Source organism: Streptomyces sp. NPDC006261, from assembly GCF_040613515.1.
Classification (GTDB): domain Bacteria; phylum Actinomycetota; class Actinomycetes; order Streptomycetales; family Streptomycetaceae; genus Streptomyces.
The window spans coordinates 1-56,978 of record NZ_JBEXSI010000003.1; the positions used below are offsets into that span (position 1 = coordinate 1).

The window sequence follows — 56,978 nt, forward strand, 5'->3', positions numbered from 1 at the left end:
GCCAGCATCCGCCGTCCCCGGGCGGAACGCACGGCCAGGACGTACGTCAGTGGCCGCGGTCGTACGCGGCGATCAGCTCGCCGCACCGCTTCAGCGCCGCGCGGCACCACGGGCTCCGGGAAGCGCCCCAGCGCGGCGAACGGCAGGCCGGGGACCCGTTCCGGGGCCAGGACGACCTCGGCGGGACGGCGTCCGGCCAATCCCCGGCTGCTGCGCCAGCGGCTGGTGGTGTTCGTGGTGGTCACGCTGCTGGTGGCGCTGGGGATCGCGGCCGCCCAGGGATGCCAGGGGCCGGCGCGCGGGCTGGGCGGGAGCGAACAGCCGGGGCAGGTGTCGCAGGTGCGGGCACCTGAGCGGGGCCAGGAGCAGGCCGGGTCGCGCTGAGGCTTCGCCTCGAGCCCGGGTGGCCCCCTCTCAGCTCTCCGGGCGGCCCGTCGCCACCGCGTAGAACGCGACCGCGGCCGCCGCGCCGACGTTCAGCGAGTCGACGCCGTGCGCCATCGGGATGCGGACCCATTCGTCGGCGGCCATCAGCGCCTTCGTGGACAGCCCCTCCCCCTCCGCGCCGAGCATCAGCGCGACCCGCTCCAGGCGGTGCGGGGCCGCCTCGTCGATGCTGGTGGCCTTGGGGTCGGGAGTGAGTGCGAGGAGACGGAAGCCCGCTGCCCGTACGGTCTCCAGCCCCTTGGGCCACGCTTCGAGGCGCGCGTACGGGACGGAGAAGACCGCGCCCATCGACACCTTGACCGAGCGTCGGTAGAGCGGGTCCGCGCAGTCCGGGGAGAGCAGGACGGCGTCCATGCCGAGGGCGGCGGCGCTGCGGAAGATCGCACCGATGTTGGTGTGGTCGTTGACCGACTCCATGACCACCACCCGGCGGGCGGTGGTGAGGAGTTCGTCGGCGGTGGGCAGCGGCTTGCGCTGCATGGAGGCAAGCGCCCCGCGGTGGACGTGGTAGCCGGTGACGCGTTCGGCGAGCTCGGGGGCGACGGCGTACACCGGGGCCGGGACCTCGTCGATCACGTCGCGCATGACGTCGACCCACTTGGCGGAGAGCAGCATGGACCGCATCTCGTACCCGGCGTGCCGGGCGCGCCGGATGACCTTCTCGCCCTCGGCGATGAAGAGGCCCTCGGCGGGCTCGCGCCGTCGCCGCAGTTCGACGTCGGTCAGTCCGATGTAGTCGCTCAGGCGCGGGTCGTCGGGGTCGTCGACGGTGATGAGATCTGCCACAGGGTGATACTGCCTTGTCCGGTGTGCGGTGCCAACGCCTGGGAGGAGACGCGTAACCGCGGGTTACTTGGTGGGGGGTGGGGTACCGGGGTCGTCCGTCACTCCGCCGTCGGAGGGGCCGGCTGCGGTGCGGAGTGCGGGCCGACCGCGACGACGTCGCCGATGACGATCACCGCGGGCGGACGCACGTCCTCGGCGACCGCGCGTTCGCCGACGTCCGCGAGGGTCGCGTCGACCCTGCGCTGGGCGGCGGTGGTGCCCTCCTGCACGAGGGCGACCGCGGTGGCCGGGTCCTTGCCGTGGGCGATCAGGGCGGCGGCGATGGCACCGATCTTGTCGACGGCCATCAGCAGGACGAGGGTGCCGCGCAGCCGGGCGATGGCCTCCCAGTCGACCAGCGAACGCGGGTCCTCGGGCGCGACATGGCCGCTGACCACGGTGAACTCGTGGGCCACGCCCCGGTGGGTGACCGGGATACCTGCCGCTCCGGGGACGGAGATGGTGCTGGAGATCCCGGGGACGACCGTGCAGGGGATGCCCTCGGCGGCCAGCGCCTGCGCCTCCTCCATGCCCCGGCCGAAGACGAACGGGTCGCCGCCCTTGAGCCGGACCACGGCCTTGCCCGCCTTGGCGTGCTCGATCAGCGCCTCGTTGATCGCCTCCTGGGCCATGAACCGGCCGTACGGGATCTTCGCCGCGTCGATCACCTCGACGTGCGGCGGCAGTTCGTCCAGCAGGTCGCGGGGGCCGAGGCGGTCGGCGATGACCACGTCGGCCTCGGCGAGGAGGCGGCGGCCGCGCACCGTGATCAGGTCCGGGTCGCCGGGGCCGCCGCCGACCAGGGCGACACCGGGGGCGCGGGTGCGGTGGTGCGGGGCGGTGAGGGTGCCGTCGCGCAGACCCTCGACGATGGCGTCGCGGATGGCGGCGGAGTGGCGGGGGTCGCGGCCCTGGGATGTGGTGGTGAGGACGGCGACCGTCACGTTCTCGCTGCGGCCGGTGGCCGGGGTCCAGGCGGTCGCGGCCTCGGCGTCGTCCGCCCGTACGCACCAGGTGCGGGTGCGTTCGGCTTCCGCGGAGGCGGCGTCGTTGGCGGCGGTGTCGGAGGAGGCGACCAGGGCGTACCAGGTGTCGGCGAGGTCGCCGTCCTGGTAGCGGCGGCGCTCCCAGCGGATCTCCCCGGCGTCCGCCATCGCCTCGACGGAGGCCGTCGCCGACGGGGAGACCAGGGTGATGACGGCACCGGTGGCGATGAGCTGCGGCAGCCTTCGCTGCGCGACCTGGCCGCCGCCGATGACGACGGTGCGGCGGCCGTGCAGCCGGAGTCCGACGGGGTACGCGGGGTGGTCGGCGCTGTCTGCGCGCTCGGCGTGACCTGCGTGGTCTGCGTGCTCGGCCATGGCGGTGCGGGCTCCTCGTGCGGGGTGCTGCGTAGGGGCCGCTGCGGCTGTGGAGCGGCTGTGACGTGCGGAAGTGGGGGTTCCTGGGTGGGGCACACGATACGGGGTGGTGAGGGGTGGGCCCGGGCGAGGGCCCGGCGGGGTGGAACGCCGGCGGCGGGCCTCTGCCCTACCCGCCCCTTCCCGAAACCGGGGCTGCGCCCCGGCCCCCCTGCTGTCCTCAAGCGCCGGACGGGCTGAAGGCGGGGGCTGCCGCCCCGGACCCCGCTCCTCGAACGCCGGAGGGGCCGGAACGGCGAGCCCGGAGGGGCCTCGAGAGGCTATTTCTCGGTCACTCCCGCCGCGTCGAACGTCGCCACCTCGTGCATCGCCCGTGCCGCGCTCTGCACGATCGGCAGCGCCAGCAGCGCGCCCGTGCCCTCGCCCAGACGGAGGTCGAGGTCGACCAGCGGGCGCAGGCCCAGCTTGTTCAGGGCCGCCACGTGGCCCGGCTCCGCGCTGCGGTGGCCGGCGATGCAGGCGGCCAGTGCCTCGGGGGCGATGGCGCGGGCGACCAGGGCCGCGGCGCCCGCGCTCACGCCGTCCAGGATGACCGGCGTACGCAAGGAGGCTCCGCCGAGGAGGAAGCCCGCCATCGCGGCGTGCTCCAGGCCGCCGACCGCCGCGAGCACACCGATCGGGTCGGACGCGTCCGGCTGGTGGAGGTCGAGCGCACGCCGTACGACGTCGACCTTGCGGGCGTGCATCTCGTCGTTGATACCGGTCCCCCGGCCGGTCACCTCGGAGGCGTCGCTCCCGGTGTAGACGCAGATCAGTGCGGCCGACGCGGTGGTGTTGGCGATGCCCATCTCACCGGTGAGCAGCGCCTTGTTGCCCGCGGCCACCAGGTCGCGGGCTGTCTCGATGCCGACCTCTATGGCGGCGAGGACGTCTTCCCGGCTGAGGGCGGGACCGGTGGTGAAGTCCGCGGTGCCCTTGCGCACCTTGCGGGGCAGCAGGCCCGGGGTCGCGGGCAGGTCGGTGGCGACGCCGACGTCGACGACGCAGACCTCCGCGCCGACCTGCGCGGCGAACGCGTTGCAGACGGCTCCGCCGCCGAGGAAGTTCGCCACCATCTGCGCGGTGACCTCCTGCGGCCAGGCCGTGACGCCCTGGGCGTGCACCCCGTGGTCACCCGCGAAGATCGCGACGGCCGCGGGCTCCGGGATCGGCGGCGGACACATCCGGGAGAGGCCGGACAACTGCGCGGAGATGATCTCCAGCATGCCGAGCGCTCCGGCCGGCTTGGTCATCCGCTTCTGCCGCTCCCACGCCTCGCCGAGCGCCTTCGCGTCCAGCGGGCGGATGGCGGAGATGGTCTCCTGGAGCAGGTCGTGCGGCTCCTCACCGGGCAGCGCTCGTCGGCCGTACGTCTCCTCGTGGACGACCCAGGAGAGCGGGCGGCGCTTGGACCAGCCCGCCTGCAGCAGCTCGGGCTCCTCGGGGAACTCGTCGACGTAACCGACGCAGAGGTACGCCACGACTTCGAGGTGCTCGGGCAGTCCGAGCGCACGGACCATCTCACGTTCGTCGAAGAAGCTGACCCAGCCGACGCCGAGGCCCTCGGCACGGGCCGCCAGCCACAGGTTCTCCACGGCGAGCGCCGAGGAGTAGGGGGCCATCTGCGGCTGCGTGTGGCGGCCGAGGGTGTGACGGCCACCCCGGGTGGGATCAGCGGTGACGACGATGTTGACCGGGGTGTCGAGGATCGCGTCGATCTTCAGTTCCTTGAACTGCTTCGCCCGGCCCTTGGGGAGCGACTTGGCGTAGGCCTCACGCTGGCGCTGAGCCAGTTCGTGCATGGAGCGGCGCGTCTCGGCGGACCGGATGACGACGAAGTCCCAGGGCTGCGAGTGGCCGACGCTCGGCGCGGTGTGCGCGGCCTCCAGCACACGGAGCAGGACCTCGTGCGGGATCGGGTCGCTGCGGAAGCCGTTGCGGATGTCCCGGCGCTCGCGCATGACCCGGAGCACCGCCTCGCGCTCAACGTCGTCGTAGCCGGGCGCGGGCGGGGTGAAGGCTTCTTGGGGTGCCGCTTCCGCCACGGGCTGCTCGGCCGGCTGCTCGTCCAGCTCCGGGGTCTCGATGACCTCGGGTCCGGTGCCGTCCTCGGCATCGGTCACGGCCGCGGGTTCCGGCACGGTGCCGGCGGGGGCCGGCTGCACGGGCTCAGGCTCCGCCGTGGCAGGGCCGGCCACCGCCTCCAATGCCGGTACGGATTCCGCCTCGGTGAGCACGGCGGTGGCGGCGGACTCGGGGGCTTCGACGGCCTCCGCGCTCACGTCGACCACCGGTGCCGGTGCCGGTTCAACAGTCTCGACGGACTGTACGGGAGCCGGGGGTTCCGGCGCGGAGGCGTCCACCGGGATGAACTGTGCTCCGGACTCGGCCGGAACATCGGCGGCCGCCGCCGGCGCCTGAACGGGCGACTCGGCGGGCAGCTCCGTCGGGATCACCGCTGCGGCCGGGGCCTTGGGCTGCTCGGCGGCGACCGGCTCGGCAGGAGCCTCCTCAGCGGCCGGCTCGAGGACGACCGTTTCTGCCGGGGTCGCCTGCTCCACCGGCTCGGGCTGCGGAACGACCTGGACCGGCTCGACCAGCGCCTCGACCGGGACCGGCTGCTCCACGGGGAGCGGAGCGACCACCTCGGCCTTTTCCGGCTGTGCCGACTGGCTGGACGGCTCCACCTGGACGGGAGCGACTGCCGCGACCGGAGCGACCACCTCGGCCTGGACCGGCTCGACCGGCTGCTCGGGCTCGGGCTCGGGCTCGGCAGGAGTGACCGCCTCGGCCACCGCGACCGGCTCGGCGAAAGCCTCGGCCTCGACGCCGGCCTCGGGCTCGACAGCGGCCTCGGGCTCCAGCGGCCGGGGAGCCGCCTGCTCGGACTGGGCCGGAGCCTCCGGCTGGGCCGGCTGCCCGGCCTCGGCAGGGGCCGCCGCCTCCGGCTGGGCCGCCGCCTCCGGCTGGGCCGCCGCCTCGGCCACTGCGACCGGCTCGGCCTCGGTTGCCGCCCCCGGCTGCTCGGCCTCGGCCGCAACCTCGGGCTCCACGACCGGCGTCGGCCCAGCAGAAGCCTCCACAGCCGGGGGATCCTCGGACTCAGCCAACGCCGCCACCTCCGGCTCGGGCTGCTGCGGCGGCGGGCCCCACGGAGACGCCCCCTGCGGCGGGATCTCGCCCAGCTGCGGGCCCGGCAGCACCGAGGCCTCGTCCGCCGGGGCGTCGAAGTATGCGGCTCCGGTCACCGGCGGGTTCGCGTGGCGGGCGACGGGTGCGGTCCGCACCGCTCCGGCGGGGCCCCGGTCGGCCAGCGAGCGGACCACGCCGCCACCCTGCGTACCGCCGCCGTACGACGGGGCCTCGCCCGGTCCCGGGCCCCGGTGCGCGGGGCGGCGGGCCGGGGCGGCGGCCTGCGCGTGCGCGCCGACCGGCGTGGGGGTCTGCACGGGCGCGGGGGCCGGGGCCGGGATCCGTACGCCGTCGAGGTCGACGGAGCCGGTGTCGCGGCCTCCGGACTCGTGGGTGCCGTGCGCCTCGGCGGGAACCCGGGTCTCCTGGCCCTGCGCGGGAACCTGCGGCTGCGTCGCGTACTGCGGCTGCTGCTGGTCCTGGAACAGCTGTGCCGCCTGCTCCGGAGCCGGAGCGGCAGAGGCCTGGGCGGCGGGGGCGGCCTGCGGGGCCGCCGGGGCCTGGACCGTCTGCGGATCGCTCCACGCGCCCTGGGAGGCCGGCATCAGCAGAAGGTCGTCGTCCTCGGGTGCGTGCTCGGAGGGGTCGAGGAAGGTGTACGCGTCCGGGGCGGGGACGCCCGGCTGCTCCACCATGCCTGCGTTCTCCGGCAGTCCCTCGCCCGGGATCTGGCCGGTGTCAGTCATGCGTACCCCTCGCCCATCGTCAGTGCTCCTTCGGCCCTTCGCCCGGGACGCCGAACCACGGCACGCCGGTGCTCGTCATGAAGAACGAGCGGGCTCGCCGCGCGGCACGAAACGCCCGCGGACCTCTTCTTATTCTCGCGGCCGTTCGCCGCCGCGGCAGGCAGTTCCGCCACGGCTCGCTGTGGACTGCGCCACGTTGCGCGTCCCCCGGTTGGTGCCGTACCACAGAGCGGACCAAAACAGTCCACTTTTCCGGACATTGACGAACGAAGCGACGAACGTCCGGGCGCGGTACAACAATCGGCCAGCCTACCTCCCGTACCGGGCGGAACGGTCAGGGGGAGACGTCCGAACGGCGTGCGGAGAGAAGGAACACGACGGACCGTTCACGCTCGGTCCACACCTCGGGGTCCAGGTCGACGGACTGGAGCAGCGCGCATTCGACGGTGTAGCCGTTGCCGGTGAGAGCCGCGCCGAGGGCCTCGGCCTCGTCCCGGGTGGAGGCGTGCGTGACGATGCGTTCCGGGCGCCGGTCCACGACGGCCCTCACCACCGGTACGCCTCCGCCCCCGACCCGTACGACATCGGGTTCGGGCAGCCGTTCCAGGACGTGCGGGGCCCGGCCGCAGACGATCTGGAGCGGTACGCCGAAGGCGCGGGCCGCGGCGTCCGTACGGGAGCAGGCTCCCGGGTCGGCGTCCACGGCCAGCACGGCCGCGCCGAAGCGGGCCGCCTCCACGGCCAGGGCGCCGCTGCCGCAGCCGATGTCCCAGACCAGGTCGCCGGTGCGGGGGCCGAGGCGGACCAGCTGGGCGGCACGCAGGTTCGGGGACTCCCCCTCGCCGGACTCCTGCATGCGAGTCGCTCCGGCCTCCCGGTAGGCCTCGGCGGGCAGGGCCCAGCCCCGGATGCCCTGGGGATAGGCGGGCTCGCGGCCGGCGAACCAGGCGCCGGTGGCGGTCGTCCCGGGACCGCCGCCGATGACGATGACCACGTTGGGGTCGCGCCAGGCGTGGTCGGCGGCCTTGTCGGAGGTGAGGACGGTGACGCGTTCGCGGTCGGTGCCGAGCTCCTCGCAGATCACGAAGGTGCGGTGGATGCCTTCGAGGAGGAGGGCCAGTTCGGCGGGGCCCGCGCCCGGCGAGGTGAGGACGGCGACCTTGTGGTGGGCCCGGCAGACGTTGACCGCGCGGCGCAGCGTGCGGGGGTGGGCGACGACGATCTGGGCGTCGTCCCAGGGCATTCCGGCCCGGGCGAAGGCGGTGGCCACGGCCGAGACCGCGGGGACGACCTCGACTTCGAGGCCGTGCTCGGGGGCGCGCAGGGTGCGGACGACGCCGAAGAAGCCGGGGTCACCGTCGGCGAGGACGACGGCGCTGCCGCGGTGGCCGGCGATGCGGCGGGCGGCCAGGTCGACACTGCCGAGGCGGATGCGCTCCGCGCTCCTGGGCACTTCGGGCAGGGCGAGGTGGTGGGCGGCGCCCGCGACGAGCGTGGCGGCCGAGAGCGCGGCCGTGGCCGCTCTGGTCAGTGGCGAGCCGTCCCAGCCGATCACCGTGACCCGGTCGGCCATCGTCGTCTGTCTCCTGGGGTGTCGGAGGGGGCGGGGCTGCCCTGCGGTGGCGGGCAGGGGTGAGAGTACCTGGTCCGGACCGGTGTCCTGCCGGTGGCCTCGGCAAGGCACCTCCAGCCGGTGGGGGGTCAGTTCCAGTCGTTGTACGTGCCGTAGCCGCCGGCGTCGGCCAGCTGCTCGGCGACGCCTTCGAGGTCCTCGGGGAGGAGGCCCCAGACGATCAGGTCGGTACGGATGTCGGTCCAGCCGCCGTCGGTGCCGTTCTCGGTCCGGGTCCGGGCGATCCGGGCGTTGCGCAGGACGCCCTCGCTGATGCAGCCGAGCTTCTGCGCGACCTGCTGGGAGGCGGTGTTGTCCGCGGGGGTGCGCAGCTCTATGCGTTCGAAGCCCTGATCGCGGAAGAGCCATTCGGCGACGGCCAGCACGGATTCGGTGGCGTACCCCTCACCGCGGGCCCAGGGGGCGGTGATGTAGCGGACCTCGGTGGCCAGGGTCCGCCAGTCGGTGTTGAGGAGCTGGACGCTGCCGACGAGCCGCTGGGTGAGGAACTCGGTGACGGCGAGGGCGATGCCGTGGCCCGAGGTGCGTTCCCCGGGGGCGATTCTGCGGACCCAGCGTTCGGCGTCGACCTGGGTGTAGGGGTTCGGTCCGTCGGTCCAGGCCGTGACCATCTCGTCGTTCATCATCTCGATGTACGCGGGGATGTCGGCCATCTCGAAGGGGCGCATCACCAACCTGTCCGTGCTGATGGAGATGGACGGAAAGGTGGTAGTCATGCGCAGCTCCATGCAGAAGACCGGGTAAAAGCACAGCATGCAGCATCGCATCCGCGTTGTGCATGGGCGGGTCCGCACGACGGAGCCCCGCGCCTTCCCGGGGGAAGGGGCGGGGCTCCGTCGGTCAAGTTCCTGATGGGGGTCAGGACTTGGCGGGGGTCAGGACGTGGCGGGGGCGTTGGAGGCCGGGACTATGGAGCCCTTGTAGGTGTCCTCGATGAACTTCTTCACCTCGTCGGAGTTGAGGAGCTCGGCCAGCTTCTCGACACGCGGGTCCTTCTCGTTGCCGTCCTTGACCGCCAGGAAGTTGGCGTACGGGTTGCCCTCGGCCTTCTCCAGGGCGAGGGAGTCCTTGGCCGGGGAGAGCTCGGCCTCCAGGGCGTAGTTGCCGTTGATGACGGCGGCGTCCACGTCGTTCAGGGCGCGGGGCACGGTGGCGGCCTCCAGCTCCTTGAACTCCAGGCCCTTCTTGTCGGTGATGTCGCTCAGCTTGGCGGCGGTGCCGACGCCGTCCTTGAGCGTGATCAGGCCGTTCTCGGCGAGCAGCTGAAGCGCGCGGCCGCCGTTGGTGGTGTCGTTGGGGACGGCGATGGTCTGGCCGGCCTTGATGTCCTTGAGGTCCTTGATCTTCTTGGAGTAGAGACCCAGGGGCTCCAGGTGCACGTTGACGACCGGAACGATGGTGGTGCCGTTCTTCTTGTTGAAGTCGTCCAGGTAGGGCTTGTGCTGGAAGAAGTTGGCGTCCACCTGGCCGGACTGGGTGGCGGTGTTCGGCAGGACGTAGTCCGTGAACTCCTTGACCTCCAGCTTGAGGCCCTCCTTCTCCGCCAGGTTCTTCTTGACGAAGTCCAGGATGTCGGCGTGCGGCGTCGGGGACGCGGCGACGACCAGGGCCTTGGAGGTGTCGGCCTTCGCGCCGCTCTCGCTCCTGGCGGCCGGGTCGGAGTCCGTGCCGCAGGCGCTGAGACCCAGGGCGAGGGCGGCGGCGGAAGCGACGGCTGCGGAGATCTTGATGTTCTTGCGCACGAAAAGTGCCTCTTTCTTGTGGTGGTGGTGCACCCGGACAAGGAGTTCGGGCTTGATGGGGACGGAAAGTCAGGGGGCTGTCGGCCTCAGGAGGCGGTGCGGCCGCGGCGGGCCAGCAACCGGACGGCGATGTCGCCGATCAGCTGGATCACGCTGACGAGCACGATGAGGAGTGCGACGGTGATCAGCATGAACTGGTTGTCGAAGCGCTGGAATCCGTAGGTCACGGCCTTGGAGCCGAGCCCTTCGCCGCCGACCGCACCGGCCATCGCGGAGTAGCCGATGAGCACGATGAGGGTGGTGGTGACACCCGAGACGAGCGAGGGCAGGGCCTGCGGCAGGAGCACCTTGCGGACGATGGTGGGGATGGAGCCGCCCATGGACTGCACCGCCTCGACGAGCCCGTGGTCGACCTCCCGGATCGCCGTCTCCACGAGCCGGGCGAAGAACGGGATGGCGCCGACGGCGAGCGGGACGATCATCGCGGTGGGGCCGATGAAGGTGCCGACGACCCAGGTGGTGAAGGGGATCAGGGCGATCAGCAGGATGATGAACGGCAGCGAGCGGCCGATGTTCACGATCACGCCGATGACCTTGTTCACCGCGGTGTTCTGGAGCAGTCCGCCCTTGTCGGTGAGGACCAGCAGCACGCCGAGCGGCAGTCCGCCGAGGACGGTGACCAACGCCGACCACAGCACCATGTAGAGGGTGTCGAAGGTGCCCTGCGTCAGCAGGGGCTGCATTTCGGACCAGGTCACTTGACGACCTCCTTGGTGATCGCGGCGGGGGTCTGCTCCGGTACGACGGCTTCGGCGGTCGCGACGCGGGCGCGGGGGCCGTTCCCGTCCTCGACGACCTCGGCCTGGAGGCCCTGTTCGCGCAGGAAGCCGATGGGGACGACGTTCTCCTCGAACCGGCCGGGCAGCTCGATGCGCATCCGGCCGATCTGCTTGCCGCCGACCGTGTCCATCGCGGCGCCGAGGATCGAGATGTCGATGTTGTACGTCCGGGAGAGCTGGGAGATCACCGGCTGGGTGGCGGCGTCCCCGTGGAAGGTGACGTCCACGACCGTACGGCCGGGCCCGGAGGCGGTCCCGCCGACCGGGAACAGCTCGCTCGCCAGCTCGGAGCCGGGCGTGGCGAGCAGTCCGCCGACCGTGCCGGACTCCACGATCCGGCCGCGCTGCATGAGGGCGGCGGAGTCGCAGACCGTCTTGACGACGTCCATCTCGTGCGTGATCAGGAGGATGGTGAGGCCCAGCTGCTGATTGAGGTCGCGCAGCAGCTGGAGGATGGAGCGGGTGGTCTCGGGGTCGAGGGCGGAGGTCGCCTCGTCCGAGAGCAGCACCTTGGGGTCGCCCGCCAGGGCGCGGGCGATGCCCACGCGCTGCTTCTGGCCGCCGGAGAGCTGCTTGGGGTAGGCCTTCGCCTTGTCGGCGAGGCCGACCAGGTCGAGGAGGTCCTTGGCCTTGCGGGTGCGCTCCTGGCCGGAGGCGCCGAGGATCTCCAGGGGGAGCTCCACGTTGTCCAGGACGGTGCGCGAGTCCAGCAGGTTGAAGTGCTGGAAGACCATCCCGATCCGGGTGCGGGCCGCGCGCAGCTCCGCGCTCGCCCGGCGGCCGCGTCCGGCGAGGGCGGTGAGGTCCTGGCCGGCCACGGTCACCGTGCCGCAGGTGGGACGCTCCAGCAGGTTGACGCAGCGGATCAGGGAGGACTTCCCGGCGCCGCTCTGTCCGATGACGCCGTATATCTCGCCCTCGCGGACGTGGAGGTCCACTCCGTCGAGCGCGGTGACCTCACGGTCGCGCGACTGGTAGACCTTCGTGAGGCCTGTCGTGGTGATCACAGGGTTTCCGTCACTGTCGAGTGCGCGGCGCGGGTGTCCGCCGGGCACGGGGCAAACGTCTGAAGAGACTGGTTCGGGCTGGTCGGCCGGTCTACGTCTCAGCACGGCTGTGTACGGCGGTCGGCCGGGGAACAGCGCATGCTCGGGCGGCTCGTTCCACAGGGGGCGAACGGCGCAGGCTCGAATCTCGCTTCGGGGCGCGAGGCTCAGGCGGGGGCCCTCAGAAGGCGCGCATTCGACACATACAACGAGCACCGGGCGTACTGATCGCCTCGGTCGCAAGGGTGCGGCTGCTCGTCGTGGTCATGGGCCCCAGTAAAACAGACGTACGCCTGGCCACGAACCCGGCTGTCCGCATTCCGGACAGCCGTGGATGGTCGGCGGCACCGTTTCGGGGCGATTCGCCGACGTACGACCACATGGCTCTGACCTGCACTTACAGGGGTGGGCGAGGAGGCCGTACGGCCCTGGGGGCGGTCGCCCGCAGGTCGGGCCCGGGTGGTCGTTGTGGCCAAGGCCACGATCTTCGCGCCGGGCCGGGGCAGGGCGGGGCCGCACGCGGGCGGGCGGTGCGGCCGTAATACCCTCGCTACATGCTTGACGCCCTGACGGTCGCGGTCGCCGTGACCGCGCTCGCCCTCGCCGCCTGGTGCGGACACGCCGCCTACAAGGACCAGCCGACGAAGGACTGGCACTTCATCGGGATGGCCGTCGTGACCGTGCTGGCCCTGGCCCAGCTGGTGGTGGGCATCGTGCAGCTCGCGCGCGGGGAGCGGCCTGAGCAGGGGATGGCGGTGTTCATCGCCTATCTGATCGGCTCGTTCGCGACCGTGCCGGCGGCCGGTGTCCTGTCGCTGTCCGAGCGCACGCGCTGGGGTTCGGTGACCGTGGCGGCGGGCGCTCTCGTGCTGGCGGTCCTCGAAGTACGGCTCTACGACATCTGGGGTAACTGACGTGAGTGACACCGGCCGGCGCCAGGACCAGCCCCCCGCCGCCCCCGCCAAGCAGCCCTTCGAGCTGGGCACCGGTCCCGGCCGGGTACTCGTCTGGTTCTACGGGGTGTTCACCGTCGCGGCGGCCTCACGTTCCATCGTCGAGGTGATCCGGGGCTTCGACCGGGCGCCGCTCGCCTACTCGCTCTCGGCCGTGGCCGCCGTCGTCTACGGCTTCATCACGTACTCGCTGGTGCGCGGCGGCGAGAGGGCCCGCCGGGCGGCGCTGGCGTGCTGCGCCGCCGAGCTGCTGGGCGTCCTCGTCGTCGGTGCCTGGACGCTGGCCGAGCCGTCCGCCTTCCCCGACTCCACCGTCTGGTCGGACTTCGGGATGGGGTACCTGTTCATCCCGGTGATCCTGCCGGTCACCGGGATGATCTGGCTGCGGCGCGCCAGGAAGCGCTGACGCCGGACACCCCTGGGACGCCCCCTGGGGTCCGTCAGGCGCTGGCCACGAACTCCTGGGCCGCCGCTTCCTTCTCCAGCAGGATGAGCCGGACGCCGTCCGTACCCGTGGCGTCGCCGACCCGGGCGTATCCGGCCCGCCGGTAGAGCCGGAGGTTGCTCTCGCTGCGGTGTCCGGTGTGCAGCCGGAAGCGGGTGGCGGCGCGGTCGGCCGCCAGGGCCGCTTCCGCCGCGTTCAGCAGCCGGGTGCCGAGCCCGTGCCCCTGGAGCCGGGGGTGGACGCAGAGCTTGCCGATCCGGCCCGTACCGTCCCGGTCGGTGAATCCGCGTACCGAGCCCACGACTTCGTCGCCGAGGCGGGCCACGAACACCAGGTCGTCGGCGACTTCGCCGCGTACCGTGTCGAGACTCTGGACGAGCGGGTCGATCCGGTAGTTGTCGTACAGCTCGGCCTCGCGCTGGAAGCAGAGGTACTGGAGCCGGAAGATCTGCTCCACGTCCTGTGCCGTCGCCGCAGAGATGATCACGCTCATGCCCATGTGTGCACGCCTCCCGCTCACCTGTCCGCCCGGTTGCCTAACGCCCTCTTCCCCGCAGTTCGGGGGCGACAACCTCCGCCGCCAGCATTCTGCGCAGACATCCAAGGCAACGGGAACGGATGGGGCCCAAACTCCCCTGTGACATACCCAACTCCCCTGCGATTTCGCGGTAGGTCGGGTCGGTGGGCGCCAGCATCGCGTCAAGCAGCCGGGAGCAGCGTCCGGGCAGCCGGGCCATCGCGGCGCGCAGCGCCCGGCGTTCGGCCGCCCCGAGCGCGGCGCGTTCCGGGCTGCCGGCGGCCGGGGCGGCGGGTTCGGTTCCGGCGTACGGGCGCTCCCGCCGGGCTGTGCGGCGCCCCTTGCGGGCTTCCGCGCGGACGGTGTCGCGCACCCAGCGGGCCGGGTCGCGGGGCGCCACGGCCACGGCGGGGCGTTCCAGCAGCCGCAGCCATACGGTCTGTTCGAGGTCGGCGGGGTCGAGCCCTGCGGCGGGTGCCTCGGCTCTCGCCTCCGCCCGCACCAGGGGCTGTAAGGCGCGGACGACGAGGGTGGTGGCGGCGGTCCGGTCGGGTCCATGATCGAGAAGCGTCATGTCCCGGCAAACGTGGTGGCGGCCCGGCCGGTTGCCCCGCGCGCCCGGTACCACCCGACCGGGGCAGGCACGGGCCCGGTGCTGACGCCGAGCCGCTACGCGCGTCAGCACCGGCAAGAGCTCAGCGCCCGTCGAAGTCCGCCGCGGCGAGCAGGGCGGTGTCCGGGTGGTCGGAGAAGATGCCGTCGATGCCGGTGGCGAAGTACGCGGCGGCGGCGCCGAAGACGTCACCGTAGGCGTTGGGGTCGCTCCCGCGCCGGAAGTCGGCGGGCAGGAAGCTGTTCTCGTTGCGCAGCGTGTAGGGGTGCAGGAGCAGCCCGCGCGCGTGCGCGTCCCTCACCAGCGCGGTCGGCGTGGTGAGCCGGCCCGCGGCGTCCTTGGGGATGACCAGGTCGAGCGTGGGGCCGATGCCCTGGGCGTAGGAGGCGATCCACTTCAGCCCGGCGGGGGTCACGAGGTCGGCCACCGTGCGCGGGTCACCCGACTCGACGAAGTCCCAGGGGCGGGTCGTCGGGCCGGAGAGCAGCACGATGCGCGGGGTGTCCACCAGCCGGGCGAGGCGCTGGACGGAGCTCGGCTCGAAGGACTGGAGGATGAGCGGTGAGTTCCTGCGGTCCCGGCCGTAGCGGCGCAGCAGCCGGGCGAGCGGCTCCTCCAGGCCGAGGCCCAGGCTCCGGAAGTAGGTGGGGTGCTTGGTCTCCACGTACAGCCAGACGGGCTTTCTGCGCTTGCGGCCCTCCTGGTCGGCCCAGCGCAGGACCTCCTCGAAGGTGGGGATGGTCCAGCGGCCGTCGTAGAGGGTGTTGTCGGGGCGGTTGCCGGGGATGCGCTCCGTGGCCCGCAGGGTCTTGAGCTCGGCGAGGGTGAAGTCCTCGGTGAACCAGCCGGTGTAGCTGACGCCGTCGATCTTCTTGGTGGCCTTGCGGCCGGCGAACTCGGGGTGGTCGGCGACGTCCGTGGTGGCGGTGATGTCGTTCTCGTGCCGGCAGACCAGGTGGCCGTCCTTGGTGGGCACGAGGTCCTGCTCGACGATGTGCGCGCCCAGGTCGAGTGCCAGCTGATAGGAGCCGAGGGTGTGCTCGGGGCGGTAGCCACTGGCCCCGCGGTGGCCGATCACCGTCGGCACGGGCAGGTCCCGCAGCGAGCCGAGGCCGCGCCCGTGGCCGCCGCTTCCCCGCTCGGCGGCCTGTGCCTGTGCCGTACCGGCCAGGCCCAGCGCGGCGGTGGAGAGGACGGCGGCGCCCAGAAGGGCCCGCCGTCCGGGGGTGCCGGGCACACGCTCCGTCATGAGTGCTCCTCGCTCGGTTCTGTCCTGGAATCTGTCGGGCGGGGCCCGATCGTAGGCAGCCGGGCGGGTCCGCGGGGCGGATCAGGGGCGAACATGGCGGAAACACACGTCAACATCGCGTATCCACTCCGTGAACCCGATGTGCGATCAGTGCATACCCGCGAGTATCGTCCTCACCTGCACAGTCCAACACTTCGCACCACCGGACACCACCGCGCACCACACCCCGTACCACCTCACTCGCCCCGGCCGGCCCGGCCACGACACCGGAGGAACCGTTGTCCCGTCTCACGGTCATCAAGGCAGTGCTCGGACCGATTCTGCGCCTGATGTTCCGCCCACAGGTGGAGGGCGCGGAGAACATTCCGGGGACCGGGCCGGTGATCCTCGCGGGCAACCACCTCACCTTCATCGACTCGATGATCATGCCGATCTGCTGCGACCGGCCGGTGTTCTACATCGGCAAGGACGAGTACGTGACCGGCAAAGGGCTCAAGGGCCGCCTGATGGCCTGGTTCTTCACCGGCTGCGGCATGATCCCGGTGGACCGGGACGGCGGCCGGGGCGGGGTCGCGGCGCTGATGACCGGGCGCCGGGTGCTGGAGGAGGGCCAGGCCTTCGCGATCTACCCGGAGGGCACCCGCTCCCCCGACGGCCGGCTCTACCGGGGCCGTACGGGGATCGCGCGGCTGACGCTGATGACGGGCGCACCCGTGGTCCCGTTCGCCATGATCGGCACCGACAAGCTCCAGCCGGGCGGCGCCGGGCTGCCCCGGCCGGGCAAGGTCACGGTGCGCTTCGGCGAGCCGATGGAGTTCTCCCGGTACGAGGGCATGGACCGCGACCGCTATGTGCTGCGGGCGGTGACCGACTCGGTGATGTCCGAGGTGATGCGGCTCTCCGGCCAGGAGTACGTGGACATGTACGCGACGAAAGCCAAGGCGGCCTGACCTCGTAGAGCCTGCCGCGCCCGTTCCGCGGAAGGGCCCGCGCCCCTGCCGGGCGCGGGCCCCCTTGCGTGTGCGGGAACTACGGGTGCTCGATGCCGTCCTCCAGCTTCTGGCCCCGCAGCAGGAACCACGCGGCGAAGGCCGCCGCCAGGAGCACCGCCGACCCGACGCCCGCGGCGGACCGCAGCCCGTCGACGAACGCCTCCTGGGCCGCCGAGACCAGCGGGCCCGCCTGGGCGGCGGGCAGGGCGGTCGCCGCCTCGACGGCGCCGCCGAGCGACTCGTGGGCCGCCGATGCGACATCGGCGGGGATGCCCGCCGGAGTCGGGAAGTCGCGGTAGACACCGGTGACGATGGAGCCGAGCAGGGCGATACCGAGGGCGGCCCCGAGTTCGTACGCCGTCTCCGAGACGGCCGACGCCGAGCCGGCCTGCTCCTGCGGAACGCTGGAGAGGATGACGTCGGCGGTGACGGTGAACGAGAACCCGGCGCCGACGCCGACGACCAGCAGCATGGAGCCGAGCAGCGGGTAGCCGGTGTGCTGGTCGAGCAGGGTCACCGTACCCAGCGCGAGACCGACCGCGCCGAGTCCGCCCGCCACGACCGAGCGCACCGAGAACCGGCGGGCGGCGAATCCGGCCAGCAGACCGGCGGTCACCGCGCCGATGGCGGCGGGCAGTTCGGCCAGGCCCGCCTCCAGCGGCCCCCTGCCCTGCACCAGTTGCAGGAACTGGGAGAGGAAGAAGACCAGGCCCGACAGGCCGAGGATGGTCAGCAGGTCCGCGAGGACAGCGCCGGAGAAGCCCCGGTGGTGGAAGAGTCTCATGTCGAGCAGGGGGGCGGGCAGGTGGAGCTGCCTGCGGACGAACCAGGTGAGGGCGGCGGCGCCGAGCAAGGCCGCCACCACCGGCCCCCAGCCCAGCCCGTGCGAGGCCGTCTCCTTGATGGCGTACACGATGCCGATCATGCCGACCAGGGAGAGCCCGACGCTGAGCATGTCCCACGGGCCGGGGGCCGGGTTCTTGGACTCCGGGATCAGCTTGACGCCGACGACGACGAGCACGGCCATCACGGGCAGGTTGATCAGGAAGACCGAACCCCACCAGAAGTGTTCGAGCAGGAATCCGCCGACGACCGGCCCGACGGCCGCACCCGCCGAGGCCATCGCACCCCAGATCCCGATGGCGAGGCTGCGCTCGCGCGGGTCGTGGAAGAGGCTGCGGATCAGGGCGAGGGTGGACGGCATCAGGGTGGCGCCCGCGACACCGAGCAGCGCCCGGGCCACGATCATCATCTCGGGCGTGGTCGCGTACGCGTTGAGCACGGAGACCGCGCCGAACGCCACGGCACCGACCAGCAGCAGCTTCTTGCGGCCGATGCGGTCGCCGAGGGAGCCCATCGAGACGAGCAGACCGGCGATGACGAAGGAGTAGACGTCACCGATCCAGAGCAGCTGGTTGCCGGTGGGAGCGAGGTCCTCGCTGAGGAACGGGGTGGCGAGGCCGAGGACGGTGGCGTCGACGGCCACCAGCAGCACGGCGAGGACGAGCACGGCGAGCGCGATCCACCGCCCGGGGCGGCGTACCTCGTCCGTGGTCTTGGGGTGCTGGTCGATGCTGGTCACTGCTCCACGCTCCGGCGGGCTCCGCCGAGCAGCAGCTCGACGATCATGTACTGGAAGTCCTGTGTGGCGACCCGTCCGACCTGGACGGCCCAGGCCCCGGTGCCGATGAGCCCGTAGAGGGCCTCGGTCAGCCAGGCGGGGGTGAGGTCGATACGGAATTCGCCGCGTTCCTGGCCGCGGCGGAAGAAGGCGGAGACCCGGGCGTCGGCCCGGTTCCAGCCCTCGTTGACCTGGTCGCCCTCGAAGAGCTGGTTCTCCGTGACGAGGAACGAGAGCAGGCCGGCGCTGGGCTCGACGGCCGCGATGAGGCGGCGCAGCCCCTCCTCGGAGGTGCCCTCGTCGAGCCGGGCGGCGTCCAGGGCCGCCTCGAACTCCTGGATACCGAGATCCTCCAGCGCCTTCACCAGCGCGTCGCGTCCGGCGAAGTGACGGTGGAGGGTGGCGCGGCCGATACCGGCTGCTTTGGCGACCTCGTCCATGGTGGCGGTCGATTTGTGGGTCAGCAGGGCGGCGGCGCTGCGCAGCACCTGCTCACGGTCGAGAGTCATGAGACGAGCTTAACCCAAGTGAGACAAGCTTGTCTCATTGAGGGGGTGCGCGATCCAGGGTCCTGCACTCGGTGTGTGAGGTGTGCCGCGAGGAGCCTGGAATCCATCGGGCGGCGGGCGGGGGCGGCAGGAGGTGGACCCACTCCTTGCCACTCTCAACATATAGCGCATGGGGGGTCTTGCCGCAAGGCCCCCCATATGCCGCAGAATCGACGGCCGGAGTTCAGACGGGGCCCTTCCCGCCGACCCTGTTCCCAGACATTCCACGACTGAACGGACGCCGTGAACCCCCTCCCCACCAGCGCTTTCCGCCTCCCCGATCACCTCTCCCCCAAGGCCGGCCCGGCCCTGATCGCCGACGACGAGCAGCACTTCGCGGCCATCGCCCGGACCCTCGACGAGTCGATCGCCGAGCTGACCGGCCGCCTTGCCGCCGAGCGCAGGGCGCCCGGCGGCAAGGGCCGGCAGGCGCTGGACCGGGACGCGGAGATCCACCGGCTCACCGCCCGCCTGCGCACCCTGCGCCGCTTCGGGCTCGACCTGTGCCTCGGGCGTATGGTCGCCGAGGACGGCTCCGAACCCGTGTACGTCGGCCGGCTCGGCCTCACCGACAGCGAGGGCCGCCGGCTGCTGGTCGACTGGCGCTCCGCCGCCGCCGAGCCGTTCTTCGGCGCCACCCACGCCAACCCGATGGGTCTGGCGAGCCGCCGCCGATACCGCTGGACCGGCGGCCGGATCAGCGACTACTGGGACGAGGTGTTCGCCCCGGACGCCTTCGCCGGGCATGCCGCGCTCGACGACCAGTCCGCCTTCATCGCCAGCCTGGGCTCCAACCGCTCGGAGCGCATGCGCGACGTGCTGGGCACCATCCAGGCCGACCAGGACGCCATCATCCGCGCGAGCTCCCGGGGTGCGCTCGTCGTGGACGGCGGGCCTGGTACGGGAAAGACGGTCGTCGCCCTGCACCGCTCGGCGTACCTCCTGTACTCGGACCCGCGCCTCGCCCACCGGCGGGGCGGCGTCCTGTTCGTCGGCCCGTCCCGGCCCTACCTGGGGTACGTCGCCGATGTCCTGCCGAGTCTCGGGGAGGAGGGCGTCAGGACCTGCACCCTGCGGGACCTGGTGGAGGAAGGGGGCACGGCGGCGGCCGAGGCCGAACCGGAGGTGGCCCGGCTGAAGGCGTCGGCGGAGCTGGTGAAGGCGGTGGAGGCGGCGGTCCGGTTCTACGAGGAGCCGCCCACCGGGTCCATGACGGTCACGACCCCCTGGTCCGAGGTCCGGCTGGGCGCGGCCGACTGGGCCGTGGCGTTCGAAGCCGCCGGACCCGGCGCCGTACACAACGACGCGCGCGACCAGGTCTGGGAGGAGCTGCTCACGCTCCTGGTGGAGAAGCACGACGGTGACGACGTCTCTCCGGACCTCCTCCGGAAGGCGTTCGGGCAGGACAGGGAACTGGCCGCCGCCTTCGACCGGGCGTGGCCCCTGCTGGACGCGGCCGAAATCGTCGGGGACCTGTGGTCGGTCCCCGCGTACCTCCGCATGGCCGCCCCCTGGCTCACCCGGGACGAGGTGCGGCTGTTGCAGCGCGCGGACGCACAGGCCTGGACGGTCTCCGACCTGCCGGTCCTGGACGCGGCGCGGCAGCGGGTCGGTGACCCCGAGGCGTGGCGGCGCAGGCGTCGGCACAGCGCAGCCCTGGCCGCGGAACGCGCGGGCATGGCCCAGGTCATCGACGCGCTGCTCGCGGACGAGACCCTCGCCGACGCCGATGCCGACAGCGAGGGCGCGCTGGTCATGCTGCACGGCCAGGACATGAAGGACACCCTGGTCGACCCGGCCGCGTCCACCGGTACCGAACCGGACCGGCTGGCGGGACCGTTCGCGCACATCGTCGTGGACGAGGCGCAGGAGCTGACCGACGCCGAGTGGCAGATGCTGCTGGTGCGGTGCCCGTCCCGGAGCTTCACCATCGTCGGGGACCGCGCCCAGGCCCGGCACGGGTTCACCGAACCGTGGCGGGAGCGTCTGGAGCGGGTCGGGCTCGACCGGGTCGCCCTGGCCTCCCTGACCGTCAACTACCGGACACCGGCGGAGGTCATGGCGGAGGCCGAGCCGGTGATCCGGGCGGTGCTGCCGGACGCCAACGTGCCGACCTCGATCCGTTCCGGCGGCCTGCCGGTCGTCCACGGTTCGGCAGCGGACCTGGATGCGGTCCTGGACGCGTGGCTCGCCGCACATGCCGAGGGGATCGCGTGTGTCATCGGCGATCCCACGTTCCGGGCGACGCCCCGGGTACGTTCGCTGACGCCGGAGCTGTCGAAGGGCCTCGAATTCGACCTGGTGGTGCTCGTCGGCCCGGAGGCGTTCGGCGAGGGCGTCGAGGGGGCGGTCGACCGGTATGTCGCGATGACCCGGGCGACTCAGGAGCTCGTCGTCCTGACGAGCTCCTGAGGCGGCGCGGTTTCCCTCTCAGTGCCAGGGAAGGGCCGCGCGGTGGCGCCAGTACGACTCCGGCTCCTCCACCAGGGCGTCCAGCCGGGCCCGCTGCTCCTCGTCGAGGTCGACGACGGCGGCGTGCAGGTTCCCGGCGAGCTGGGTGACGGTGGCGGCGCCCGAGAGGACGACCCCGGCCCAGGGCTGGTGCAGGACGAGGGCCAGGGCCACCGCGTCGCCGCCCACCCCCGCGTCGGCGGCGATCTCGCGGAACACGGCGGGAGCCTCGTCCCCGGCCAGGCGCCCGTTGGCCATGCCCTCCTTGACGATCACCGTGAGCCCGGCGTCGTGCGCCTCGGCGAGGGCGGGCGCGGCCGAGGTCTCCAGGGCGTTGTAGGTGGCCTGGACCGTACGGAAGAGGGGGTTGCCGTCGACCGTGAGCGCGAGCGCGGCCCGGATGGCGTCGGCCTGGGCGGGGCCGCTGGTGGAGAAGCCGACGGCGACCCCCTCGGCGGCGAGGGCCGCCAGGCGCTCGTGGAGCTCCTTGTCGGCGAGGGCCGGGCTGTCGGGGGTGAGCGAGTGGATCTGGTAGAGGTCGAGCCGGTCGCCGAGGAGTTCGCGGGTCTCGGCGCGCTGGCGCTCGAAGGTGGCGAGGCCGTGGTCCTTGACCTCGTGCGCCTCGGCGTCGGTGCTCCAGTCGGCGGTGTAGGTGTACCCCCACTTGGAGCCGACGACGAGGTCGGTGAAGGAGGGCCTGGCGTCCAGCCACTCGCCCAGGAACTCCTCGGCGCGGCCGTAGGAGCGGGCCGCGTCGACGTAGCGGACGCCCTGCGCGTACGCCGCGTCCAGCAACTCGTGCGTACGGGCGCGCAGGTCCTCCACGTCCCGGCCCCCGGGGAAGTCCTGGTCGCGGTGGAGGTTGATGTATCCGGGCCTGCCGACGGCTGCGAGGCCCAGTCCGATGTGGGCGGTCGGGGTCGTCGCGGTGGCCAGGGCGGTGAAGGGCATCGCGGGCTCCTCGGGGTCGGTTGCGGATACTCCTACCCCGGTCAACGTAGCCCGCGACACCTCTCGTACACCTGCGACGACACCGTACGTACGCCGCCCGGGCGCGCGGGCGTACGCACGCGACGCGGTACCCCTACCGGCGGGCGGTCGCCCAGGCGTTCTGGGCCTCCAGGTCCTTCTTCACCTCGGCGAGCTGTACGGCGACGGCGGAGGGGGCCGTTCCGCCCCGGCCGTTGCGGGAGGCGAGGGCGCCGCGCACGTTGAGGACCGTGCGGACCTCCGGGGTGAGGTGCTCGGAGATCGAGGCGAACTGCTCGTCGGTGAGCTCGTCGAGCTCGATGCCGTGCTGCTCGCACTCCTTGACGCAGGCGCCGGCGACTTCGTGCGCGACCCGGAACGGAACGCCCTGCCGGACCAGCCACTCCGCGATGTCGGTGGCGAGCGAGAAGCCGGCGGGAGCCAGCTCCTCCATGCGCTCGCGGTTGACGGTGAGGGTGGCCATCATGCCGGTGAAGGCGGGGAGCAGGACTTCGAGCTGGTCGCAGGAGTCGAAGACGGGCTCCTTGTCCTCCTGGAGGTCGCGGTTGTACGCGAGCGGGAGGGCCTTCAGCGTGGCGAGCAGGCCGGTCAGGTTGCCGATGAGACGGCCGGACTTGCCCCGGGCCAGCTCCGCGATGTCCGGGTTCTTCTTCTGCGGCATAATCGAGGAGCCGGTGGAGAAGGCGTCGTGGAGGGTGACGAAGGAGAACTCCTTCGTGTTCCAGATGATGACCTCCTCGGCGATCCGGGAGAGGTTGACGCCGATCATCGCGGTGATGAAGGCGAACTCGGCGACGAAGTCCCGCGAAGCGGTGCCGTCGATGGAGTTGGCGACCGAACCGTGCTCGAAGCCGAGGTCGGCGGCGACCGCCTCCGGATCGAGCCCGAGCGAGGAGCCGGCGAGCGCGCCGGAGCCGTACGGGGAGACGGCCGTGCGCTCGTCCCACTGGCGCAGCCGCTCGGCGTCCCGGGACAGCGACTGCACATGGGCGAGCACGTGGTGGGCGAAGAGCACCGGCTGGGCGTGCTGGAGGTGGGTGCGGCCGGGCATCGCCACGTCCGGGTGGGCCTCGGCGAGGCCGACCAGCGCGCCCTGGAGGTCGGCGATGAGGCCGCCGATGATCCGGGCGTGGTCGCGCAGGTACATCCGGAAGAGGGTGGCGATCTGGTCGTTGCGCGACCGGCCGGCCCGCAGCTTGCCGCCGAGGTCGGGGCCGAGGCGCTCCAGGAGTCCGCGCTCCAGGGCGGTGTGGACGTCCTCGTCGGCGATGGTCCCGGTGAAGGAGCCGTCCGCGACATCGGCTTCGAGCCGGTCGAGGCCGTCCTGCATCCGGGTCAGCTCGTCCTCGGTGAGCAGGCCCGCCTTGTTGAGGACGCGTGCGTGGGCGCGGGAGCCGGCGATGTCGTACGGCGCGAGCCGCCAGTCGAAGTGGACGGAGGCCGACAGCTTGGCCAGCGCCTCGGCCGGTCCGTCGGCGAAACGCGCGCCCCAGAGCCGGACGTCACCGTTGTTGCTGCTCACTGCGTGCTCCTCAAAAGGCAAAGGCCAAGGCAAAGACGAAAGCGAAGGCAAGGTGCGGATATGCGGCCGCCTCCCTGCCGCGTGCGGACGGGGAGGCGGCTGTACAACGAGGGAGGGTCAGGCGAGGTCGCGCTTGGCGGCGATCTTCGAGGAGAGACCGAAGAGCTCGATGAAGCCCTGCGCCTTGGACTGGTCGAAGGTGTCGCCCGAGTCGTAGGTGGCGAGGTTGAAGTCGTACAGCGACTCGTCGGACTTCCGGCCGGTGACGACGGCGCGGCCGGCGTGCAGGGTCATCCGGATGTCGCCGGTGACGTGCTGGTTGGCCTCGTTGATGAAGCCGTCCAGGGCCCGCTTCAGCGGGGAGAACCACAGGCCGTCGTAGACCATCTCGCCCCAGCGCTGCTCGACCTGCCGCTTGTAGCGGGCCAGCTCGCGCTCGACGGTGACGTTCTCCAGCTCCTGGTGGGCGGTGATCAGCGCGATCGCGCCGGGCGCCTCGTACACCTCACGGGACTTGATGCCCACGAGCCGGTCCTCGACCATGTCGATCCGGCCGATGCCCTGGGCACCGGCCCGCTCGTTGAGCTGCTGGATCGCCTGGAGGACGGTGACGGGACGGCCGTCGATGGCGACCGGCACGCCCTCCTTGAAGGAGATGACGACCTCGTCGGCCTCGCGCGGGGTGGCCGGGTTGGAGGTGTACTCGTAGATGTCCTCGATCGGCGCGTTCCAGATGTCCTCCAGGAAGCCCGTCTCGACGGCCCGCCCGAAGACGTTCTGGTCGATGGAGTACGGGGACTTCTTGGTGGTCGCGATCGGGAGGTTCTTCTCCTCGCAGAAGGCGATCGCCTTGTCCCGGGTCATCGCGTAGTCGCGGACCGGGGCGATGCACTTCAGGTCGGGGCCGAGCGCGGAGATACCGGCCTCGAAGCGGACCTGGTCGTTGCCCTTGCCGGTGCAGCCGTGGGCGACGATCCCGGCGTTGTGCTTCCTGGCGGCGGCGACGAGGTGCTTGACGATCGTCGGCCGGGAGAGGGCCGAGACCAGCGGATAGCGGTCCATGTAGAGGGCGTTGGCCTTGATCGCCGGGAGGCAGTACTCCTCGGCGAACTCGTCCTTGGCGTCCGCGACCTCGGCTTCGACGGCACCGCAGGCGAGCGCGCGCTTGCGGATGACGTCCAGGTCCTCGCCGCCCTGGCCGACGTCCACGGCAACGGCGATGACCTCGGCGCCCGTCTCCTCGGCGATCCAGCCGATGGCGACGGAGGTGTCCAGGCCGCCTGAGTAGGCGAGTACGACGCGCTCGGTCACGGGTTTCTCCTTACGGTGCAATCACTGATGGGTATAACTATGCAGTGGTCCGTATGCTTTGTCAAAGACGCTGGTCAGGCGTGGTGGCGCGGAGCGATCGGCCTTCGCGAGCCACCACACTTCGAGCGGTCGGGGCGGCACGGACCGGCCGCTCGGCGGCGAACGAGGTGAGCGTGTCGCCGGTTCCGGTCGCGGCGATCAGCGCGCCGGCCGAGACCGCGGGGCGGGAGAAGCCCTCTCCGGGGACGCCGCTCGCGGAGTGGGCCGCTGGGCCGTACGGAGCAGGTCCGGTGGGCCGTCGCCCGCGGCCGCCGTACGGTCCGGAGCATGCGCCGACCTCTGCTGACCCTCGCCGTACTCCTCACCCTGTCCCTCGGCTCCCTCGGGGCCGGCCCCTCCGACGCCCCTCCGCTGCCGGACCGGCTGTCGGAGACGGGCGGCGGCTCCCAGCTCATCACCGCCGAGGCCCCGGACACCACATCCACGACGGGCACGGTGACCTGGTGGGAGCGGCGCGGGGGCAGGTGGGTGGCGGCGGGGTCCGCGCCGGCCCGGTTCGGGGCGAACGGGCTGGCCGATGGCGCCACCCGCGAGCAGGGCACCAGCACCACCCCGACCGGCCTGTACGACCTGCCGTACGCCTTCGGCATCCAGGAGGCCCCAGCAGGGGCGCGGTACGCGTACCGCAGGGTGAACGAGGACTCCTGGTGGTGCCAGGACAACGCCTCGGCGTCGTACAACCGCTGGGTGGAACCGCGCCCCGCCGACTGCCGGGCGGACGAGGCCGAGCATCTGGTGTCGTACGGCACGCAGTACGCCCACGCGCTGGTGATCGGCTTCAACTACGACCGTCCCGTACGCAACCGGGGCGCCGGGATCTTCCTGCATGTGAACGGGCGCGGGGCGACGGCCGGGTGTGTCTCCGTCCCTGCGGACGCCATGGCTCAGATCCTGGCCTGGGCGGACCCGGCGCGCGAACCGCACATCGCGGTCGGGACCAGCGCGGGCCCGACCGCGATCACGCGCTACTAGTTCGCAGGTCACCGGTCGTTCTGAGCGAGCCTCAGCAGATGGTCGGCAAGCGCCTGGCCGCCGTTCGGGTCGCGGCTGATGAGCATCAGCGTGTCGTCGCCGGCGATCGTGCCGAGGATGTCGTGCAGTTCGGCCTGGTCGATGGCCGAGGCGAGGAACTGCGCGGCGCCCGGCGGCGTACGCAGCACCACCAGGTTGGCCGAGGCCTCCGCCGAGATGAGCAGTTCGGCCGAGAGCCTGCGCATCCGCTCCTCCTTGGCCGAGCCGCCCAGCGGCGCCTGCGGGGTGCGGAATCCGCCCTCGCTCGGCACCGCGTAGATCAGTTCGCCGCCGGTGTTGCGGATCTTGACCGCGCCCAGCTCGTCGAGGTCGCGGGAGAGCGTCGCCTGGGTGACGCTCAGCCCGTCGTCGGCGAGGAGCTTGGCCAGCTGGCTCTGCGAACGGACCGGCTGCCGGTTCAGGATGTCCACGATCCGGCGGTGGCGGGCGGTGCGGGTCTGCGGCACGGACGGTCCGCCGTGCTCGGTCTCCTGCGCCTCGGTCATCGTCGTCGCCTCATTCTCCGGAGGGTCATGCTCCGGATCGTCCGTCCCCGTGTGCCGCGTCGAGAGCGCTCGGCAGGATCCGCAGGAACGCGTCCACCTCCGCGTCACCGATGATCAGCGGCGGCATGAGCCGTACGACATCGGGGGCGGGCGCGTTCACCAGGAGGCCGGCTCCCTGGGCCGCCTGCTGCACCTGCGGTGCGAGGGGTCCGGTGAGCACGATACCCAGCAGCAGGCCACTGCCGCGGACGTGGGAGACCAGCGGGTGTCCCAGCGCCTCGACGCCGTCGCGGATCTTCTCGCCGAGCCGCTTGACGTTGTCGAGCGCGCCGTCGGCCGCGAGAGTGTCCAGGACGGCGAGTCCGGCGGCACAAGCGACCGGGTTGCCACCGAACGTCGTGCCGTGGTGACCCGGCTTCAGCAGGTCGGCCGCCGGGCCGAACGCGACGGTCGCGCCGATCGGGAGGCCGCCGCCGAGCCCCTTGGCGAGGGTGACGAGGTCCGGCTCGACGCCCTGGTGGGCCTGGTGCTCGAACCACTGGCCGCAGCGGCCGATCCCGGTCTGGACCTCGTCCAGGACGAGCAGGGTGCCGGTCGCCCGGGTGATCTCCCTGGCCGCCTCCAGATAGCCCTTGGGCGGGACGACGACACCGTTCTCGCCCTGGATCGGCTCGATGATGACCAGGGCGGTGTCGTTGGTCACCGCCGCGCGCAGGGCGTCGACGTCCCCGTACGGAACGTGCGTGACGTCACCGGGCAGCGGGCGGAAGGGCTCCTGCTTCCCCGGCTGGCCGGTGAGGGCGAGCGCGCCCATCGTCCGGCCGTGGAAGCCGCCGTCGGTGGCGACCATGTGGGTGCGCCCGGTGAGCCGGCCGATCTTGAAGGCGGCCTCGTTGGCCTCGGCGCCGGAGTTGGCGAAGAAGACCCGTCCCGGGCGGCCGAAGAGCTGGAGCAGCCGCTCGGCGAGGGCGACCGGCGGTTCGGCGATGAAGAGGTTCGATACGTGGCCGAGGGAGGCGACCTGGGTGGAGACGGCCTCGACGACGGCCGGGTGGGCGTGGCCGAGGGCGTTGACCGCGATGCCGCCGACGAAGTCGAGGTAGCGGGTGCCGTCCTCGGCCCAGACGTACGCGCCTTCGCCGCGGACGAGCGGCAGGCGGGGCGTGCCGTAGTTGTCCATCAGCGCGCCCTGCCAGCGCGAAGTGAGTCCAGCGGCTGCTGCGCCGGTCATGATTCCCCCTGTCCAGGTACTCCGTGTACGTCGATGGGGGCGTCCGGCACGACCATCGTGCCGATGCCCTCGTCGGTGAAGATCTCCAGCAGGATCGAGTGCTGGACCCGGCCGTCGATGACCCGGGCCGTCTCGACGCCGTTGCGCACGGCGTGCAGACACCCCTGCATCTTGGGGACCATGCCGCTGGACAGTTCGGGCAGCAGCTTCTCCAGCTGACTGGCGGTCAGCCGGCTGATCACGTCGTCGCTGTTGGGCCAGTCCTCGTACAGCCCCTCGACATCGGTGAGGACCATCAGCGTCTCGGCGTTCAGGGCGGCGGCGAGCGCGGCGGCCGCGGTGTCGGCGTTGACGTTGTAGACGTGGTGGTCGTCGGCGGAGCGGGCGATGGAGGAGACGACCGGGATGCGGCCGTCGTCGAGCAGCGCCTGGATGGCCCCGGTGTCGATGGCGGTGATCTCGCCGACCCGGCCGATGTCGACGGACTCGCCGTCGATGGTGGGCCGGTGCTGGGTGGCGGTGATGGTGTGGGCGTCCTCGCCGGTCATGCCGACGGCGAGGGGGCCGTGCTGGTTGAGGAGGCCGACCAGTTCGCGCTGGACCTGTCCGGCGAGCACCATCCGTACGACGTCCATGGCCTCGGGGGTGGTGACCCGGAGCCCCGCCTTGAACTCGCTGACCAGGCCCTGTTTGTCGAGCTGGGCGCTGATCTGCGGGCCGCCGCCGTGCACGACGACGGGCTTGAGCCCGGCGTGCCGCAGGAAGACCACGTCCTGGGCGAAGGCGGCCTTCAGCTCCTCGTCGATCATGGCGTTGCCGCCGAACTTGATGACGACGGTCCTGCCGTTGTGCCGGGTCAGCCAGGGCAGCGCCTCGATGAGGATCTGCGCCTTCGGGAGTGCGGTGTGCTTCCGCGCGGCGCTCATGAGCTGTACGCGCTGTTCTCGTGGACGTAGTCCGCGGTGAGGTCGTTGGCCCAGATGACGGCCGACTCGGTGCCCGCGGCGAGGTCGGCGGTGACCTTGACCTCCCGGTAGCGCATGTCGACGAGGTCGCGGTCCTCCCCCACCCCCCCGTTCCGGCAGACCCAGACGTCGTTGATGGCGACGTTGAGCTGGTCCGGTTCGAAGGCGGCCTTCGTGGTGCCGATGGCGGAGAGGACACGACCCCAGTTGGGATCTTCGCCGTGGATCGCGCACTTGAGGAGGTTGTTCCGTGCGATGGACCGGCCGACCTCGACGGCGTCGTCCTCGGTGGCCGCGTTGACCACCTCGATCCGGATGTCCTTGGAGGCGCCCTCGGCGTCGCCGATGAGCTGCCGGGCGAGGTCGGCGCAGACGGCCTGTACGGCCTCGGCGAAGTCGCCCTGCTCCGGGGTGATGCCGCTGGCGCCGGAGGCGAGCAGCAGCACGGTGTCGTTGGTGGACATGCAGCCGTCGGAGTCGACCCGGTCGAAGGTGGTCCGGGTGGCCTCGCGCAGGGCGGCGTCCAGCGCGGGGGCTTCGACATCGGCGTCGGTGGTCAGGACGACGAGCATGGTGGCGAGGCCGGGGGCGAGCATGCCCGCGCCCTTGGCCATGCCGCCGACGGTCCAGCCCTCGCCGCCCGCGACGGCCGTCTTGTGCACGGTGTCGGTGGTCTTGATGGCGATGGCGGCCTTCTCACCGCCGTGCTCGCTGAGGGCGGCGGCGGCCTGCTCGATGCCGGGGAGCAGCCTGTCCATGGGGAGCAGGATGCCGATGAGCCCGGTGGAGGCGACGGCGACCTCGCCGGCGCTGTGGCCCTCCAGCACCTCGGCGACCTTCTCGGCGGTGGCGTGCGTGTCCTGGAACCCCTTGGGGCCCGTACAGGCGTTGGCGCCACCGGAGTTGAGGACGACGGCGGTGACCTCTGTGCCCTTGAGGACCTGCTCCGACCAGAGCACCGGGGCTGCCTTGACGCGGTTGGAGGTGAAGACGCCCGCGGCGGCGCGACGCGGCCCGTGGTTGACCACGAGGGCCAGGTCCGGGTTGCCGCTCTCCTTGATCCCCGCGGCGATGCCCGCCGCCGAGAATCCCTGTGCTGCCGTGACGCTCACTGCATCTCCTTGTTCGCTTCTCCGACCGCGCAGCGCAGCGGCGCGGCTTTCGTGGCCCGCCGCAGCCCGGCGGCGGCGCGCTCGTCGCTCACGGTGCCACTCCGATCGTCGTCAGACCTGTGTCCTCGGGAAGCCCGAGGGCGATGTTCATGCTCTGCAGGGCGCCGCCCGCGGTGCCCTTGGCGAGATTGTCGATGGCGCAGATGACCACGATCCGTCCGGCGGCCGGGTCGTGGGCGACCTGGATCTGTACGGCGTTGGAGCCGTACACCGCGGCGGTGGCGGGCCACTGCCCCTCGGGCAGGAGGTCAACGAACGGTTCGTCCGCGAACGCCTTCTCGTACACCGCGCGCAGGGCCGCCGCGCTCACGCCCGGCTTCGCCTTCGCGCTGCACGTGGCGAGGATGCCGCGCGGCATGGGGGCGAGGGTGGGCGTGAAGGAGACGGTGACCGGCTCGCCGGCGGCGGCGCTGAGGTTCTGGATCATCTCGGGCGTGTGACGGTGCCCGCCGCCGACGCCGTACGGGGTCATGTTGCCCATGACCTCGGAGCCGAGCAGATGCGGCTTGGCCGCCTTGCCCGCCCCGGAGGTGCCGGAAGCGGCGACGATGACGGCCTCCGGTTCGGCGATCTCCGCTTCGTACGCCGGGAAGAGCGCTAGGGACACGGCGGTCGGGTAGCACCCGGGCACGGCGATCCGCTTCGACCCGGCGAGCGCGGCCCGCCCGCCCGGCAGCTCGGGCAGCCCGTAGGGCCAGGTACCGGCGTGCGGGGACCCGTAGAACTTCTCCCAGTCACCGGCGTCCTTCAGCCGGAAGTCCGCCCCCATGTCGACCACGAGCACCTCGTCCCCGAGTTGCTCGGCGACGGCGGCGGACTGCCCGTGCGGCAGCGCCAGGAAGACGACGTCGTGCCCGGCGAGGACCTCGGCGGTGGTGGGCTCCAACACCCGGTCCGCCAGGGGCCGCAGGTGCGGCTGGAGCGAGCCGAGCACCTGTCCGGCGTTGGAGTGTCCGGTGAGGGCACCGATCTCGACGCCGGGATGCGCCAGCAGGAGTCGGAGCAGCTCACCGCCGGCGTATCCGCTCGCCCCTGCCACCGCTGCGCGTACCACCATCGGAACCCTCCTTGTCGATGGCATGACTATACGCAGCGCCGCACTTTTATGCAATCAGTGGTCGGTGTCCGGGCAGCGGGGCCCGAGGGAGGAGGCTCAGGCACCGGACGTCCAGCGCGAGTTCACGCGCCGCGCGACGTGGCGCCGTGGCTGACGGTGAGGCCCTCGTTTCACGACCAGACCAGCCGTCCTTCGGCGACCTCACAGACCGGATGGCTTCCATCGGCGATCTTCGTCAACGTCTCCGCCACGCAGTCGAAACAGTGAGCCAGTGATGCGTACGCGATAGTGCGCCAGCGATGCGTACTCGCCCGTGACCGTGATCTCACCCACGAACCACCTGCCGATACGCCTGCCGGGGCCCATGCCGAGCACCGTTGCCCACCTGGGCCGGATGGCGCGGTCGTTACAGCCGGCGCCGCACCCCGCGTACCCTCTTCCCCGTGCCCGCCCCGCCCCCGCATCACGTCGCCGTCCTCGTGCTCGAGGGTGCGAAGCCGCTCGACGTCGGGATCCCCGCGCAGGTGTTCACGACCCGCGCGAGCATGCCGTACGAGGTGAGGGTGTGCGGCGCCGGATCCGGTCTCGTGACCGGTGGCGACGGCCTGTCGTACTCCGTGGCACACGGTCTGCGCACACTGGAGTGGGCCGACATCGTCTTCGTCCCCGGCTATCGGTTCCCGGACCGCGACGACCCGCCGCAGGCCGTCGTCGACGCGCTGATCGGCGCTCATGACCGGGGCGCGCGGCTCGCCGCCATCTCGACGGGCGCTTTCGCGCTCGCCGCCACGGGGCTGCTCGACGGCAAGCGGGCCACGACGCACTGGCACTACACGCGGGCTCTCGCGGCGAGGCATCCGCTCGTCCGGGTCGACGAGAACGTCCTGTTCGTCGACGAGGGCAGCGTGCTCACCTCGGCCGGTGCCGCCTCCGGCATCGACCTGTGCCTGCACATCCTGCGCGGCGACCTCGGGGTGGCCGCGTCCAACCACGCGGCCCGGCGGCTCGTCGCGGCCCCCTACCGGAGCGGCGGTCAGGCGCAGTACGTGCTGCGCAGCGTGCCCGAGCCGCTCGGCGAGCGGTTCGCCGCCACCCGGGAGTGGGCGCTGCACCGGCTTGGCGAGCCCCTCACCCTCGACACCCTCGCGCGGCAGGCGGGGGTCTCACCGCGCACGTTCTCCAGACGCTTCGTCGAGGAGACCGGCTACACACCGATGCAATGGGTGATGCGCGCCCGCATCGACGTGGCGCGCGAACTGCTGGAGCGTTCGGAGCGGAGCGTCGAGCAGATCGCCGGCGACATCGGGCTCGGCACAGGCGCGAATCTGCGGCTGCACTTCCAGCGCATCCTCGGCACCACACCGAGCGAGTACCGGCGCACCTTCACGCGCGGCGCATAGCGCGCCCGGGCCGCTGACGGTGGCGGGATCCTTTTGAACCGTGGCGATCCCGCCACTGTCAGCGGCGTCGGCCGCGAGCGAGCCTGGTGGGGAACGGAAGGGACACCACTCATGACTCGCATCGCCATCAACGGATTCGGCCGCATCGGACGCAATGTGCTGCGCGCACTGCTGGAGCGCGACAGCGCCATCGAGGTCGTCGCCGTCAACGACCTGACGGAGCCCGCCGCTCTCGCCCGGCTGCTCGCGTACGACAGCACGGCCGGCCGGCTCGGGCGCCCGGTGAGCGTCGACGGGGACACCCTCGTCGTCGACGGCCGTCGCATCACCGTGCTCGCCGAGCGCGAACCGGCGCGGCTGCCGTGGGCCGAGCTCGGCGTCGACATCGTGCTGGAGGCGACCGGCCGCTTCACGTCGGCCGCGGCCGCCCGCGCCCACCTCGACGCGGGCGCGAAGAGGGTACTCGTCAGCGCGCCGGCGGACGGCGCCGATGTCACGCTCGCGTTCGGCGTCAACACCGACGCGTACGACCCGGCGACGCACACGATCGTCTCGAACGCCTCCTGCACGACCAACGCGCTCGCGCCGCTGGCGAAGGTGCTCGACGACCTCGCCGGTATCGAGCACGCCTTCATGACGACGGTGCACGCCTACACGCAGGAGCAGAACCTGCAGGACGGCCCGCACCGCGACGCACGACGCGCCCGCGCCGCCGCCGTCAACATCGTGCCGACCACGACAGGCGCCGCCAAGGCGATCGGCCTCGTGCTGCCGAACCTCGACGGCAAGCTGTCCGGCGACTCGATCCGCGTACCGGTTCCGGTGGGGTCGATCGTCGAACTCAACACGACCGTCGCCCGCGACGTGACGCGCGAGGACGTGCTGGCGGCGTACCGCACCGCGGCGCAGGGGCCGCTCGCCGGCGTACTCGAGTACTCGGACGACGCGCTCGTATCGTCCGACATCACGGGCAATCCCGCCTCGGCGATCCTCGACTCGGCTCTCACCCGCGTCGACGGCCGCCACATCAAGGTGGTCGCCTGGTACGACAACGAGTGGGGCTTCTCGAACCGCGTGATCGACACGCTCGAACTCCTCGCCACCGGCTGACCGCGCCCCGGGCTTACGACGTGCGCTCCATGGGCAGGGCCACCGGCGGCGACGACCGTGACCAGGGCGGCGGCAAGGTCCAGACGGCGCATGGTTACCGGGAAGCGCACCGGCCACCATGACGGCAACGACCGGACCTCGGCGAGGTCACCGCTTCGCGAGCGGCGCGACCTGCTGGGCGCTGCCGCCGGGTCTGCTGGGCCGGCGGCAGCGGAACCGGTGCCCGCCGCCGTCAGCGTTCCGGCCGCGGTACCCCCGGCGGTGGCGACCTCACGAGCGTCCTCGTCACGGCTCGTATGTGCATTCCCGCCCCCGTACGGAACCGACCGCAGCGGCCGGCTGACGACGCCCCTGCGGCACGGGGGCGGCGGCCACCACCGCTGCCGGGGAAGTGACGCATTTCCGGGAATTCCCACCCCGTGACCTGCTGGGACGCCGACCGGGGGATCCGTTCGACGGGACGTCGGGACGCGGGGGACTTAAGGAGAGAGCGCGCCCGGCTCTAGCGGCCGCGCGGCTTCCCACGCTTGCCGCCCGACTGGCCGCCGGCCCTGCCTCCCTTGGGGGCGCCCGCGCGGCGGCCCGTGCCGCTCTGCTTCCCGCCGGGGGCGGGCTTGCGACCGGTGCCGGCGGCCGTGCCGGCCCTCTTGGCCTTCGCTTTCGCCTTCTCCTTCGCCGACGGCTGCGGCGGTGTGGCCGCACGGCCGCGGGTGCTGTTGACCGTGCGCCCCCGGACGATGCCGATGAACTCCTCCACCAGATCGGGGGTGGGCTCCTCCTGCGGCCACGCCAGGGCCACGCGGGACTCGGGGGCCTCCGGGACCGGCCGGTAGGTGAGGTCCTTGCGGTGGTGCAGGCGGGCCAGGGACTGCGGGACGAGGAGCACGCCCACGCCCGCCGCCACCAGCTCGATCGCGTCCGCCGTGGTGGCCGGGCGCTCGATCGCGGGGCGGCCGGGGAGCGTTTCCCAGTCGAGGAGATCGTCGAGCGGGTGCAGGACGATCTCGTCCGCCAGATCGGGGAGCGTGACCTCCTCCGCGGCCGTGGCGGCGTGGTCCTTGGGGATCACCACGACCGTCGTCTCGGTGTACAGGGGGATCGCGCTGAGCACGTCCCGGTCGACCGGGAGCCGTACGAGCCCGGCCTCCGCACCGTCGTCCGCGAGCAGTCGCGAGGCCTCGGCCGCGGGGACCTGGACGAGCTCCAGGGGGGTGCCGGGCAGCCGCTCGTGCCAGACCCTCACCCACTTGGTCGGCGTCACGCCGGGGACGTACGCGAGCCTGAAGGATGAGGGGGTGTCCGAGCCTGTCACGGATCCAGGCTACCGGCCGCCCCGCCGGTGGTCGGCCACCGGTCGGCGGTCAGTGGTCGGAGGTATGTCCTGTGGTCGATACCCTGGACCCATGACGTCGCACAAGACCGCCCAGACCATGAAGCCCGCCACCGCGGCGAAGAAGCTGGGTGTGTACCTCCAGGCCACCCCCGCCGAGTTCCAGGAGGGTGCCGTCTCGCGCACCGAGCTCAACGCCCTCCAGACCGACCCGCCCGCGTGGCTGGTCGAGCTGCGCCGCACCGGGCCGCACCCCCGTCCGGTGGTCGCGGCGAAGCTCGGCATCTCCATCGCGGGGCTCGCCCGCGGTGGGATCACCGACGCCCTCACCACCGAGCAGGTCGACGCCCTGAAGGACGAGATGCCCGAGTGGCTCGAAAAGGAGCGGGCCACCCAGGCGGAGGTCCGCAAGGAGGCCGCCCGCATCAAGGAGCGCAACGCGGAGCGCGCCGCCCGGTCGAACTGACCGCGGCCGACGGAGAGACCCGGGAAGCCCGGCCGACGCGATGCGTCGGCCGGGCTTCCTGTCTGCCGGGATACCGGGATACGGCACGCGCCGCGGTGCGGCATCCCGGGCTGCCGGGCCCGAAGGCCCCGCTTCGGTCAGAGAACGCCGGACTCGGCGATGGTGACCTTGGCGCGGGTGCGGCCGCTGGAGGAGCCGAGCGCCTCGATCTTGCGGACCAGGGCCAGGCTGTCGTCGTCGGCGACCTCACCGAAGACCACGTGCTTGCCGTCCAGCCACGGGGTGAGCACCGTGGTGATGAAGAACTGCGAGCCGTTGGTGTTCGGGCCGGCGTTGGCCATCGAGAGCAGGCCCACGCGGTCGTGCTTGAGCTTGAAGTTCTCGTCGGCGAACTTCTCGCCGTAGATGCTCTTGCCGCCGGTGCCGTCGCCGCGGGTGAAGTCCCCGCCCTGGAGCATGAAGTCGGTGATGACGCGGTGGAAGGACGAGCCGGCGTAGCCGAAGCCCTTCTCACCGGTGGCGAGCGCGCGGAAGTTCTCCGCCGTCTTGGGGACGACGTCGTCGAACAGGTTGAACGTGATCCGCCCTGCGGGCGCGTCGTCGATGGTGATGTCGAAGTAGACCTTGGTTGTCATGGTGACATCCTCACATTCCTGGCAACCACAGGCGAAACCCGGGTTGGGTCGGCGCAGTGGAACGGTGCGTCCCACCCACCACCGGGTCACCCTCGGTCGGCGCTCCGGTGGGCCCCGTAGACCGCTTCGACCAGGGCCGTCTTGCGGGGATCGTCGGCCACGCCGGAGCCCATCCGGTTCATCACGTACCCGAGGGCGATGCCCGCTTCCGGGTCGGCCAGGCCGCAGGAACCGCCCGCGCCGTCGTGGCCCATCGCCCGCGGGTTGGGTCCGTAGGAGCGGTTGCCTCCGCTCAGCCAGAGGCCGAGGGCGATCTCCGTCTCGTGGGTGAAGGCGTCGCCGAGGACCAGGTCGCGGCAGGCGCCCTGGCTCTCGCGGACACGTTCGGCGGCCTGCTCGGAGAGGATCCGGTGGCCGCCGATGGAGCCGCGTCCGGCGAGGATCCCGTAGAGCGCGGCGACCGCGCGGGCGGTGCCGTGGCCGTTGGCGGCGGGGATCTCGGCGGCGCGCCAGGCGGGCGTGTTGGCGGCGGCCCGGCCGGTGGGCGGGTTGAGCAGGGAGGCGACGGCCACCGGCTCCATCCGGGCCAGGAGGGCGGCCTGGGCGGCGCGGTCGGTGCGTTCCTGGACGAGCTCGGCGAGGCGGTGGGTCTCCTTCTCCGGGAGACCGAAGGTGAAGTCGATGCCCAGCGGGCCGGTGATCTCCTGCCGGAGGAACTCGCCGGGCCGCATCCCGCTGACCCGGCGGACCACCTCGCCGACGAGGAATCCGTACGAGATCGCGTGGTAGCCGGACCGGGTCCCCGGCTCCCACATGGGCGCGGTGGCGGCGAGCCGGGCGCAGGTCAGCTCCCAGTCGTACAGCTCGTCCAGGGTGTGCGGGGCGCCGATTCCCGCGACGCCGGAGCGGTGCGAGAGGAGGTGGCGTACGCGTACGGATTCCTTGCCGTTCGCCGCGAACTCCGGCCAGTACGTGGCCACGGGGGCGTCCAGGTCGAGGAGGCCCCGGTCGGCGAGGATGTGGGCGCAGAGCGCGGTGGGTCCCTTGCTCGTGGACCAGACGTTGACCAGGGTGTCCCGCTCCCAGGGGCGGGTGCGGGCCTCATCCGCCCAGCCGCCCCAGAGGTCCACCACGGAGATGCCGTCGGCGAGCACGGTGAGCGCCGCGCCCAGTTCGCCGCGGGCCGTGAAGTTCTCCTCGAAGGCGTCCCGGACGTCGGCGAACCGCTCATCGCAGTGACCGTGGATCTGCGGCACGTGGGCTCCTTCGGTATGTCGCGGGACCGATGCCCCCGCAACGTACCGACTGGTCGGACTGGAGGGAAGGGCGGGCCCGGCCGGAGTCGGGGTCAGCGGATGCCGGACTCCAGGCTCAGGCTCCAGCAGCCGGGCGCGCCGGCGAGCGTGATCGTGGAGAGCGGGCGGACGTCGATGTTCCAGTACGCCGTCGGCGGCACGTTCAGCGCGTAGACGAGGGCCGCGCGGACCACGGCCGGTTCGGCGACCGCGACGATGAACCCGTCGCAGGCCGGACGGGTGTCCAGCCAGCCCCCGATCCGCCCGATGAAGCCGAGGAGGGACTCCCCGCCGTGCGGGGCGCTGCCCGGGTCGGCGAGCCAGGCGTCGACGGCGGCCGGTTCGCGGGCCGCGGCCTCGGCCAGGGTCATGCCGCGCCAGCGGCCCATGTCGCAGTCGCGCAGGGCGGGCTGGGCCATCGGGGCGTAGCCGAACGCGTCGCCGGTGGCACGGCTGCGCGGGGTGGGCGAGCAGTATCGCAGTTCCGCCGCCCCTAGCGGGACCAGGGTATGGGCGACGAGCTGCACCTCGTGCCAGCCGGCCTGGTCGAGCGGCCGGTCGTCGTCGAAGCGCTCGGCCAGGCGGGGAGAGGTGCGCGCCGCCGCGACCAGGGTGACCCGATGCGTCATGGCCGGATGCGTCATGGCCGGATCGTGGTGCCGAACGCCTGTCCGGTCAAGAGGGCGTCAAGAGGCCATGACCGCCTGCGGTCATCCGCCGGACGGCGCCGGGGGCCGGAGACCGTCGTACGCCGTACGGAGCCGGCGCACGCCCTCCGCGATCTCGGCCGCTCCGGAGACCGCCGCGAAGCTCAGCCGTACGTGGCCGGCCGGGGGTTCGGCGCAGAAGTACGGGCTGCCCGGGGCGATGGCTACCGAGGCGCGCAGGGCGGCGGAGGCGACGGCCGTCTCGTCGGGGCCCGTTCCCGCCCCGGTCGCCGGGATCCGGGCCCAGAGGCTGCCGCCGCCCGCCGGCACGTGGGGCAGGGAGAACTCCGGCAGTTCGGCGCGGAGGGCGGCGGCCATCACCGTACGGCGGCTCCGCAGCTCCACCGACACCGCGGCCAGGTGGCGGCCCCACGACGGGGAGCCGACGAGTTCGAGCGCGGCCTCCTGGAGCGGCCTCGGTACGAAGAAGCTGTCGACGACCTGGATGGCTCGGAGGCGTTCGAGGACCGGGCCCCGGGCGGCCAGCGCGCCGACCCGGAGGCTGGGTGAGGCGACCTTGGTGAGCGAGCAGACGTGGACGACCACCCCGTCGGCATCGTCGGCCGCCAGCGGCGCGGGGAGCGGTCCGGCGTCCTCGTGGACGAGCCGCCGGGCGAAGTCGTCCTCGATCACGAACGCGCCGGCCCCCCGTGCGATCGCCAGGACCTCGGGCCTGCGGTTGGGGGCGAGGGTGGCTCCGGTGGGGTTCTGGAAGAGCGGCTGGGTGACGAAGACCCGGGCCCCGGTGGCGCGGAAGGCATCGGCGAGCAGCTCGGGCCGGACCCCGTCCGCGTCCATCGGGACGGGAACCGGGCGCAGCCCCGTGGCGCGGGCGACCGCGAGCATGCCGGGGTAGGTGGGCGACTCGACGAGGACCGGGGCGCCGGGCGGGGCGAGGGCGCGCAGGGCGGTGGCCAGGGCGCTCTGGCCGCCCGCGGTGATCAGGACGTCGGCGCCGGAGAGGGCCGGGCCGATCTCGCGGGCGAACCAGGACCGCAGTTCGGGAAGCCCGTCCGTGGGCGGGCGGCCCCAGGCGCCCGGGCGGCGGCCGGCCCGGGCGAGGGCGGCGGCCAGGGCCCGTTCGGGCTGGAGGGAGGCGTGGAGGTAGCCGCCGTTGAACTCGATGGTGCCGGGCGGGGGTGCGGCGAGGGTGGCCAGGACCCCGGAGGCGTCGACGGTACGGGGCACGGCCTCGGGCCCGCCGTCGCCGCTCAGTGACACCTCCTGCCAGGACGTGTCGCCGGGGGCGGGGACCCCGGCGCGGGGCTCTGCCCGGAAGGCGCCGGAGCCGGGGCGGGTGGTGACGAGCCCTTCGGCGACGAGCTGGGCGATGGCCCGGGAGACGGTGACCGGGCTGACCCGGAAACGTTCGACGAGCGCACGGCTGGACGGCAGCTTCCCACCAGGTGAGTAGCGGTTGAGTTCGGCCCGTAGGGAAGTGACCAGTTCGGCGACGCTGCTACGCTCTTGCATGAGAGCACAGGATAGCGCTACCGCATCCGGCCCGATAGCGGTCGTGGGTACGGAAACGTCCCCGCCGGACGGTACGGGCGCCCCGCACCCCACCGCGAAGATCCCCTCCCCCGCCCTGCGCGGCACCCTGCTCGCCGCGCTCGGCGTCGTGGCGTTCTCGCTCACCTTCCCCTCCACCGCCTGGGGCCTGGAGAGCTTCGGCCCCTGGTCCCTCGTCGCCCTGCGCTCCACGCTCGCCGCCCTGATCGCGGGCTGCTTCCTGCTGGCGGCCCGGGCACCGGTGCCCGCACGCCGCCACTGGGGCGGGCTCGCGGTGGTGGCGGGCGGTGTGGTGATCGGGTTCCCGCTGCTGACGACCCTCGCCCTGCAGACCTCAACCACCTCGCACGCGGCCGTCGTCGTGGGGCTGCTGCCGCTGACGACCGCGGTGCTGGGGTCGCTGCGTACCGGGGAGCGCCCCTCCCGCACGTTCTGGGTCGCGGCCCTGGCCGGTGCGGCCGTCGTCATCGGGTTCACCGTGCAGCAGAGCGGCGGCGCCCTGGCCGCGGGCGACCTGTATCTGCTCGGGGCGCTGCTGGTGTGCGCGGCCGGGTACACCGAGGGCGGCCGGCTGGCCCGGGTGATGCCGGGGTGGCAGGTGATCGGCTGGGCGCTGATCCTGTGCCTGCCGCTCGCGGTGGCGGGCAGCACGGTGGCCCTGCCGCTGGAACCGGTCCACCTCACCGCGCACGGCGTCCTCGGCCTGGTCTGGGTGGCCGCCGGATCGACCTTCTTCGGGCTGTACGTCTGGTACAAGGGCATGGCCCGGATCGGCGTGCCCCGCGCCAGCCAACTCCAGCTCGCGCAACCGCTCCTCACCCTGTCCTGGGCCTTCCTGCTGCTCGGCGAGGAGGTGCCGGCGGCGGCTCCCCTCGCGGCGGTGGCGGTGGTCGTGTGCATCGCGGCCACCCAGCGGACGGGGCTCCGGGGCCGGGGCCGGGCGGCGCCGCGTTCAGCAGGGGAAAAGGAGCCCGTACGGTCATAGACTTGGCCGTACGGACAGGCGGACCCGTCACCGTGAGGAGGTCACTCCCGATGGAGGCACACGCGGGCGACCGGCTGCTGATGCACGGCAGGACCGTGGGACAGCACGACCGGGTCGCAGAGATCATCGAAGTGCTCGGGGACGGGGGCGCCCCTCCGTACCGGCTCCGTTTCCCCGACGGCCACGAACATCTGATGTCCCCCGGCCCCGACAGCGTCGTCCAGCACATCGAGGCACCCCGGGGCCGGCTGCCGCAGTAGGAGGAACCCGGGGGCTGGGCACGAGCGGGGGCTGGGGCACGAGCGGCCCCAGCCCCCTCCTCACGCCCGCGGTCAGCGCGGCGCGCGCGCCCGGTCCTGGTAGTGGTCGGCGACCACCCGGGCCATCGCGCCGATCCGGTCCGCCGCCACATGCTTGGCGGAGAAGAAGACGTGCCCGCCGACCTCCTCATGGTCCCGGGCGAGTGTGAGGTGGCGGGAGAGCTCCGCCGGATCCTGCCATGGCGCGGGCTGGGCGGGGTCACCGGCCTTGTACAGCGCCTCCCCCACGTACAGACCCACGCCCGTTCCCCGCACCGTCCCGCTCCACCAGGCGAGGACCTTGGCGTAGTCGGCGGCGGCGAGGCCGATGTGCCAGTAGATCTGCGGGCAGATGTAGTCGATCCACCCCTTCTTGACCCACTTACGGGTGTCGGCGTGCAGGTCGTCGTAGGTCTCGACGCCGGCGCGCGTGTCGGAGCCGAGCGGATCGGTCGACGCGTTGCGCCAGACGGCGAAGGGGCTGATGCCGAACCGGACGCCCTGCCGGGTCTCCCGGATCCGCTCACCCATCTCGCGCACCAGCCGGTCCACGTTGTCGCGGCGCCAGGCGGCCTTGTCCGGGAAGCCCGCCCCGTACCGCTCGTACGTGGCGTCGTCCTTGAACGCCTCACCCGCCACCGGATACGGGTAGAAGTAGTCGTCCCAGTGCACCGCGTCGATCTCGTAGCGGCGCACGGCGTCCAGCATGGCGTCCTGGACGAAGCGGCGGACCTCCGGCAGACCCGGGTCGTAGTAGAGCTTCCCGCCGTAGGGCAGGACCCACTCGGGGTGGAGCCGGGCCGGGTGGGAGGCGGTGAGGCGAGTGGGGTCCGTGTGGTTCGCCACCCGGTACGGGTTGAACCAGGCGTGCAGCTGCAGGCCCCGGTCGTGTGCCTCCCGGACAGCGGTGGCGAGCGGGTCCCAGCCGGGGTCCTTGCCCTGGACCCCGGTGAGGCAGTCGGCCCACGGCTCGTACGGGGAGGGCCACAGGGCGTCCGCAGTGGGGCGGACCTGGAGCACCACCGCGTTGAGCCGCAGCTCGACGGCCCGGTCCAGGTGGGCGACGAGCTCCGCCTCCTGGGCCGCCGCCGTCAGGCCCTTGCGGGAAGGCCAGTCCAGGTTGGCGACCGTGGCGACCCACACCCCGCGCAGCTCACCCCGCGCGAAGCGGTCCTCGCCGCCGCCTCCTTTCCGTACCGACCGGCCCTGCTGCCAGGCGGCCGCGTCGCCGCCCGTCGTCATCGCCGCCACCAGTCCGGCCGCACCCGCCACGAGCGATCTCCGGGTCATTCCTGTACGTCGCATGCGCCACACTCGTCCCTTCACGTCGACCACCACCCCCTAGCTGTACGTAACAGGATCATGCCCGTCCGTAGCCGGATGACCCGCAGATCACGGGGGTGGGCTCGCGGAGTAACGTCGGGGGGTCGAAGCGGGCACCGGAATCACACGGGACCCTGCAATGCGGAGAACATCGAAAGGCACGAGGTGACGGACTCTATGGCCGACATTGCACGCGTCGGGGTGGTGGGCTGTGGCCAGATGGGCGCAGGTATCGCGGAGGTGTGCGCGCGCAGCGGCCTCGAAGTGAAGGTCGCCGAGACCACCGGCGAGGCGCTGGAGATCGGCCGCACCCGGCTGCACAACTCCCTCTCGAAGGCCGCCGAACGCGGCAAGATCACCGAGCAGGAGCGGGACGAGACCCTGGGCCGCCTCAGCTTCACCACCGACCTCGGGGAGTTCGCCGACCGCGACCTCGTCATCGAGGCCGTCGTGGAGAACGAGCAGGTCAAGACGGAGATCTTCCAGGTCCTGGACCAGGTGGTGACCCGGCAGGACGCGATCCTCGCCTCCAACACCTCCTCCATCCCGCTGGTGAAGCTGGCCGTCGCGACCTCGCGCCCGGACCGGGTCATCGGCATCCACTTCTTCAACCCGGCCCCCGTCCAGAAGCTGGTCGAGCTGATCCCGGCGCTGACCACGTCGGACGAGACGATTGCGCGCGCCGAGGCCGTCGTGCAGGACGTGCTGGGCAAGCACCCGATCCGCGCCCAGGACCGGTCCGGCTTCGTCGTCAACGCGCTGCTGATCCCGTATCTGCTCTCGGCGATCCGGATGTTCGAGTCGGGCATCGCGAGCCGTGAGGACATCGACAACGGCATGGAGATGGGCTGCGCCCACCCGATGGGCCCGCTGAAGCTCGCGGATCTCATCGGCCTGGACACCGTGGCCTCGGTCGCCGACTCGATGTACGCCGAGTACAAAGAGCCGCTGTACGCCGCTCCCCCGCTGCTCCAGCGCATGGTCGACGCGGGCCGGCTCGGCCGCAAGACGGGGTCGGGCTTCTACGCCTACTGACCGCCCCACCGGCGGGCCCGGCGCTCACGCGGGCGGGCCCGCCGAGACACGTTCAGCAGGAGGTCGGCGGTGGGTGCGAGGTGGACCGTGCAGGTCTGGTGGAGCGTACTGCCCGAGGCGCTGATGAGGGGTTGGCGTGGTCGGCGGCGGTGAGGGACGAGCCGGTCTCCAGCGAGCGGGGCGCACATGGAGCTAAGGAGGCTCGAGGCCACCGACCCGGGCCTTCGTCATGAAGCGGTGGAAGCAATCATGTCTGACAAGCGCACAAGACGTTGCCGACCCCTAGACACCGCTGCCGGGTACGGGACCTGTCGCGTGAGCAGGGTGGGCCCGGCCTCTGCTGGTGACCTGCGACGGTCACCAGCATGCAGGTGGTGTTGGGAGACTGTCTCAGTTTGCCGCAGAGGCAGACGTACTGTGCCAGGCCGACCTCCGGACTGCCGGAAGGCAGCGGTGTCCAGCACGTCGCGGCGAAATTACGGGACGTAAGCCACGTTTTGGTCGCAGGCAAGCCCCGTCGACCACGGGCCGAGGGCGGCCCGTTCACGCGTCTGCGGCTGTCTCTTCCCGCTGTCGCGTCCAAGCCCGGTCGGCGAGCCCTGGCTCTCCGAGGACGTCCGCGGCGGTGGATGCCAGGGCACGCGACGCTGCGAGCATCACCCGACGCGCGCGAGGACTTGCCGCCGCGGTGGCGAATTCGGTTGTGTGGTCCGCATGCTCGGGGCCCAAAATGGCCACAAAGGGGTGGATGGCAGGAACGACCGCGCTCACATCGCCGATGTCGGAGGAGCCCAGGTACACCCCCGGTGTGGGTTCTCCGAGGCCGATACCGACCTCGCGGAGGTGCTCGGCGAAGCGATCGGAGAGCACGGCGTTGTCGCGGAAGTGGTGGTAGCCGGTGGTGGTAGGCGACGTCTCCACCGCGGTGCCGGTGGCAGCAGCGGTGCCTTCCGCGCACCGGGTGAGTTCCAGCACCAGAGCGTCCAATGCAGTCGTGGTGGCCGCGCGGAGGCCGAACAGCGCCTCTGCGCGCTCCGGGACGATGTTGGTGGCCCGGCCGCCGTCCGTGATGATGCCCTGGATGTGGGATCCGGGCGGAAGCCGCCGCTGCAGCACGTTGAGCGAGCCGAACAACTGGATGAGGGAGGCGAGGGCGTCGATGCCCTCGGTCGGGTTCCCGGTGGGGTGGGCGGCGCGTCCGTGGAAGACCGTACGTACCTGGACCTGGGCGGTCAGAGGCGCTCGGACCCAGTCGTTGACGCCGGGGTGGAACATCAAAGCGGCGTCGACCTCGTCGAAGACACCGGCCGCCACCTGTGCGACTTTTCCTCCGCCGCCTTCCTCGGCCGGGGTCCCCACCGCCATGACCGTGCCGGGCAGCCGTCGGCCGGGTGTTTCGCGAAGGGCACTGTTCAGGGCGAGCGCGGCACCGAGCCCGGCTGCCGCGATCAGATTGTGGCCACAGGCATGCCCCAGTCCGGGCAGTGCGTCGTACTCCAGCAGCAGCGCGACACGGGGCCGGTTCCCGTCGCCTGCTTCAGCGACGAACGCGGTCGGCATGTCCGCCACCCCACGGGTCACGGCGAAACCTGAGCGCTCCAGCTCCCCTGACAACAACGCGGCCGCAGCGTGTTCCTCGAAGGCGAGCTCGGGCTCTCGGTGCAGGGCCAGGGCGACGTCCCAGAGCCGGGACGCTCGGGCGGTCACCTCGTGTGCGATCCGGTCGTGCAGGGCGGAGAGCACAGGCGAGCTCGGGCGCGTGGTGCGTTCTCGGGGTACGGGCACGTCCTCATTCCTCCACGGCGACGCGTACGCTCTGCACTTCGCTGTCCACCGCGTCCGGGACCACCATTCCGGCGTCAACCCCGCTGCGCAGGTAATGCAGGACTTCGTCGGAGAGCCGCTCTCCAGGGAGCGCTGCGGGGATGCCTGGCGGATACGGGGTCAACATCTCTGCACTGACGCGCCCCGCCGCCCGCCGCCACGGCACTTGCTCGGTGGGACCGAAGAAGGCGTCGCGAGGAAGCATGACCTGCTCCAGCCGCAGCTCGGCCGGACTGGGAACACGGACCTCAGGGGCGGGCCGCAGCTCTTCGGCGTGCTGGGCAAGATCCTCAAGTGCGGCGAGCAGCCGTTCCGCCGACCGCTCGTCATCTCCGTGGGAGAACTGCGCACTGATACGACGGTGATCACTCAGGTGCAGATTGATGCGGTGGTGCTGACGCAACCAGTCCGCCGCGCCGTATCCCGAGATGCGCAGGCCGGTGATGTCCACGATGACCTGGAGGGGATCCATGTCGAAGGCGCGTCCCGGCCCGCAGAAATCCGCCCGGCCGTGCACGTGCATACCGTCGATCGACGCGATGCGCGACCGTACGTCCGCGACCAGGGACAGGGCGTCGTCGTACAAGGCACGTCCGTGCTCCACCATCTGCCGCCGCCAGCCGTCCAGAGCGGCATAGATGAGGCTGGAAGGGCTCGTCGTTCCGAGCAGGTCCTCGCGGGCGCTGAGCACGTGCGGGTCGACCAGGTCACCTTGCAGGTGGAACACGGAGCTCTGCTCCAGCCCCGAGCCCATCTTGTGCACGGAGGTGACGCAAACGTCCGCACCTGCGTCCATACCCCATGTCGGCAGATCGGGGTGGAACGGCAGGTGCGCGCCCCACGCTTCGTCGGCGATCAGCGGTTTGCCGTGCTCGTGACAGGCAGCTGCGATGGCTGTGAGATCGGAGCAGGTGCCGTACGGGGTGGGGCTGGTGACCAAGGCGCCTTTGGCCTCAGGATGCTCTCGGAACGCGGTCCTGAAGGACTCGCTGGCCGGCGGGTGCGCGAGATGCAGTTCGGGATCCCACTGGGGATCGACCCAGATAGGACGCACCCCGGAAAGGATGAGCCCCGAAACGACGGACTTGTGCGCATCCCGCCCCACGATCAGCGTCTCGTGCGGGCCCGCGACGGAGAGCATGGCGGCCTTGACCGAGAGCGAACTGCCGCACGTGGAAAAGAAGGTGTGATCGGCGTCCACGGCGTCCGCCATCAGAGCCTGCGCCTCAGCAAGGACACCGTGCGACGACGTCCGGTCATCAAGTCCGCTCACCGCGAGGACATCGGACAGGAAGACCGCATCGCCCAGCACAGCTCTCACTCGCGGGTCGGCGCCCCTCCCCTGCTTGTGCCCAGGAGGAGTGAAAGAGGTCTGGTGCTCGGCGTGATAGGCCGCGAGCGCTTCGAGCACCGGTGCCTTCGAATGGTCCATGAAAGGCCGCTGCCCCTCCAATGGTGACGAAAACAGAAGAGCACGAACCTTTACCCGTCCAGCCCGCTGTTCACCCGCCAGGTGGGTGAACGCGTAGCCCAGCATTCTTGCCCGCGGACGCCATATGCTCGTGGATCCCCTGATCAGGCGGATCGCCCAACTCGGAGACATGGCGATGAGGTGGAGGCACTTCTCCCCCGCGACTGCGCGCCGCGCCGAAGTCGGCGATCTTTCCACGATCTTTTCGGCCGGCCCGTCAACCCGGCAGGGCCTTGTGGTCATCCCGAAGGCATTGTCAGGCATGCCCCGGCCGACGCGGCAGAGACTCGCGTGCCGTCGGGGCTCTCGAACGCCTGGAGGAGTACGCCTTCGCGGATCGCCCAGGGGCAGATGAGGACGGGGTCGGCCTCCATGGTGCGCATGGCGGTCTCGGCGACGATCGCGCCGGCCAGGGCCTGGGCCGAGCGTGCGGCCGAGATGCCGGGCAGCCGGGCGCGGTCGGCGGCGGGCAGACGTTTCAGCCGCTTGATCGCGCGCCGCAGCGGGGTGCGGTGGAGTCGCCGCGCGCCGGCCGTGCCCCCGTCACCGTCCGGAGAGCACAGTCGGGACAGCTGGTCGAACGTACGGGAGGTGGCGACGACCGTCCGGGGGCCGACCTCGCGCACCTGGGCGGACACCTCGGTCAGCTGTCCCCGTACGTATCGCCTCAAGTCCTTGACCTGCGATGGAGAGGGAGGGTCCTGACAGGCGAAGTGCTCCCGGGTCAGTCGGCCCGCGCCCAGCGGAAGGGAGACGGCGATGTCCGCCGTCATGCCGTCACCGTACGCCACCTCGAAGGATCCGCCACCGATGTCGAGCACCACCAGCGGGCCCGCCTGGCGGCCCGTCCACCGCCGGGCCGCCAGGTACGTCAGCTCCGACTCCCGCTCCCCCGGCAGCAGGTGCACCGGTACGTCGCACCGCTCGCCGATCGCTTCGAGGATCCGGGGCCGGTTCGGGGCGTCCCGTACGACCGCCGTGGCGAAGACAATCGGCTCGCGCACGCCCCACCGCCGGGATTCGCGGCATGCGGCCGCCACCGCGTGAGCCAACTGGTCCATCCCCGCCCGGCTCATCGTTCCGTCCCGGGCCACGTGTTCCACGAGCCGCAACCGCCACTTGGCCGTGTGCACGGGAGAGAGCTCGTGCCACTCGACTTCGGCCACGAACAACCGCACGGTCTTGGAGCCAGCGTCCACCACAGCCATACGCATGCGAGGTTTCTGCCCCGCTCATGGCGCTCGATGCCGGATCGGTCGCAGGGCGTCCCGCTGCCCTTCACCGGATGGCGCAAGGGCGTGCAGCCTGTCCTCGGCGGCTCGTGTCGGCCGACAACATCAGCGGTGACGTGTACGACTAGGTGATGGGCCGCGACACACTGCGCCTGTCCACCACCGAGGCCATGGGCCACGCGACGGGACCGGCCCTGTCGGCCGTGGCGCCGCTCGTCAGCGTGGTCCGGCTACCGAGCCGCTCACACTCGACCACGAAACCATGACTTCTGTCGCGCGGACACCCGGCGCCCATGCCGCCGCACCGCCGTCAACTGCATGGAACGACGCCCGAGTGGGTGGGTGAACCACTGGGCCGTCCGCATGGCAAGAGCCGACGGATGATCACACGGTGTTCGAGCCATCCCTTCGTGCCGCAGGCACCCGGTACAACATGATTGCCACGGGCCCGAGGGGCAATGCAGCTCGATCTCCGGACTGGCACAAGCGCTGGCTGGGGCGCGGCGGGTCCCCAGCCTTCAGGCACCATCGGACGCCGGAGACCGCAGTGACCATTGGGGGAGTTCTCCGGCATGAAAGTCATGTCACGGCACCTTCCTCAGGAGGCTCGAAGTCCGGGAAGCAGTCGGTCCGAAGCGGGTATACGGATAGGCAGCGTTCCTCCGAACAGCGTGTCCGCCTCAGTAATCACTGCGCGTCCAGGGAAGTCTTCATTGCGTCTTCGTCATACTCGGCCCACCGACCCCGGTTACATCCGCCTGCGCCACGGGCGCGGTTTCCGCTACCTCGACGCCCGGAGAGAGCCGCTGCGCGACGCTGCGGAGCTTGAGCGCATCCGTGCGCTCGCCATCCCGCCTGCCTGGCGGGACGTATGGATCTGTACCCGGCCCACCGGTCACCTCCAGGCCATCGGCACGGACGCAGCCGGGCGCCGCCAGTACCTCTACCATCCCCAGTTCCGCGCCGAACAGGAGCGGGCCAAACACGACCACGTCCTTGACGTCGCCGAAACCCTGCCCGCCGTACGCCGGGCCGTCGAGCGGCACCTGAGCGACCGAGGCCTGACTCGGCACCGAGTCCTCGCCACTGCCGTGCGCCTGCTCGACCTGGGCTTCTTCCGCATCGGCAACGACCACTACGCGGAGGTGAACAACAGCTACGGTCTTACCACGCTGCTGCGCGAACACTGCCGGATCCAGGGCGGCGCGGTCGTCTTCACCTACACCGGCAAACACGGCAAGGAGCTCGTCCAGACCATCGCCGACCCCGCCGTCTGCCGCAGCCTCACCTCGCTGATGCGCCGCCGCTCCGGAGGGGACCGGCTCCTCGCCTACTGGGAGCGGCCCGCCTGGCATGACGTGGCCAGCGACGACGTCAACGCCTACCTCAAAGAACTCGCCGGCCTGGAGATCACCGCCAAGGACTTCCGCACCTGGCACGCCACCGTCATGGCCGCCGTCGCGCTGGCCGTCTCGCAGAACGTGGCTCGCAGCGAAAGCGCCCGCAGACGTGCCATCGCCCGCGCATGCCGCGAAGTCTCCGGCTACCTCGGGAACACCCCGGCGATCTGCCGTGCCTCCTACATCAACCCGCGCGTGCTCGAGCTGTACGAAGAGGGCGTCACCGTCGCCGCCGCGCTGCCGCACCTCGGGGACGAAAGCGCGCACGGCATCCCCGCCACTCAGGGGCCCGTCGAGGAGGCCGTCCTCAACATGCTCCGTCCCGGCCACTGACGCCGTTCGACCACCTTGTGGTGACTGTCGGTAACGAGGTCACGCATGCGGCATCAACGTGCGGTGACGACATCGCACGGCACAGATCAACCGGAACGCTGGACGCCGGAGGAGACGAGGGGACAGCAGTGGCCGGTCCACCCGCACGGCCGCGTCAGAAAGCGCCTAAAAGCCCTCGTGAGCAGGGTAAACGCCGCCTGACCTGCCACGGCAGGAGGCATCACCACAGGGTGCAGGAAGCTCCGCACGTCGTCATAGCCGTCGACGGCGCGGCCGTCCACGTCCGTCGGCTCCGCCTCAGCCCGCGCCCGCCAGCGACTCCGTTCCAGGGCCGGAGCAGCGGCCGAAGCCGAGGTTCCGTTGGGAGGGAGGTCCTGGAGGAGGCCAACAGGTGCCCGTGCCCCCAGGCAGAAGCGGCGTTTTCGCCGACAGGACCTGCCGGACATCTGCATCGGGGCCGCGTTCTGGTCCCGCGGAGCCCTGAGACACTGGGTGGCGGTGATTGGCTACCCACCTGCTGTCGCACAACTGCAGTGCCTCATGGCCCTCGTCGGGACCACAGCCCTTGGACCGCCGACTTCGAGAGTGAACGCGTTGGCTTCCTCCTCGATGGCGTCAGCCGTCTACGGCAGGAAATGGCTCGCCTGAGTGGCGGGACGTGCTGTTCAGTCGGTGGAGAGGGCTTCCAGGAGGTCGCCGACCTGCGGGTCGGGCAGGGCGCGGGCGACGTCGGCCTGGGCAACCATGCCAACCAGTCGGTGGCCGTCGATGACCGGCAGGCGGCGGACCTTGTGCTCGGACATGGTACGCATGATCTCGGCGGCGTCGTCGTCGGCGCCGATGGTGACGGCTTCGCCTTGTGCCAGCTCACCGGCCGTGGTCGTGGCGGGGTCCTTGCCCGCGCCCAAGACCTTGACGACGATGTCCCGGTCGGTGAGGACGCCCTTGAGTTTGTCGTCGGTGCCGCAGATCGGCAGCGCGCCGACCCCCATCTCGGTCATCTTCTGTGCCGCGCGCAGGACCGGCTCGTCCGCACCGATACAGTCGGCGCCCTCGGTCATGATCTCTCGTGCCGTGGTCATGGTCTGCTTTCCTTCTTCACTGCCTCCGGCCGGAGGCGTTTGGATCGGGTGAGGGGCGGGTTCAGCTCTTGCCGCGGCCGGTGAGCAGGTCGCGTGCGCGGTCCACGAGTCCGACGCCGGGGCCCAGCAGCTTGTTGCCGGGCGGGGTGTCCGGTGCGGAGGGATGTGGGCGGGTGGGGGCTGCCTTCTTGGCCGTGCGGACCTTGTCGCCCAGTTCGTCCAGGGCTTCGGGGGTGCGGGCAGCGGCGAGGAGGGGGAAAAGCCGGCCCTCTTCGTCGCGTACGTGCTCGCTCACTTCGAGCTTCAGCTTCGCCACGAGGTGGTCGAACTGCGGGTCGTCCGCAGGCAGGCCCTCCAGGGCCTTGAGGTGCTGTTCCACCTCTGCGTGATCGGAGAGCTCCTTGTCGGCGATCTCGCCGCCGCCTTCGACGTGCTCGCGTACCGCCGGGTAGAGGTACATCTCCTCGGCGACGGAGTGGCGCACCAATTCGATGGTCAGCTCGTCGGCCAGTTTCCGGCGCTGCTGGTCACCGACCGGCAGGCGCTCGATCTTCTCGAACAGTTCATCGACCTCGCGGTGGTCGGTGGTGAGTTCCGCGATCACGTTTCCGCCGTGGCCCATAGGGTGGAGTACCTCCAGTTATGTGGTGTGAGCCGAATAGGGCTCACCGTTCCACAGCGGGTGCCCCAAGATCTCGGCAACACGCATAGCAGACCGAAGTCGGCATAACTCCAGTTCCGGGCAGATGAGTACGGCGGACCTGGCCGTGACGCACGAAGCCCGCCCGGCGGATGTTGGCAGGGCGGGCTCCGTATCGGTACGGGTCAGGCAGGGGTGATGTTCTCCGCCTGCGGCCCTTTCTGGCCTTGGGTGATGTCGAAGTTCACCTTCTGGCCTTCCTGAAGCTCACGGAAGCCCTGCGCGGCGATATTGGAGTAGTGGGCGAAGACGTCCGGGCCTCCGCCGTCCTGCTCGATGAACCCGAAACCCTTTTCCGAGTTGAACCACTTGACGGTGCCACTGGCCATTGTGTCCTCCAAGGTGACTTCAAGTCGGTCTCCCGCACCATGCGGATACCGAAGGTGATCGTCCTGGCCCTCAGAGGCGCTGAACAGCGGTATCGCCCATGGACTCACGTTCACGGACGACGGGTACTTCGGAACCATGACAGCTGGCTCTGACGCTACACCGGCCGTACTGCCCTCACCAGGAGCACACGGCGTGCGGACCCCCGACCCTCGTGCAGGTGCCACCAGGCCCCATCACTCCTCACGCGCCGCATTCACCGCAACGGCCAGGTGACTACTCGGGTCCTCGGGTATCGGTTGGCCGCCCGTCGCCGCCGCCAGTGCTTCGGCGACCACCCGCAACTTGTCGCCGGCGTGCTGGGAAACCGCTACCCGACCCACCACGCGTCCTGGCAGGGAGGTATTCCGAGCCTGCCGCTGTACGGGAGACGGCTCCGCGCGCCCGTGTTCACAAACTCGTCAGGACCTGGGGGGACAGGTTCTTGATCATGGTGTTGGTCCAGCGCATCTGCCGCAGCGTCCGGGGATGGCAGGAGGCAGCCAGTTGCAGCAGGCGGTTGTCTTTGGTCGCCTGTCCGGCTTGGGCGAGCATCTCCCAGTACAGGGAATTGCCGACTGCGCACAGGTGCAGTTCCCGCAGGTCCCGCAGAAGGAGAAGGCCTGGTTCCGGTCGGTGGCCGATCGCTTCGGCGGCTTTCTCCCGGATCGTCGGCATGAGCCCCGACGGGGCCTTCTGTGAGGGACCGTCGAGGTCCAGACCGTAGTGGCCGGCGGTCTCCGCCAGGCGTAGGCAGTGCTCGTTCGACCACGAGACGAGGTCCTTGGCGACATGGTGGATCTCGTGGTCGGTGCTGTGACGTTCGGCGGTGACGACCAGTTCTTTCGCCAGTTGCCGCTCTCCATGGTGCAGAGCACGCAGTGTGAGGGTGATGCCGTTCACCGGGTGCCTCCAGCGATGTCGTCCCCGGAGGGGTCGGTCGACTCCCGGACCTGCGCAGTGGCTCCGCCCTCGGTGGGCCGGACACCGCCCGCACGGGCGGGTGCCGACGCGGTGGTCGTGGGTGCCGGCGCGGGCTGCCCCGAACTCTTCTCGAGGAGGGTGACCGCAGCGGCGGCCGACTTGAACAAGGGCTGCTTGGACACCGCATCCCAGTCGGTGACGGTCATCTCGTTCGCCGCGCGCGGTGGGGTCGCTTCGTCCGGGCCTGAGCCGGAGGCCGTGTCCCAGTAGCCGTAGTGGAAGGGGACGAAGATCAGTCCGGGCCGGATGTCGGTGATCCTCAGCCGGCCCCGGAGCGCGCCGCGCGGGCTGGTGACCTCCACGAGGTCACCCTCATCGAGTCCTTGGGCCGCCGCGTCCGAGGAGGACATCTCCACCCATACGTCGGGGGCCGCGGCGTTCAACTGGGGCGCGCGGCCTGTTTTGGTGCGGGTGTGGAAGTGGTAGAGGGTGCGTCCGGTCGTCAGCTGGAACGGGTAGTCGTCGCCCGGCACCTCGTGCGGCGGGAGGTATTCGGCGGCTTTGAGCATGGCCTTGCCGTCCGGGTTGAGGGAGCGATACTCGACCGTCGAGACGGCTGCGCCGGTGACGAGGTCCTTGCCGTAGGTCTCGCACACGTCCGGTTTCGCCCAGGCGATGCCGTCGGTGTACAGGCGGTCCGTGCCATCAGGGGCCTGCTCGTTGCAGGGCCACTGGATGCCGCTGGCGTCACGGAGTTTGTCGTAGGTGAGGCCGGTGTAGTCGCAGGGGCGGCCCGCACTGCAGCGTTTCCACGCCTCGAACGCGGATTCCGGGTCGTGCCAGGAAACCAGCGGTCCGCCGTTCTTGTCCCGGAAGCCCATGCGCTGGGCGTAGTCGAGGAAGATGTCGAGGTCCGGCCTCGCCTCTCCCGGTGGTTCGACGGCCTTGACGGACAGATGCACGGTGCGATCCGCGTTGGTGAAGGTGCCGGTCTTCTCGCCCCACGTCGCCGCGGGCAGGACCACGTCTGCCAACTGCGCCGTCTCCGTGAGGAAGAGGTCCTGCACCACGACGAACAGCCGGTCCTGCGACAGGATCGAGCGAATGCGCGACAGCTCGGGCAGGGAGACGGCCGGATTGGTGCCGCTGATCCACAGCATGCGGATCGATCCCTGCTCCGCGTAGCGGAACATCTGCATGGCATGGGTGGGCGGGGCGTAATGCGGGATTGTCATGGGTTCGACGTTCCACACCTTGGCGAGGTCGGCCACGTGCTGGTCGTTCTGCCAGTTCCTGAAACCGGGCAGGTCCCCGTTGGCGCCGCACTCCCGGGTGTTCTGCGCGGTGGGCTGTCCATTCATCTGAAGTACGCCGGCGCCCGGACGTCCCAGCATGCCGCGGAGCAGATGCAGGTTGTTGATCTGAACCGCGGCGGCCGTGGCCTGGTGGGACTGGTAGACGCCCTGCAGAACGGTGGACAGGAGCCTGTCGGCCGTACCCAGCACCTCGGCGGCCTCCGCGATCCGCGCCGCCGGGACGTCGCAGATACGCTCCGCCCACTCAGGCGTGCAGTCCCGGACCCTCTCCGCCACCTCCTCGAAGCCGACGGTGTGGGCCTCGACGTAGTCGTGGTCGATACGGCCGGTGCGGATGATCTCGTGCAGGAGCGCGTTGAGCAGCGCCACATTGGTCCCGATGCGCGGGGCCAGGTGCACGGTGGCCGCACGGGCGACCCGTGTGGGCCGGGGGTCCACACAGACCAGGCGCGGCGGGTCGCTTCCCTCGAGCCGGTCGAGAATGCGCATCCACTGCACGGGCTGGGTCTCGGCAAGGTTGTGGCCGAAGAGCGCGATCACATCAGCGTGGTCGATGTCGTCGTAGGACCCGGGCTGACCGTCGCAGCCGAAGGACTCCTTGAGCGCCTCGGCCGCTGTCGACGTGCACAGACGTGTGTTGCCGTCCAGGTGGTTCGTGCCGATACCGGCCCGGGCCGCGACTGCCAGCGTGTAGTACTCCTCCAGAAACAGCTGACCCGAGGTGTAGAAACCGATCGATCCCGGGCCGCGCTCCTGGAGCAGGTCACGTGAACGGGCGGCCACCAGTTCCATCGCGGTGTCCCAGTCGCTTTCGGTCAGCCGCCCGTCACGGCGAACCAGGGGCCTGGTCAACCGGTCCGGGGAGGCGTTGGCCTGCCAGCCGAACACATCCTTCGGCCCCAGCCGGCCACGGTTGACCCGGTCCACCACCCGGCCCCGCACCCCGACCATCCGGCCGTCCTTGACTGCGATGTCCATGGCGTCACCGTCGGAATGCAGGATCGAGGCGGCCTGCACCCACCGATCCACGGCTTCGGGCTCCACACCCTGCGCCAGATGCGTGTCCACCCGGGAGGGCCATGTCCCGCCCCGGGCGTAAGGGGTACGGCTACCCCACGGCTGCGTGATCCGGTCAACCGAAGTGTCCACTCGTGCCTTCCGATCAGCGCCCACGGCGCGCCCTGCACCGACCGGCCATAGGTACCCGCGGCGGCCGCCTCGTAACATGTGCCGACGAGCCACCGGGGCCTGCCGATCAGAAGCCGGTTCCCCGGACGCTTTGGCGCCAGGGACGTCGGCCGCTTCATGTGCGCGGGTACGTGGCTGCGCCGCGGCGCAGCCACGCCGAGTTGAGCCGCGCACGCACAGCGCCATCGACATCCCACGGGTGGACCGCGCCCGGAAGGGTGTGCCCCGCGCTTCCACGTCGACCCTTTCCAGGCGTAGTCGCAGGCAGCGCTCGGAGCTTCCGGTCCAGGCCGCCGCCCCGACCGACCGGCGGCGCCAAGCGTAAGGGCCTCCAGCCGTGCCGAGCGGCGGACCATCCGGCGGGACCGAGGACGAAGGTCCCCCGGCGAGAGGCGGGAGGTGGCCTGCCGCCCAGCCTCGCGGCACGCGTAAGGAGGCGGGAGTGCGGTGGGCCGCGGGCCGCCTCGGCCGCGGGACAAGGTCGGGCCTCTACCCGTACGCCTGGCCCGCCCGTCACTTCGTGGAGCCGGTCCCGGACGCCCCGGGGCCGGCTCCACAGGCGTTCAGAGCCGCAGGTGGTGCAGCATCAGCAGCGCCGCCGCCATGTTCGCCGCGGGCACCTCGCCCCGGGCGATCATGTCCGGGACCAGCTTCAGCGGTATCCACTCACGGCGCGAGGACTCGAAGGCGTCCTGCGGAGGGCCCGTGTACTGCGCCTCCTCCGCCCAGTAGAGGTGGTGGCGGGCGTCGGTGAGGCCGTTGGCGGGCTCGACGGTGAGCAGCGGGCGCAGGGGGCCGGGGCGCCAGCCGGTCTCCTCCTCCATCTCGCGGGCCGCTGCCGCCGCGATGTCCTCGCCGTCCTCGACGACCCCCGCGGCCAGCTCCCACCCCCAGCTGTCGGTGATGAACCGGTGGCGCCAGAGCAGCAGCACCTCGTCCGCCGCGTTGACGACGGTGGCCGCGGCGACGGGCCGCAGCCGGATGACGTAGTGGTCGAGGTGGCTGCCGTCGGGCAGCTCCACATCCGCCAGGTTCACCCGGAACCAACGGTTCTGATACACATTCTGTTCGCTTAAGTTCGTCCACTGCACGGTTCTGCCGCCTTTCGACATGTTGGGAGCAACATGCCAGCAGGGTCGGCCGCCAAGCGGAACGAACGGCGGGTGCGCGGCGGAGCTCACAGAGGCACGCGGAGCGCCCCGTCGATCAGATCGGCCGTCTGTACGGCATCGGCGCAGCCGCTCTCCGCCAGCTGCCGCCGCACCTGGCGGAGCCGGTCGCGCAGCCGCTGGGACTCCATCCCCCGGGCCCGCTCGGCCATTTCGGCGGCGGTGGTGGCCGCCCGGTCCGGCTCGCCCTGAAGCAGTTCGACATGGCTGAGCATCGCGAGGCGGTGCACGCGCCCCCGGTCGTGCGCCGGGGCGCGCACCGCGGAGGCCGCGTGCTCCCGTGCTGCGGGCAGATCCCCCAGGCTGAACAGCGCCTCCGCCACCTGGACGTCCACGAGGCCCGGCTGGACGTACCCGGTCTCGTCGGGCTCCCGCCCGGTGTGGATCCGGACCGCCTGCGCCTCGGCCCGTCTGATGCAGGCGCGGGCGCTCGCCGCGTCGCCGAGGTGGGCGTACGCCTTGGCCTGCATGGCGTGCAGATCGGCGGCGAGCGCCGGGGTGATGTGGCCACCGGCGGCCCGTAGCGCGGCCTCGGCGAAGGCGATGGAACGGCGGTGGTCCCCCAGGAAGAGGGACTGGGTGACCAGCAGGGCGATCACATAGCCGCCGAGCGCCCGGTCCCCGCTGGACTTGGCGAGCCGCAGCGCCTGGTGGAAGTAGCGCTGGGCGAGGCCGTGGGCGTCGGAGTCGTACGCGCAGATGCCGGCCATCGCCACCAGGGCCGCCGTCGCCCGGTGCAGGCGGCGGCCGAGCTCGTCGCTGTGGCCGCCGCGCAGCAGGGGCGCGGCCTCGGCGTTGAGGAAGCGGACGATCCGGGGTCTGGTCGCGATGCCGCCCGCCTTGCGGTACATC

49 protein-coding genes and 2 pseudogenes (1 of these 51 running past the window's edge) are annotated in these 56,978 nt (G+C 71.6%); 13 read left to right on the forward strand and 38 right to left on the reverse strand.

Features of this window, described 5'->3' with window-relative positions; all coding sequences use genetic code 11:
* Window positions 1-384, forward strand: a pseudogene (locus tag ABZ154_RS02165) (serine/threonine protein kinase); the annotation flags it as partial.
* Window positions 385-414: 30 nt separating this feature from the next.
* Here the strand turns inward: ABZ154_RS02165 and ABZ154_RS02170 are convergent.
* The 8 genes from ABZ154_RS02170 to ABZ154_RS02205 all read right to left on the reverse strand — a co-directional run bounded on the left by ABZ154_RS02170 (window position 415) and on the right by ABZ154_RS02205 (window position 11,771).
* Entirely contained in the window at window positions 415-1,233 is an 819-nt protein-coding gene (locus tag ABZ154_RS02170; RefSeq protein WP_356828189.1) for an RNA methyltransferase, read from the reverse strand.
* A 98-nt stretch (window positions 1,234-1,331) separates the two neighbouring features.
* A complete protein-coding gene (gene cobA, locus ABZ154_RS02175; protein WP_356828191.1) occupies window positions 1,332-2,633 on the reverse strand; it encodes a uroporphyrinogen-III C-methyltransferase in 1,302 nt (433 codons plus the stop codon).
* Between the two features lie 320 nt (window positions 2,634-2,953).
* Window positions 2,954-6,550, reverse strand: coding sequence for a nicotinate-nucleotide--dimethylbenzimidazole phosphoribosyltransferase (cobT, locus tag ABZ154_RS02180; protein ID WP_356828193.1), 3,597 nt, complete (start codon window positions 6,548-6,550; stop codon window positions 2,954-2,956).
* Between the two features lie 334 nt (window positions 6,551-6,884).
* Window positions 6,885-8,123 (reverse strand): precorrin-6y C5,15-methyltransferase (decarboxylating) subunit CbiE, encoded by a 1,239-nt coding sequence (gene cbiE / locus ABZ154_RS02185; protein WP_356828195.1) that lies wholly within the window; start codon window positions 8,121-8,123, stop codon window positions 6,885-6,887.
* Between the two features lie 128 nt (window positions 8,124-8,251).
* Window positions 8,252-8,938: a GNAT family N-acetyltransferase gene (locus tag ABZ154_RS02190; protein ID WP_356828197.1), complete on the reverse strand. Its 687-nt coding sequence runs from the start codon at window positions 8,936-8,938 to the stop codon at window positions 8,252-8,254.
* Window positions 8,939-9,058: 120 nt separating this feature from the next.
* Entirely contained in the window at window positions 9,059-9,925 is an 867-nt protein-coding gene (locus ABZ154_RS02195; RefSeq protein ID WP_356828199.1) for a MetQ/NlpA family ABC transporter substrate-binding protein, read from the reverse strand.
* Window positions 9,926-10,011: 86 nt separating this feature from the next.
* Window positions 10,012-10,683 (reverse strand): methionine ABC transporter permease, encoded by a 672-nt coding sequence (locus ABZ154_RS02200; RefSeq protein ID WP_356828201.1) that lies wholly within the window; start codon window positions 10,681-10,683, stop codon window positions 10,012-10,014.
* Window positions 10,680-11,771, reverse strand: a complete 1,092-nt coding sequence (locus ABZ154_RS02205) for an ATP-binding cassette domain-containing protein (RefSeq protein ID WP_356828203.1) — start codon at window positions 11,769-11,771, stop codon at window positions 10,680-10,682. The genes ABZ154_RS02200 and ABZ154_RS02205 overlap by 4 nt, the downstream gene beginning before the upstream one ends.
* A gap of 593 nt (window positions 11,772-12,364) precedes the next feature.
* On the opposite strand from ABZ154_RS02205, the gene ABZ154_RS02210 reads away from it, so the two are divergent.
* Both ABZ154_RS02210 and ABZ154_RS02215 read left to right on the forward strand, forming a co-directional pair.
* A complete protein-coding gene (locus ABZ154_RS02210) occupies window positions 12,365-12,724 on the forward strand; it encodes a hypothetical protein (RefSeq protein ID WP_356828205.1) in 360 nt (119 codons plus the stop codon).
* A gap of 1 nt (window position 12,725) precedes the next feature.
* Complete coding sequence (locus tag ABZ154_RS02215; protein WP_356828207.1) at window positions 12,726-13,169, forward strand: hypothetical protein; 444 nt, start codon at window positions 12,726-12,728, stop codon at window positions 13,167-13,169.
* A 34-nt stretch (window positions 13,170-13,203) separates the two neighbouring features.
* Here the strand turns inward: ABZ154_RS02215 and ABZ154_RS02220 are convergent, their stop codons facing one another.
* The 3 genes from ABZ154_RS02220 to ABZ154_RS02230 all read right to left on the reverse strand — a co-directional run bounded on the left by ABZ154_RS02220 (window position 13,204) and on the right by ABZ154_RS02230 (window position 15,587).
* Complete coding sequence (locus ABZ154_RS02220) at window positions 13,204-13,707, reverse strand: GNAT family N-acetyltransferase (RefSeq protein ID WP_356828209.1); 504 nt, start codon at window positions 13,705-13,707, stop codon at window positions 13,204-13,206.
* A gap of 37 nt (window positions 13,708-13,744) precedes the next feature.
* Entirely contained in the window at window positions 13,745-14,299 is a 555-nt protein-coding gene (locus tag ABZ154_RS02225; protein ID WP_356828211.1) for a sigma-70 family RNA polymerase sigma factor, read from the reverse strand.
* Window positions 14,300-14,420: 121 nt separating this feature from the next.
* Window positions 14,421-15,587 carry a glycerophosphodiester phosphodiesterase gene (locus tag ABZ154_RS02230; protein ID WP_356828213.1) on the reverse strand — a complete coding sequence of 389 codons (1,167 nt, stop codon included), beginning with the start codon at window positions 15,585-15,587 and terminating at the stop codon, window positions 14,421-14,423.
* Window positions 15,588-15,865: 278 nt separating this feature from the next.
* On the opposite strand from ABZ154_RS02230, the gene ABZ154_RS02235 reads away from it, so the two are divergent.
* Window positions 15,866-16,537: a lysophospholipid acyltransferase family protein gene (locus ABZ154_RS02235; RefSeq protein WP_073881854.1), complete on the forward strand. Its 672-nt coding sequence runs from the start codon at window positions 15,866-15,868 to the stop codon at window positions 16,535-16,537.
* Between the two features lie 79 nt (window positions 16,538-16,616).
* Here the strand turns inward: ABZ154_RS02235 and ABZ154_RS02240 are convergent, their stop codons facing one another.
* Both ABZ154_RS02240 and ABZ154_RS02245 read right to left on the reverse strand, forming a co-directional pair.
* Window positions 16,617-18,161: an MFS transporter gene (locus ABZ154_RS02240; protein WP_356828215.1), complete on the reverse strand. Its 1,545-nt coding sequence runs from the start codon at window positions 18,159-18,161 to the stop codon at window positions 16,617-16,619.
* Window positions 18,158-18,709, reverse strand: coding sequence for a TetR/AcrR family transcriptional regulator (locus tag ABZ154_RS02245; RefSeq protein WP_015607434.1), 552 nt, complete (start codon window positions 18,707-18,709; stop codon window positions 18,158-18,160). The genes ABZ154_RS02240 and ABZ154_RS02245 overlap by 4 nt, the downstream gene beginning before the upstream one ends.
* A 282-nt stretch (window positions 18,710-18,991) precedes the next feature.
* On the opposite strand from ABZ154_RS02245, the gene helR reads away from it, so the two are divergent.
* Entirely contained in the window at window positions 18,992-21,160 is a 2,169-nt protein-coding gene (helR, locus tag ABZ154_RS02250; protein WP_356828217.1) for an RNA polymerase recycling motor ATPase HelR, read from the forward strand.
* Window positions 21,161-21,178: 18 nt separating this feature from the next.
* On the opposite strand, the gene ABZ154_RS02255 is transcribed toward helR, so the two are convergent.
* The 4 genes and pseudogenes from ABZ154_RS02255 to ABZ154_RS02270 all read right to left on the reverse strand — a co-directional run.
* The gene (locus ABZ154_RS02255) at window positions 21,179-22,150 is read right to left on the reverse strand and encodes an aldo/keto reductase (RefSeq protein WP_356828219.1); all 972 of its coding nucleotides are present in this window, start codon (window positions 22,148-22,150) and stop codon (window positions 21,179-21,181) included.
* 133 nt (window positions 22,151-22,283) lie between these two features.
* On the reverse strand, window positions 22,284-23,711 hold the full coding sequence (gene argH / locus ABZ154_RS02260) for an argininosuccinate lyase (protein WP_356828221.1): 1,428 nt from the start codon (window positions 23,709-23,711) through the stop codon (window positions 22,284-22,286).
* A 117-nt stretch (window positions 23,712-23,828) separates the two neighbouring features.
* Window positions 23,829-25,022, reverse strand: coding sequence for an argininosuccinate synthase (locus tag ABZ154_RS02265; protein ID WP_356828223.1), 1,194 nt, complete (start codon window positions 25,020-25,022; stop codon window positions 23,829-23,831).
* Between the two features lie 151 nt (window positions 25,023-25,173).
* Window positions 25,174-25,278 (reverse strand): annotated as a pseudogene (locus tag ABZ154_RS02270) (chlorophyllase); the annotation flags it as partial.
* Window positions 25,279-25,349: 71 nt separating this feature from the next.
* Between ABZ154_RS02270 and ABZ154_RS02275 the strand changes: the two are divergent.
* The gene (locus ABZ154_RS02275) at window positions 25,350-26,054 is read left to right on the forward strand and encodes a L,D-transpeptidase family protein (RefSeq protein WP_356828225.1); all 705 of its coding nucleotides are present in this window, start codon (window positions 25,350-25,352) and stop codon (window positions 26,052-26,054) included.
* 8 nt (window positions 26,055-26,062) lie between these two features.
* On the opposite strand, the gene ABZ154_RS02280 is transcribed toward ABZ154_RS02275, so the two are convergent.
* From ABZ154_RS02280 to argC, 5 genes are all read right to left on the reverse strand, one after another.
* Window positions 26,063-26,599, reverse strand: a complete 537-nt coding sequence (locus ABZ154_RS02280; RefSeq protein WP_019764598.1) for an arginine repressor — start codon at window positions 26,597-26,599, stop codon at window positions 26,063-26,065.
* A 25-nt stretch (window positions 26,600-26,624) separates the two neighbouring features.
* A complete protein-coding gene (locus tag ABZ154_RS02285; RefSeq protein ID WP_356828227.1) occupies window positions 26,625-27,830 on the reverse strand; it encodes an acetylornithine transaminase in 1,206 nt (401 codons plus the stop codon).
* Window positions 27,827-28,756 (reverse strand): acetylglutamate kinase, encoded by a 930-nt coding sequence (gene argB / locus ABZ154_RS02290; protein WP_356828229.1) that lies wholly within the window; start codon window positions 28,754-28,756, stop codon window positions 27,827-27,829. Before argB ends, ABZ154_RS02285 begins: the two co-directional genes overlap by 4 nt.
* On the reverse strand, window positions 28,753-29,907 hold the full coding sequence (gene argJ, locus ABZ154_RS02295) for a bifunctional glutamate N-acetyltransferase/amino-acid acetyltransferase ArgJ (protein WP_356828231.1): 1,155 nt from the start codon (window positions 29,905-29,907) through the stop codon (window positions 28,753-28,755). The genes argB and argJ overlap by 4 nt, the downstream gene beginning before the upstream one ends.
* 88 nt (window positions 29,908-29,995) lie before the next feature.
* Window positions 29,996-31,024 carry an N-acetyl-gamma-glutamyl-phosphate reductase gene (argC, locus tag ABZ154_RS02300; protein ID WP_356828233.1) on the reverse strand — a complete coding sequence of 343 codons (1,029 nt, stop codon included), beginning with the start codon at window positions 31,022-31,024 and terminating at the stop codon, window positions 29,996-29,998.
* 443 nt (window positions 31,025-31,467) lie between these two features.
* Here argC and ABZ154_RS02305 point away from each other — a divergent pair, with 443 nt between their 5' ends.
* Together ABZ154_RS02305 and gap are read left to right on the forward strand one after the other, a co-directional pair.
* The gene (locus ABZ154_RS02305) at window positions 31,468-32,424 is read left to right on the forward strand and encodes a helix-turn-helix domain-containing protein (RefSeq protein WP_356828235.1); all 957 of its coding nucleotides are present in this window, start codon (window positions 31,468-31,470) and stop codon (window positions 32,422-32,424) included.
* Window positions 32,425-32,535: 111 nt separating this feature from the next.
* Entirely contained in the window at window positions 32,536-33,534 is a 999-nt protein-coding gene (gap, locus tag ABZ154_RS02310; RefSeq protein ID WP_356828237.1) for a type I glyceraldehyde-3-phosphate dehydrogenase, read from the forward strand.
* 502 nt (window positions 33,535-34,036) lie between these two features.
* On the opposite strand, the gene ABZ154_RS02315 is transcribed toward gap, so the two are convergent.
* Entirely contained in the window at window positions 34,037-34,846 is an 810-nt protein-coding gene (locus ABZ154_RS02315; RefSeq protein ID WP_356828239.1) for a LysR family transcriptional regulator substrate-binding protein, read from the reverse strand.
* 91 nt (window positions 34,847-34,937) lie between these two features.
* Here ABZ154_RS02315 and ABZ154_RS02320 point away from each other — a divergent pair, with 91 nt between their 5' ends.
* Complete coding sequence (locus ABZ154_RS02320; RefSeq protein ID WP_356828241.1) at window positions 34,938-35,330, forward strand: DUF5997 family protein; 393 nt, start codon at window positions 34,938-34,940, stop codon at window positions 35,328-35,330.
* A gap of 137 nt (window positions 35,331-35,467) precedes the next feature.
* On the opposite strand, the gene ABZ154_RS02325 is transcribed toward ABZ154_RS02320, so the two are convergent.
* The 4 genes from ABZ154_RS02325 to ABZ154_RS02340 form a co-directional block, all read right to left on the reverse strand.
* Window positions 35,468-35,965: a peptidylprolyl isomerase gene (locus tag ABZ154_RS02325; RefSeq protein WP_356828243.1), complete on the reverse strand. Its 498-nt coding sequence runs from the start codon at window positions 35,963-35,965 to the stop codon at window positions 35,468-35,470.
* Window positions 35,966-36,051: 86 nt separating this feature from the next.
* Entirely contained in the window at window positions 36,052-37,221 is a 1,170-nt protein-coding gene (locus tag ABZ154_RS02330; protein WP_356828245.1) for a serine hydrolase domain-containing protein, read from the reverse strand.
* A 92-nt stretch (window positions 37,222-37,313) separates the two neighbouring features.
* Entirely contained in the window at window positions 37,314-37,889 is a 576-nt protein-coding gene (locus ABZ154_RS02335; protein ID WP_356828499.1) for a histidine phosphatase family protein, read from the reverse strand.
* Between the two features lie 81 nt (window positions 37,890-37,970).
* Window positions 37,971-39,440 (reverse strand): PLP-dependent aminotransferase family protein, encoded by a 1,470-nt coding sequence (locus tag ABZ154_RS02340; RefSeq protein WP_356828247.1) that lies wholly within the window; start codon window positions 39,438-39,440, stop codon window positions 37,971-37,973.
* Between ABZ154_RS02340 and ABZ154_RS02345 the strand changes: the two genes are divergently transcribed.
* Both ABZ154_RS02345 and ABZ154_RS02350 read left to right on the forward strand, forming a co-directional pair.
* Window positions 39,439-40,464 carry a DMT family transporter gene (locus ABZ154_RS02345; protein ID WP_356828249.1) on the forward strand — a complete coding sequence of 342 codons (1,026 nt, stop codon included), beginning with the start codon at window positions 39,439-39,441 and terminating at the stop codon, window positions 40,462-40,464. The genes ABZ154_RS02340 and ABZ154_RS02345 overlap by 2 nt on opposite strands.
* Window positions 40,465-40,514: 50 nt before the next feature.
* On the forward strand, window positions 40,515-40,724 hold the full coding sequence (locus ABZ154_RS02350; RefSeq protein ID WP_356828251.1) for a DUF1918 domain-containing protein: 210 nt from the start codon (window positions 40,515-40,517) through the stop codon (window positions 40,722-40,724).
* 72 nt (window positions 40,725-40,796) lie between these two features.
* Here ABZ154_RS02350 and ABZ154_RS02355 read toward each other — a convergent pair whose 3' ends face one another.
* Window positions 40,797-42,068, reverse strand: a complete 1,272-nt coding sequence (locus ABZ154_RS02355) for a family 10 glycosylhydrolase (protein WP_356828253.1) — start codon at window positions 42,066-42,068, stop codon at window positions 40,797-40,799.
* A 195-nt stretch (window positions 42,069-42,263) separates the two neighbouring features.
* On the opposite strand from ABZ154_RS02355, the gene ABZ154_RS02360 reads away from it, so the two are divergent.
* Window positions 42,264-43,121: a 3-hydroxybutyryl-CoA dehydrogenase gene (locus ABZ154_RS02360; RefSeq protein WP_356828255.1), complete on the forward strand. Its 858-nt coding sequence runs from the start codon at window positions 42,264-42,266 to the stop codon at window positions 43,119-43,121.
* A 543-nt stretch (window positions 43,122-43,664) separates the two neighbouring features.
* Here ABZ154_RS02360 and ABZ154_RS02365 read toward each other — a convergent pair.
* From ABZ154_RS02365 to ABZ154_RS02375, 3 genes are all read right to left on the reverse strand, one after another.
* A complete protein-coding gene (locus ABZ154_RS02365) occupies window positions 43,665-44,864 on the reverse strand; it encodes an amidohydrolase (RefSeq protein ID WP_356828500.1) in 1,200 nt (399 codons plus the stop codon).
* 46 nt (window positions 44,865-44,910) lie between these two features.
* Window positions 44,911-46,377: an ornithine decarboxylase gene (locus ABZ154_RS02370; RefSeq protein WP_356828257.1), complete on the reverse strand. Its 1,467-nt coding sequence runs from the start codon at window positions 46,375-46,377 to the stop codon at window positions 44,911-44,913.
* A 278-nt stretch (window positions 46,378-46,655) separates the two neighbouring features.
* The gene (locus ABZ154_RS02375) at window positions 46,656-47,630 is read right to left on the reverse strand and encodes a Ppx/GppA family phosphatase (protein ID WP_356828259.1); all 975 of its coding nucleotides are present in this window, start codon (window positions 47,628-47,630) and stop codon (window positions 46,656-46,658) included.
* Window positions 47,631-48,361: 731 nt separating this feature from the next.
* On the opposite strand from ABZ154_RS02375, the gene ABZ154_RS02380 reads away from it, so the two are divergent.
* Window positions 48,362-49,381, forward strand: coding sequence for a DNA topoisomerase IB (locus tag ABZ154_RS02380; protein ID WP_356828261.1), 1,020 nt, complete (start codon window positions 48,362-48,364; stop codon window positions 49,379-49,381).
* Between the two features lie 665 nt (window positions 49,382-50,046).
* On the opposite strand, the gene ABZ154_RS02385 is transcribed toward ABZ154_RS02380, so the two are convergent.
* The 7 genes from ABZ154_RS02385 to ABZ154_RS02415 form a co-directional block, all read right to left on the reverse strand.
* Window positions 50,047-50,463: a CBS domain-containing protein gene (locus ABZ154_RS02385; protein WP_356828263.1), complete on the reverse strand. Its 417-nt coding sequence runs from the start codon at window positions 50,461-50,463 to the stop codon at window positions 50,047-50,049.
* A gap of 61 nt (window positions 50,464-50,524) precedes the next feature.
* Window positions 50,525-51,085, reverse strand: coding sequence for a hemerythrin domain-containing protein (locus ABZ154_RS02390; protein ID WP_356828265.1), 561 nt, complete (start codon window positions 51,083-51,085; stop codon window positions 50,525-50,527).
* Window positions 51,086-51,288: 203 nt separating this feature from the next.
* On the reverse strand, window positions 51,289-51,492 hold the full coding sequence (locus tag ABZ154_RS02395; RefSeq protein WP_356828267.1) for a cold-shock protein: 204 nt from the start codon (window positions 51,490-51,492) through the stop codon (window positions 51,289-51,291).
* Window positions 51,493-51,940: 448 nt separating this feature from the next.
* Entirely contained in the window at window positions 51,941-52,432 is a 492-nt protein-coding gene (locus tag ABZ154_RS02400; RefSeq protein WP_356828269.1) for a hypothetical protein, read from the reverse strand.
* Complete coding sequence (locus tag ABZ154_RS02405) at window positions 52,429-54,918, reverse strand: nitrate reductase (protein ID WP_356828271.1); 2,490 nt, start codon at window positions 54,916-54,918, stop codon at window positions 52,429-52,431. Before ABZ154_RS02405 ends, ABZ154_RS02400 begins: the two co-directional genes overlap by 4 nt.
* A 602-nt stretch (window positions 54,919-55,520) precedes the next feature.
* Window positions 55,521-56,048 carry an NUDIX domain-containing protein gene (locus ABZ154_RS02410; protein WP_093693444.1) on the reverse strand — a complete coding sequence of 176 codons (528 nt, stop codon included), beginning with the start codon at window positions 56,046-56,048 and terminating at the stop codon, window positions 55,521-55,523.
* A gap of 86 nt (window positions 56,049-56,134) precedes the next feature.
* On the reverse strand, window positions 56,135-56,978 hold the 3' portion of the coding sequence (locus tag ABZ154_RS02415; RefSeq protein WP_356828273.1) for a transcriptional regulator. Its footprint extends 506 nt past the window's final position; 844 of the gene's 1,350 nt are visible here — the last part of the coding sequence; its start codon lies beyond the right edge, outside the window; its stop codon occupies window positions 56,135-56,137.

Excerpts from the sequence above, each read along its gene's own strand:
- ABZ154_RS02345 (WP_356828249.1), top strand. The coding sequence starts at position 39,439 with ATGAGAGCACAGGATAGCGCTACCGCATCCGGCCCGATAGCGGTCGTG.
- cobT (WP_356828193.1), bottom strand. The coding sequence starts at position 6,550 with ATGACTGACACCGGCCAGATCCCGGGCGAGGGACTGCCGGAGAACGCA.
- ABZ154_RS02350 (WP_356828251.1), top strand. The coding sequence starts at position 40,515 with ATGGAGGCACACGCGGGCGACCGGCTGCTGATGCACGGCAGGACCGTG.
- ABZ154_RS02220 (WP_356828209.1), bottom strand. The coding sequence starts at position 13,707 with ATGGGCATGAGCGTGATCATCTCTGCGGCGACGGCACAGGACGTGGAG.
- ABZ154_RS02285 (WP_356828227.1), bottom strand. The coding sequence starts at position 27,830 with ATGACCGGCGCAGCAGCCGCTGGACTCACTTCGCGCTGGCAGGGCGCG.
- ABZ154_RS02190 (WP_356828197.1), bottom strand. The coding sequence starts at position 8,938 with ATGCTGTGCTTTTACCCGGTCTTCTGCATGGAGCTGCGCATGACTACC.
- ABZ154_RS02275 (WP_356828225.1), top strand. The coding sequence starts at position 25,350 with ATGCGCCGACCTCTGCTGACCCTCGCCGTACTCCTCACCCTGTCCCTC.
- ABZ154_RS02255 (WP_356828219.1), bottom strand. The coding sequence starts at position 22,150 with ATGCCCTTCACCGCCCTGGCCACCGCGACGACCCCGACCGCCCACATC.
- ABZ154_RS02360 (WP_356828255.1), top strand. The coding sequence starts at position 42,264 with ATGGCCGACATTGCACGCGTCGGGGTGGTGGGCTGTGGCCAGATGGGC.
- ABZ154_RS02325 (WP_356828243.1), bottom strand. The coding sequence starts at position 35,965 with ATGACAACCAAGGTCTACTTCGACATCACCATCGACGACGCGCCCGCA.
- gap (WP_356828237.1), top strand. The coding sequence starts at position 32,536 with ATGACTCGCATCGCCATCAACGGATTCGGCCGCATCGGACGCAATGTG.
- ABZ154_RS02320 (WP_356828241.1), top strand. The coding sequence starts at position 34,938 with ATGACGTCGCACAAGACCGCCCAGACCATGAAGCCCGCCACCGCGGCG.
- ABZ154_RS02340 (WP_356828247.1), bottom strand. The coding sequence starts at position 39,440 with ATGCAAGAGCGTAGCAGCGTCGCCGAACTGGTCACTTCCCTACGGGCC.
- ABZ154_RS02390 (WP_356828265.1), bottom strand. The coding sequence starts at position 51,085 with ATGGGCCACGGCGGAAACGTGATCGCGGAACTCACCACCGACCACCGC.
- argB (WP_356828229.1), bottom strand. The coding sequence starts at position 28,756 with ATGAGCGCCGCGCGGAAGCACACCGCACTCCCGAAGGCGCAGATCCTC.
- cbiE (WP_356828195.1), bottom strand. The coding sequence starts at position 8,123 with ATGGCCGACCGGGTCACGGTGATCGGCTGGGACGGCTCGCCACTGACC.
- ABZ154_RS02370 (WP_356828257.1), bottom strand. The coding sequence starts at position 46,377 with ATGGACCATTCGAAGGCACCGGTGCTCGAAGCGCTCGCGGCCTATCAC.
- argC (WP_356828233.1), bottom strand. The coding sequence starts at position 31,024 with ATGGTGGTACGCGCAGCGGTGGCAGGGGCGAGCGGATACGCCGGCGGT.
- cobA (WP_356828191.1), bottom strand. The coding sequence starts at position 2,633 with ATGGCCGAGCACGCAGACCACGCAGGTCACGCCGAGCGCGCAGACAGC.
- ABZ154_RS02225 (WP_356828211.1), bottom strand. The coding sequence starts at position 14,299 with ATGACGCTTCTCGATCATGGACCCGACCGGACCGCCGCCACCACCCTC.
- ABZ154_RS02245 (WP_015607434.1), bottom strand. The coding sequence starts at position 18,709 with ATGACTCTCGACCGTGAGCAGGTGCTGCGCAGCGCCGCCGCCCTGCTG.
- ABZ154_RS02210 (WP_356828205.1), top strand. The coding sequence starts at position 12,365 with ATGCTTGACGCCCTGACGGTCGCGGTCGCCGTGACCGCGCTCGCCCTC.
- ABZ154_RS02280 (WP_019764598.1), bottom strand. The coding sequence starts at position 26,599 with ATGACCGAGGCGCAGGAGACCGAGCACGGCGGACCGTCCGTGCCGCAG.
- ABZ154_RS02375 (WP_356828259.1), bottom strand. The coding sequence starts at position 47,630 with ATGCGTATGGCTGTGGTGGACGCTGGCTCCAAGACCGTGCGGTTGTTC.
- ABZ154_RS02230 (WP_356828213.1), bottom strand. The coding sequence starts at position 15,587 with ATGACGGAGCGTGTGCCCGGCACCCCCGGACGGCGGGCCCTTCTGGGC.
- ABZ154_RS02385 (WP_356828263.1), bottom strand. The coding sequence starts at position 50,463 with ATGACCACGGCACGAGAGATCATGACCGAGGGCGCCGACTGTATCGGT.
- ABZ154_RS02335 (WP_356828499.1), bottom strand. The coding sequence starts at position 37,889 with ATGACGCATCGGGTCACCCTGGTCGCGGCGGCGCGCACCTCTCCCCGC.
- ABZ154_RS02355 (WP_356828253.1), bottom strand. The coding sequence starts at position 42,068 with ATGCGACGTACAGGAATGACCCGGAGATCGCTCGTGGCGGGTGCGGCC.
- ABZ154_RS02395 (WP_356828267.1), bottom strand. The coding sequence starts at position 51,492 with ATGGCCAGTGGCACCGTCAAGTGGTTCAACTCGGAAAAGGGTTTCGGG.